Origin of the sequence: uncultured Olsenella sp., assembly GCF_959602185.1 — a bacterium.
Classification (GTDB): Bacteria; Actinomycetota; Coriobacteriia; order Coriobacteriales; family Atopobiaceae; genus Olsenella_I; species Olsenella_I phocaeensis.
The window spans coordinates 1-54,860 of the sequence record NZ_CAUGRZ010000012.1 but is presented as its reverse complement, the minus strand read 5'-3'; the positions used below and the strand labels follow the sequence as shown (position 1 = coordinate 54,860).

58 protein-coding genes (1 of these 58 running past the window's edge) are annotated in these 54,860 nt (G+C 66.9%); 25 read left to right on the top strand and 33 right to left on the bottom strand.

What is annotated here, in order from left to right; all coding sequences use genetic code 11:
* The 4 genes in view from Q5923_RS08595 to Q5923_RS08580 are tightly spaced (at most 26 nt apart) and all read left to right on the top strand, a layout consistent with a single transcriptional unit that may run on beyond the window.
* A protein-coding gene (locus Q5923_RS08595) for an ABC transporter ATP-binding protein (protein WP_303133488.1) crosses the window boundary here: on the top strand, positions 1 to 76 show its 3' end. The gene continues 1,466 nt to the left of window position 1, outside the view; the window shows 76 of its 1,542 coding nt (coding positions 1,467-1,542); its start codon lies beyond the left edge, outside the window; its stop codon occupies positions 74 to 76.
* A 26-nt stretch (positions 77 to 102) separates the two neighbouring features.
* Positions 103 to 729, top strand: a complete 627-nt coding sequence (locus Q5923_RS08590) for an MptD family putative ECF transporter S component (protein WP_303133486.1) — start codon at positions 103 to 105, stop codon at positions 727 to 729.
* A 2-nt stretch (positions 730 to 731) separates the two neighbouring features.
* Entirely contained in the window at positions 732 to 2,540 is a 1,809-nt protein-coding gene (locus tag Q5923_RS08585; protein WP_303133485.1) for an ABC transporter ATP-binding protein, read from the top strand.
* Complete coding sequence (locus Q5923_RS08580; protein ID WP_303133483.1) at positions 2,533 to 4,287, top strand: ABC transporter ATP-binding protein; 1,755 nt, start codon at positions 2,533 to 2,535, stop codon at positions 4,285 to 4,287. The genes Q5923_RS08585 and Q5923_RS08580 overlap by 8 nt, the downstream gene beginning before the upstream one ends.
* A gap of 100 nt (positions 4,288 to 4,387) precedes the next feature.
* On the opposite strand, the gene Q5923_RS08575 is transcribed toward Q5923_RS08580, so the two are convergent.
* From Q5923_RS08575 to Q5923_RS08560, 4 genes are all read right to left on the bottom strand, one after another.
* Positions 4,388 to 5,482: a glycerol dehydrogenase gene (locus Q5923_RS08575; RefSeq protein ID WP_303133481.1), complete on the bottom strand. Its 1,095-nt coding sequence runs from the start codon at positions 5,480 to 5,482 to the stop codon at positions 4,388 to 4,390.
* A gap of 170 nt (positions 5,483 to 5,652) precedes the next feature.
* Positions 5,653 to 5,880 (bottom strand): hypothetical protein, encoded by a 228-nt coding sequence (locus Q5923_RS08570; RefSeq protein ID WP_072500666.1) that lies wholly within the window; start codon positions 5,878 to 5,880, stop codon positions 5,653 to 5,655.
* Between the two features lie 155 nt (positions 5,881 to 6,035).
* Positions 6,036 to 6,530 carry a PIN domain-containing protein gene (locus Q5923_RS08565; protein ID WP_072500665.1) on the bottom strand — a complete coding sequence of 165 codons (495 nt, stop codon included), beginning with the start codon at positions 6,528 to 6,530 and terminating at the stop codon, positions 6,036 to 6,038.
* Positions 6,530 to 6,928, bottom strand: a complete 399-nt coding sequence (locus tag Q5923_RS08560; protein ID WP_072500664.1) for a hypothetical protein — start codon at positions 6,926 to 6,928, stop codon at positions 6,530 to 6,532. The genes Q5923_RS08565 and Q5923_RS08560 overlap by 1 nt, the downstream gene beginning before the upstream one ends.
* A gap of 415 nt (positions 6,929 to 7,343) precedes the next feature.
* Between Q5923_RS08560 and Q5923_RS08555 the strand changes: the two genes are divergently transcribed.
* Positions 7,344 to 7,709: a YbaN family protein gene (locus Q5923_RS08555; protein ID WP_072500663.1), complete on the top strand. Its 366-nt coding sequence runs from the start codon at positions 7,344 to 7,346 to the stop codon at positions 7,707 to 7,709.
* Between the two features lie 166 nt (positions 7,710 to 7,875).
* Here the strand turns inward: Q5923_RS08555 and Q5923_RS08550 are convergent, their stop codons facing one another.
* Both Q5923_RS08550 and Q5923_RS08545 read right to left on the bottom strand, forming a co-directional pair.
* Entirely contained in the window at positions 7,876 to 8,553 is a 678-nt protein-coding gene (locus tag Q5923_RS08550; RefSeq protein ID WP_303133477.1) for an SdpI family protein, read from the bottom strand.
* A gap of 6 nt (positions 8,554 to 8,559) precedes the next feature.
* Positions 8,560 to 8,820 carry an autorepressor SdpR family transcription factor gene (locus tag Q5923_RS08545; RefSeq protein ID WP_009278798.1) on the bottom strand — a complete coding sequence of 87 codons (261 nt, stop codon included), beginning with the start codon at positions 8,818 to 8,820 and terminating at the stop codon, positions 8,560 to 8,562.
* A 303-nt stretch (positions 8,821 to 9,123) separates the two neighbouring features.
* Here Q5923_RS08545 and Q5923_RS08540 point away from each other — a divergent pair, with 303 nt between their 5' ends.
* Both Q5923_RS08540 and Q5923_RS08535 read left to right on the top strand, forming a co-directional pair.
* The gene (locus Q5923_RS08540; RefSeq protein ID WP_009278797.1) at positions 9,124 to 9,345 is read left to right on the top strand and encodes a helix-turn-helix transcriptional regulator; all 222 of its coding nucleotides are present in this window, start codon (positions 9,124 to 9,126) and stop codon (positions 9,343 to 9,345) included.
* Between the two features lie 64 nt (positions 9,346 to 9,409).
* On the top strand, positions 9,410 to 10,132 hold the full coding sequence (locus tag Q5923_RS08535; RefSeq protein WP_303133474.1) for a HipA domain-containing protein: 723 nt from the start codon (positions 9,410 to 9,412) through the stop codon (positions 10,130 to 10,132).
* Between the two features lie 15 nt (positions 10,133 to 10,147).
* Here the strand turns inward: Q5923_RS08535 and Q5923_RS08530 are convergent, their stop codons facing one another.
* From Q5923_RS08530 to Q5923_RS08505, 6 genes are all read right to left on the bottom strand, one after another.
* Entirely contained in the window at positions 10,148 to 10,627 is a 480-nt protein-coding gene (locus Q5923_RS08530) for a DUF188 domain-containing protein (protein WP_009278795.1), read from the bottom strand.
* Positions 10,628 to 11,361: 734 nt separating this feature from the next.
* The gene (locus Q5923_RS08525; protein ID WP_303133471.1) at positions 11,362 to 12,528 is read right to left on the bottom strand and encodes an ABC transporter ATP-binding protein; all 1,167 of its coding nucleotides are present in this window, start codon (positions 12,526 to 12,528) and stop codon (positions 11,362 to 11,364) included.
* 3 nt (positions 12,529 to 12,531) lie between these two features.
* Positions 12,532 to 13,512, bottom strand: coding sequence for an ABC transporter ATP-binding protein (locus Q5923_RS08520; RefSeq protein ID WP_062530645.1), 981 nt, complete (start codon positions 13,510 to 13,512; stop codon positions 12,532 to 12,534).
* Between the two features lies 1 nt (position 13,513).
* Complete coding sequence (gene nikC, locus Q5923_RS08515; protein ID WP_231782261.1) at positions 13,514 to 14,443, bottom strand: nickel transporter permease; 930 nt, start codon at positions 14,441 to 14,443, stop codon at positions 13,514 to 13,516.
* A 5-nt stretch (positions 14,444 to 14,448) separates the two neighbouring features.
* Entirely contained in the window at positions 14,449 to 15,465 is a 1,017-nt protein-coding gene (locus Q5923_RS08510) for an ABC transporter permease (protein WP_009278791.1), read from the bottom strand.
* A gap of 176 nt (positions 15,466 to 15,641) precedes the next feature.
* A complete protein-coding gene (locus tag Q5923_RS08505) occupies positions 15,642 to 17,249 on the bottom strand; it encodes an ABC transporter substrate-binding protein (RefSeq protein ID WP_009278790.1) in 1,608 nt (535 codons plus the stop codon).
* Positions 17,250 to 17,622: 373 nt separating this feature from the next.
* Here Q5923_RS08505 and Q5923_RS08500 point away from each other — a divergent pair, with 373 nt between their 5' ends.
* Positions 17,623 to 17,910, top strand: a complete 288-nt coding sequence (locus Q5923_RS08500) for a type II toxin-antitoxin system RelB/DinJ family antitoxin (RefSeq protein WP_009278789.1) — start codon at positions 17,623 to 17,625, stop codon at positions 17,908 to 17,910.
* Between the two features lie 2 nt (positions 17,911 to 17,912).
* Entirely contained in the window at positions 17,913 to 18,191 is a 279-nt protein-coding gene (locus Q5923_RS08495; protein ID WP_009278788.1) for a type II toxin-antitoxin system YafQ family toxin, read from the top strand.
* Positions 18,192 to 18,325: 134 nt separating this feature from the next.
* On the opposite strand, the gene asnS is transcribed toward Q5923_RS08495, so the two are convergent.
* A complete protein-coding gene (gene asnS / locus Q5923_RS08490) occupies positions 18,326 to 19,732 on the bottom strand; it encodes an asparagine--tRNA ligase (RefSeq protein ID WP_303133468.1) in 1,407 nt (468 codons plus the stop codon).
* Between the two features lie 157 nt (positions 19,733 to 19,889).
* Between asnS and Q5923_RS08485 the strand changes: the two genes are divergently transcribed.
* Positions 19,890 to 20,369: a GAF domain-containing protein gene (locus tag Q5923_RS08485; protein WP_303133466.1), complete on the top strand. Its 480-nt coding sequence runs from the start codon at positions 19,890 to 19,892 to the stop codon at positions 20,367 to 20,369.
* Here Q5923_RS08485 and Q5923_RS08480 read toward each other — a convergent pair.
* Positions 20,366 to 20,842 (bottom strand): pyridoxamine 5'-phosphate oxidase family protein, encoded by a 477-nt coding sequence (locus tag Q5923_RS08480; RefSeq protein WP_009278785.1) that lies wholly within the window; start codon positions 20,840 to 20,842, stop codon positions 20,366 to 20,368. The genes Q5923_RS08485 and Q5923_RS08480 overlap by 4 nt on opposite strands.
* A gap of 146 nt (positions 20,843 to 20,988) precedes the next feature.
* Here Q5923_RS08480 and Q5923_RS08475 point away from each other — a divergent pair, with 146 nt between their 5' ends.
* The 4 genes from Q5923_RS08475 to Q5923_RS08460 all read left to right on the top strand — a co-directional run bounded on the left by Q5923_RS08475 (position 20,989) and on the right by Q5923_RS08460 (position 23,633).
* Complete coding sequence (locus Q5923_RS08475) at positions 20,989 to 21,483, top strand: isoprenylcysteine carboxylmethyltransferase family protein (protein ID WP_009278784.1); 495 nt, start codon at positions 20,989 to 20,991, stop codon at positions 21,481 to 21,483.
* A 150-nt stretch (positions 21,484 to 21,633) separates the two neighbouring features.
* Entirely contained in the window at positions 21,634 to 22,173 is a 540-nt protein-coding gene (locus Q5923_RS08470) for a flavin reductase family protein (protein WP_009278783.1), read from the top strand.
* Between the two features lie 78 nt (positions 22,174 to 22,251).
* On the top strand, positions 22,252 to 23,064 hold the full coding sequence (locus tag Q5923_RS08465) for an alpha/beta fold hydrolase (protein ID WP_009278782.1): 813 nt from the start codon (positions 22,252 to 22,254) through the stop codon (positions 23,062 to 23,064).
* Positions 23,055 to 23,633, top strand: coding sequence for a methylated-DNA--[protein]-cysteine S-methyltransferase (locus Q5923_RS08460; protein ID WP_009278781.1), 579 nt, complete (start codon positions 23,055 to 23,057; stop codon positions 23,631 to 23,633). The genes Q5923_RS08465 and Q5923_RS08460 overlap by 10 nt, the downstream gene beginning before the upstream one ends.
* 158 nt (positions 23,634 to 23,791) lie before the next feature.
* Here Q5923_RS08460 and Q5923_RS08455 read toward each other — a convergent pair whose 3' ends face one another.
* The gene (locus Q5923_RS08455; protein WP_009278780.1) at positions 23,792 to 24,517 is read right to left on the bottom strand and encodes a B3/4 domain-containing protein; all 726 of its coding nucleotides are present in this window, start codon (positions 24,515 to 24,517) and stop codon (positions 23,792 to 23,794) included.
* 423 nt (positions 24,518 to 24,940) lie between these two features.
* Here Q5923_RS08455 and Q5923_RS08450 point away from each other — a divergent pair, with 423 nt between their 5' ends.
* From Q5923_RS08450 to Q5923_RS08440, 3 genes are all read left to right on the top strand, one after another.
* Positions 24,941 to 25,945, top strand: coding sequence for an alpha/beta hydrolase fold domain-containing protein (locus Q5923_RS08450; RefSeq protein ID WP_009278779.1), 1,005 nt, complete (start codon positions 24,941 to 24,943; stop codon positions 25,943 to 25,945).
* A 112-nt stretch (positions 25,946 to 26,057) separates the two neighbouring features.
* Positions 26,058 to 27,443, top strand: a complete 1,386-nt coding sequence (gene fumC / locus Q5923_RS08445) for a class II fumarate hydratase (protein WP_009278778.1) — start codon at positions 26,058 to 26,060, stop codon at positions 27,441 to 27,443.
* A 3-nt stretch (positions 27,444 to 27,446) separates the two neighbouring features.
* On the top strand, positions 27,447 to 28,601 hold the full coding sequence (locus tag Q5923_RS08440; protein ID WP_303133459.1) for an NADP-dependent malic enzyme: 1,155 nt from the start codon (positions 27,447 to 27,449) through the stop codon (positions 28,599 to 28,601).
* 596 nt (positions 28,602 to 29,197) lie between these two features.
* Here Q5923_RS08440 and Q5923_RS08435 read toward each other — a convergent pair.
* The 12 genes from Q5923_RS08435 to nhaA all read right to left on the bottom strand — a co-directional run bounded on the left by Q5923_RS08435 (position 29,198) and on the right by nhaA (position 41,958).
* Complete coding sequence (locus Q5923_RS08435) at positions 29,198 to 29,626, bottom strand: 6-carboxytetrahydropterin synthase (RefSeq protein WP_009278776.1); 429 nt, start codon at positions 29,624 to 29,626, stop codon at positions 29,198 to 29,200.
* Positions 29,627 to 29,635: 9 nt separating this feature from the next.
* Positions 29,636 to 31,297, bottom strand: a complete 1,662-nt coding sequence (gene ricT / locus Q5923_RS08430) for a regulatory iron-sulfur-containing complex subunit RicT (RefSeq protein ID WP_303133456.1) — start codon at positions 31,295 to 31,297, stop codon at positions 29,636 to 29,638.
* Positions 31,276 to 32,439 (bottom strand): ATP-binding protein, encoded by a 1,164-nt coding sequence (locus Q5923_RS08425; RefSeq protein WP_234946890.1) that lies wholly within the window; start codon positions 32,437 to 32,439, stop codon positions 31,276 to 31,278. The genes ricT and Q5923_RS08425 overlap by 22 nt, the downstream gene beginning before the upstream one ends.
* 1 nt (position 32,440) lies before the next feature.
* Positions 32,441 to 33,160, bottom strand: a complete 720-nt coding sequence (tmk, locus tag Q5923_RS08420) for a dTMP kinase (RefSeq protein ID WP_009278773.1) — start codon at positions 33,158 to 33,160, stop codon at positions 32,441 to 32,443.
* 51 nt (positions 33,161 to 33,211) lie between these two features.
* Positions 33,212 to 35,749 (bottom strand): DNA topoisomerase I, encoded by a 2,538-nt coding sequence (locus Q5923_RS08415; RefSeq protein ID WP_009278772.1) that lies wholly within the window; start codon positions 35,747 to 35,749, stop codon positions 33,212 to 33,214.
* The gene (gene tatC / locus Q5923_RS08410) at positions 35,750 to 36,547 is read right to left on the bottom strand and encodes a twin-arginine translocase subunit TatC (protein ID WP_009278771.1); all 798 of its coding nucleotides are present in this window, start codon (positions 36,545 to 36,547) and stop codon (positions 35,750 to 35,752) included.
* A gap of 3 nt (positions 36,548 to 36,550) precedes the next feature.
* Positions 36,551 to 37,192, bottom strand: coding sequence for a twin-arginine translocase TatA/TatE family subunit (locus tag Q5923_RS08405; RefSeq protein WP_009278770.1), 642 nt, complete (start codon positions 37,190 to 37,192; stop codon positions 36,551 to 36,553).
* A gap of 9 nt (positions 37,193 to 37,201) precedes the next feature.
* Positions 37,202 to 37,519 (bottom strand): STAS domain-containing protein, encoded by a 318-nt coding sequence (locus Q5923_RS08400; RefSeq protein WP_009278769.1) that lies wholly within the window; start codon positions 37,517 to 37,519, stop codon positions 37,202 to 37,204.
* A gap of 46 nt (positions 37,520 to 37,565) precedes the next feature.
* Positions 37,566 to 38,510, bottom strand: coding sequence for a lipopolysaccharide assembly protein LapB (locus tag Q5923_RS08395; protein ID WP_303133451.1), 945 nt, complete (start codon positions 38,508 to 38,510; stop codon positions 37,566 to 37,568).
* A 130-nt stretch (positions 38,511 to 38,640) separates the two neighbouring features.
* A complete protein-coding gene (locus Q5923_RS08390; RefSeq protein ID WP_303133449.1) occupies positions 38,641 to 39,930 on the bottom strand; it encodes an aminotransferase in 1,290 nt (429 codons plus the stop codon).
* A 176-nt stretch (positions 39,931 to 40,106) separates the two neighbouring features.
* A complete protein-coding gene (locus tag Q5923_RS09580; protein WP_197414942.1) occupies positions 40,107 to 40,442 on the bottom strand; it encodes a 3-demethylubiquinone-9 3-methyltransferase in 336 nt (111 codons plus the stop codon).
* Between the two features lies 1 nt (position 40,443).
* Entirely contained in the window at positions 40,444 to 41,958 is a 1,515-nt protein-coding gene (gene nhaA, locus Q5923_RS08380) for a Na+/H+ antiporter NhaA (RefSeq protein ID WP_303133447.1), read from the bottom strand.
* Between the two features lie 298 nt (positions 41,959 to 42,256).
* Here nhaA and Q5923_RS08375 point away from each other — a divergent pair, with 298 nt between their 5' ends.
* The 5 genes from Q5923_RS08375 to Q5923_RS08355 all read left to right on the top strand — a co-directional run bounded on the left by Q5923_RS08375 (position 42,257) and on the right by Q5923_RS08355 (position 47,438).
* Entirely contained in the window at positions 42,257 to 43,114 is an 858-nt protein-coding gene (locus Q5923_RS08375; protein ID WP_303133445.1) for a DegV family protein, read from the top strand.
* A gap of 9 nt (positions 43,115 to 43,123) precedes the next feature.
* Entirely contained in the window at positions 43,124 to 43,915 is a 792-nt protein-coding gene (locus tag Q5923_RS08370) for a mechanosensitive ion channel family protein (RefSeq protein ID WP_009278763.1), read from the top strand.
* A gap of 184 nt (positions 43,916 to 44,099) precedes the next feature.
* Complete coding sequence (locus Q5923_RS08365) at positions 44,100 to 44,585, top strand: S-ribosylhomocysteine lyase (RefSeq protein WP_009278762.1); 486 nt, start codon at positions 44,100 to 44,102, stop codon at positions 44,583 to 44,585.
* An 891-nt stretch (positions 44,586 to 45,476) separates the two neighbouring features.
* Positions 45,477 to 46,454 (top strand): hypothetical protein, encoded by a 978-nt coding sequence (locus Q5923_RS08360; protein WP_303133442.1) that lies wholly within the window; start codon positions 45,477 to 45,479, stop codon positions 46,452 to 46,454.
* Between the two features lie 282 nt (positions 46,455 to 46,736).
* Positions 46,737 to 47,438, top strand: a complete 702-nt coding sequence (locus Q5923_RS08355; protein ID WP_303133440.1) for a 5'-methylthioadenosine/adenosylhomocysteine nucleosidase — start codon at positions 46,737 to 46,739, stop codon at positions 47,436 to 47,438.
* Positions 47,439 to 47,458: 20 nt separating this feature from the next.
* Here the strand turns inward: Q5923_RS08355 and Q5923_RS08350 are convergent, their stop codons facing one another.
* The 3 genes from Q5923_RS08350 to Q5923_RS08340 all read right to left on the bottom strand — a co-directional run bounded on the left by Q5923_RS08350 (position 47,459) and on the right by Q5923_RS08340 (position 50,939).
* Positions 47,459 to 50,107, bottom strand: coding sequence for an ATP-dependent helicase (locus Q5923_RS08350; RefSeq protein WP_303133438.1), 2,649 nt, complete (start codon positions 50,105 to 50,107; stop codon positions 47,459 to 47,461).
* A gap of 89 nt (positions 50,108 to 50,196) precedes the next feature.
* Positions 50,197 to 50,613 carry a type II toxin-antitoxin system VapC family toxin gene (locus tag Q5923_RS08345; protein WP_072500111.1) on the bottom strand — a complete coding sequence of 139 codons (417 nt, stop codon included), beginning with the start codon at positions 50,611 to 50,613 and terminating at the stop codon, positions 50,197 to 50,199.
* Complete coding sequence (locus tag Q5923_RS08340; RefSeq protein WP_062530603.1) at positions 50,610 to 50,939, bottom strand: hypothetical protein; 330 nt, start codon at positions 50,937 to 50,939, stop codon at positions 50,610 to 50,612. The genes Q5923_RS08345 and Q5923_RS08340 overlap by 4 nt, the downstream gene beginning before the upstream one ends.
* A gap of 173 nt (positions 50,940 to 51,112) precedes the next feature.
* On the opposite strand from Q5923_RS08340, the gene Q5923_RS08335 reads away from it, so the two are divergent.
* The 3 genes from Q5923_RS08335 (at position 51,113) to Q5923_RS08325 (ending at position 52,888) form a co-directional block, all read left to right on the top strand.
* Entirely contained in the window at positions 51,113 to 51,262 is a 150-nt protein-coding gene (locus Q5923_RS08335; RefSeq protein ID WP_009278756.1) for a hypothetical protein, read from the top strand.
* Positions 51,255 to 52,436: a cation diffusion facilitator family transporter gene (locus Q5923_RS08330; protein WP_009278755.1), complete on the top strand. Its 1,182-nt coding sequence runs from the start codon at positions 51,255 to 51,257 to the stop codon at positions 52,434 to 52,436. Before Q5923_RS08335 ends, Q5923_RS08330 begins: the two co-directional genes overlap by 8 nt.
* A gap of 95 nt (positions 52,437 to 52,531) precedes the next feature.
* Positions 52,532 to 52,888 carry a nitrous oxide-stimulated promoter family protein gene (locus Q5923_RS08325; RefSeq protein WP_303133435.1) on the top strand — a complete coding sequence of 119 codons (357 nt, stop codon included), beginning with the start codon at positions 52,532 to 52,534 and terminating at the stop codon, positions 52,886 to 52,888.
* Positions 52,889 to 52,923: 35 nt separating this feature from the next.
* Here Q5923_RS08325 and Q5923_RS08320 read toward each other — a convergent pair whose 3' ends face one another.
* From Q5923_RS08320 to Q5923_RS08310, 3 genes are all read right to left on the bottom strand, one after another.
* Entirely contained in the window at positions 52,924 to 53,553 is a 630-nt protein-coding gene (locus tag Q5923_RS08320; RefSeq protein ID WP_303133433.1) for a CatB-related O-acetyltransferase, read from the bottom strand.
* 94 nt (positions 53,554 to 53,647) lie between these two features.
* Positions 53,648 to 54,115 (bottom strand): low molecular weight protein-tyrosine-phosphatase, encoded by a 468-nt coding sequence (locus tag Q5923_RS08315; RefSeq protein ID WP_303133431.1) that lies wholly within the window; start codon positions 54,113 to 54,115, stop codon positions 53,648 to 53,650.
* Between the two features lie 214 nt (positions 54,116 to 54,329).
* On the bottom strand, positions 54,330 to 54,860 hold a 531-nt coding region (locus Q5923_RS08310; RefSeq protein WP_303133429.1), incomplete at its 5' end, for an amino acid ABC transporter ATP-binding protein.

The window sequence follows — 54,860 nt, the reverse complement described above, 5'->3', positions numbered from 1 at the left end:
GTCGACGCCGATTCCGCTCAATCCGGAAACACTCGGGCGCATAAGAAGGCTGCTCGGTTTTTCATCGGTCCACTGAGGCTTCTATCAGAAAGGAAATGGCTCATGGCTGAAAGGACGATTGGTACACAGGCAAGGGACACGGGTCGGCTCACCGCGAAGGACCTCGTGTTCTGCGCGGCGTTCGGCGTTCTGGTGTTCTTCATAACGATGGGCTTCGCCATGGTGTGCAGCTTCGACTACCGCACTTGTTGGAGCGCCCATGCGGCCTCGTCCCTGATCACCGGCATGGCATGGATGTACATCGTCCAGCGCGTGCCCAAGCGCGGCGCCATGATTGCCATGGGCGCGATCATGGCCGCGTTCGGCTTCGTGATGGGGATGTTCTGGACGGGGCCGGCGGGGATCCTCGTTGGCTGCCTTGCCGCGGAGCTCATCCTGGGCAATCCCAAGACGCGTGGCAGGGGCAGGATCCTGGCGTCCTTCTCTGCGTTCGTCCTCCTGTTCTGGCTGGGCCACATCTCCCTGGTCTACATGATCGGTGGCGACGCGTATGTCGCCCAATGCGTCCAGGCGGGCATGGCGGAGGAATTCTCCCGGAACATGGTCGACTTCATGTACGGCCCCGGAATGGTCGTCACGTGCATCGCCACGGTCGTCTGCGCGACGCTCGGCGGTTTCATCGGCACCAAGGTGTTCGCCAAGCACTTCAGGCAGCTGGGAGTGAGGTAGCCATGACCGACATCTCGCAGGAGCATCGGGACCAGGACAGGGCGGGGCGGGCGGCGATCAAGCTGCTGGCGGCGCACATCAAGGGTCGCACCGTCCTCGCCCAGCTCTTCACGATCCTGTCCGCCCTGCTGGCATTCGTCCCCTACCTCGCCCTGGTGCGGTTGGGCGAGACGTTCATCGCCGCCCAGCAGGGCGTGCGTCCGCTCGATGCCGACCAGGTGAGCGACATCGTCATGCTGCTGGTGACGGCCTTCGTGCTCAGGCTGACGTTCTACCTGCTGTCCCTCACCATCACGCACTTCGCGGACATGAGGCTGCGCTTCGTCATCCGCCGCAAGATCGTCGAGCGTCTCAGCCGCGTCCCTCTCGCCTGGTTTGGCAGGACGGGATCGGGCAGGATACGCAACGCCGTCCAGGACGACACCAAGACCGTCCATACCGTGATCGCCCACGCGCCGGTGGACATGCTCAACGGCATCCTGACTCCCCTGGTGCTCCTGGCGTTCATGTTCGTCATGAACTGGCGCCTGGCCCTTGTCGGGATTGCAACCCTCCCGTTCTACTTCGTGCTGTACGGCTCCTCCATGAAGGACATGGGGCCCAAGACGGCCGAGATGAACAACAACCTCGCAAACGTCTCGGCAACCATGGTGGAGCTCGTCTCGGGAATCAAGGTCATCAAGGCGTTCGGCAAGAGCGGTGAGTCCTACCGCAACTACGCCGAAGCCGCGCGGGCGTTCGCGGACTCGTACTGGGAATGGTGCGCCCCGATGATCGGTCGCTGTGCCGTCGCCGCCGAGTTCGTCTCCATCCCGGTACTGCTGCTGGTGAACCTGGGAGGAGGGGCGCTGCTCCATGCAATGGGGCTCGCGACGCTGCCCCAGATCATCGCATGCACCCTGATCGCCCTGGTCCTTCCGAATGCCATGATGAGCGTCGCGAACATCACCTGGTCGTACCAGCTGGCCGGCTCTGCGGCCGTCAGGCTGGTCGAGCTGATGGACACGCCGCCGCTCGAGGAGCCGGAGCATCCCCATGAGCCCGACGGAAGGCCCCGGGTCGTCATCAGGGACGTCTCGTACTCCTATGGCGAGACCCAGGCGCTCAGGGGCGTCGACCTCACGCTCGAGCCAGGAACGGTGACCGCGCTCATCGGCCCCTCCGGGTCGGGGAAGTCGACGCTGGCGACGCTGATCGCCCGATTCGACGACCCCTCCCAGGGCTCCATAGAGCTCGGCGGCGTTGACCTGCGATCCCTTTCGCCAGACATGCTGTATCGCAACGTATCGTTCGTGCTGCAGGATGCGATGCTGCTCAATGCGAGCATCGCGCGCAACGTCTCCCTCCCAAGGCCAGAGGCGAGCCTGGAGCAGATACGGGACGCTGCCAGGGCCGCCCAGATAGACGACTTCGTCATGTCGCTTCCCAAGGGCTATGACAGCGTCATCGGCACCGACTGCGAGCTTTCGGGCGGAGAGGCGCAGCGCCTGTCCATCGCACGCGCGATCCTCGCAGATGCGCCGGTCCTGGTCATGGACGAGGCCACGGCCTTCGCCGACCCCGACTCGGAGGTCGAGATACAGCGGGCCCTCGGCGGCCTGGTCGGGGGGCGCACGGTCCTGGTGATTGCCCATCGCCTGAACTCCGTGGTGGGAGCCCATCAGATAGCCGTCATGGAGGAGGGCAGGATCGCGGCCTTGGGCACGCACGAGACCCTGCTCGACAACGACCACTACCGGGCGCTGCTGGCTCAGGGCGGGTTCGCCCCGACTTCCAGCGCGAAAGAGGGGCAGGGGGATTGCCATGAGTAGAAACCGGAGCCTTCTGCGCCGATTCCGCCGGTACATGACCGACGCCGATGCCGCCATGAACAGGCGTGGCACGGTGGCCTACGCTGCGGCAGGCGTCTTCACGGGACTGGCATTGTGCACGATGATGCCGGCGGCGATAGCCCTCCAGACGGCGAAGGCGCAGTGGGGCCTCGGCTTCGCGGCATGGATGATCGTCCTAGCGGCGCTGGCGGCCCTCTCCTGCGTCCTCGACTACCAGGGCTGCAAGCTCGGATACACCGCCGGCCTGGGGTACATGCGCATGCTGCAGAGGCACATCGGCACAAAGGTCGCCTCCCTGCCCCTGGGCTGGTTCTCGGCGTCGAGCGCCGGCAGGCTGAGCCGCATCGTCACGCAGGAGATGATGTCGAGCGGACAGGCGGTCGCCTACTTCATCGGCCAGCTCGTCCGCAACCTGTGCGCCTGCGTGGTGTTCGGCCTGGGCACCTGGGCATGGAACTGGCGGCTCGGCCTCATGGCGAGCATCGCGATTCCCGTGCTCTTCATCCTGCTCAAGCTCGGACAGAAGTGCATAGAGAACTGCTACGCGGACGAGACTCCCGCAGAGGAGGCCCTCGCCTCCCGAATCGTCGAGTTCGCCCAGTGCCAGGGTGCGCTGCGCGCCTGCCATGCGGGGCCAGGCTACAAGGAGCTCGCCGACAGCTTTGTCGAGGCGCAACGCAAGTCCGTACGTGGGCTCTGGTGGGGCGTGCTGGGCAACCTGGTCTCGGGAATGGGACAGCAGACGCTGGTGTTCGCCATGATCCTGCTGGGAAGCTCCCTGTGCGTGAGCGGCATCGCCACCCCACTCGAGGCAGTCGTCATCATAGGGGTTGCCCTGCGCTTCTCTACCATGGTGTCGGACGTCTCGGCGGCGCTCTTCGGCTTGGAGGAGCGACGCCAGACCTTGGACGGCATCGACGAGGTCATGGACGCTCCCGAGATGCCGACGCCTGCCGTCCCCGGCACCTTCCCCCACGACGCGAGCGTCAGCGCCGATCACGTCACGTTCTCGTACGTGCCGGGCAAGCCGGTGCTCCGCGACGTATGCTTCTCGGTTCCACCATCGGGCATGCTCGCCATCGTGGGACCCTCGGGCTGCGGCAAGACCACGGTCATAAAGCTCATCGCCCGCTTCTACGACACGGCAGCCGGCGCCATGCGCGTCGGCGGCGTCGACGTGCGAGACCTCACCACGGAGGAGCTGTTCAAGAACGTCTCCTTCGTCTTCCAGGACGTGTACCTGTTCAATGACACGCTGCGCAACAACGTCCTTCTGGCGCGGCCGGACGCGAGCGATGACGAGCTCGAGAGGGTCGCCGACCTGGCGGGCGTGACCGAGATCGTCAAGCGCCTGCCCGAGGGATGGGACACCCTCTGCGGCGAGGGCGGCCGCGCGCTCTCGGGAGGCGAGCGCCAGCGCGTGTCGATTGCCCGCGCGCTGCTGAAGCAGGCTCCCATCGTCCTCTTTGACGAGGCGACGTCGGCGCTCGATGCCGAAAACGAGGCGAACATCGTCCGGTCGATCGAGGTGCTCCGCAGGTCCTCCACGGTGATCGCCGTCGCCCACAAGCTCGAGACCATCAAGATGGCCGACCGAATCGTCGTGCTGAACGCTCGGGGAACCGTGGAGGAGTCGGGGACTCATGACGAGCTTCTCGAACGAGACGGTGCCTATGCGGACTTCTGGAACAAGCGCATCCTAAGCGCCCGATGGAAGCTGGTCTGACGACCTGCGCGCATGCGTCCGTTCAGCAACGGGCCCGGGCACCCAAGGGTGTCCGGGCCCGCATCACGAGCGTCAGGCTGGCGTCCGCCAGACCAGGGGGCTACTCTCCCCTGAGGGCCTTGCCCATCGCGTCGGTCGCGACAATGGCGTCGTGCAGCTCGTCGGGGGTGACGTCGCCGGCGAGGTTGTGGATGGTCTCGCCCGGCACGCAGGCCGCCTCGGCGATCTTCCAGATCTGCTCGTCGGTGGTCACGCCCAGCTCGGCCAGGGTCGTGGGCAGGCCGACCTCGAGACAGTAGTCCTGGACGTCCACGAACTCCTCCTCGGGAACGCCCTCGAGCACCAGCTGGACCAGCGTGCCGAAGGCGACGCAGTTGCCGTGGGGCGCGCTGTGGCCGCCCAGCGAGGTCAGGCCGTTGTAGAAGGAGTGGGCCGCGGCGCAGTTAACGTTGTCGGCGCCCACGCCGGAGAGGTACACGCAGGCCTCGACGACGTTCTCGAAGGCAGGGGTGACCACGTGGTTCTGGCAGGCGACGATGGCCTGGGAGCTGTAGTCGCGCAGGGTCTCGTAGCAGAGCTTGGCCAGCGCCATGCCCGCGCGGGTGATGCCGGTGCCCTCGAGGCTCGGGGACTCGGTGCGGATGGACGCGCGGCCCTCGAAGTAGGTGCCCAGGGCGTCGCCCATGCCCGCCACGAGGAAGCGCACGGGTGCGTCGGCGATGACCTGGGTGTCGACCATGACAGCGGCGGGGTTCTCGGGATAGAAGAGGTACTTGTCGAAGCTGCCGTCGTCGTTGTAGATGACGGAGAGGCCGGTGCAGGGCGCGTCGGTCGCGGCGACGGTCGGGATGATGACGACCTTCTTGCCGGAGTAGTAGGCGGTCGCCTTGGCGGTGTCGACTGCGGAGCCGCCGCCGACGGCAACCACGGCGTCGATGTTGTCTGCCTCGACGATCGCCTGCATCTTGGCGATCTCGACCTTGCTGGAGATGCCGCCGAAGACCTCGTAGCGACGGTAGTCGTCGGCGTCGCCGAAGCTCTGCTCGATCTTGTCGTGGCAGGCCTTGTAGCCGCTGTTGGAGCACACGAACAGCCAGCGCTTGCCCATGTAGCCCATCTCCTCCTGGAACTTCAGGAGGGCACCCTTGCCCTGGACGTACTTCAGAGGCTCACGCATCGCACGCAGACGCTTCATGACAATCCTCGATTCAGTCATGGCGGATGATGTCGCCGACGCCGTCCGGCGGCCGGCAGCAATACATGTTAGGGCAACAATTGCGGGCGACTTGCCGCGTTCGGCAACTATATGCCCCGGATTTATTCACTGGCTTGGACAAGGGGACCTCGTCTGCCTGGCGGGGTCCCCTAGAGGCGCGCGGCGTAGCTCGCGATTGCCGCCCTGACCTTCTCCACCTGGTCCTCCTTCACGACGTCCAGGTAGGTCGGCGTCACGGAGGCGAGGTAGGCCGCGTCGAAGGTTCCCGCGTCCTGGCGGGCGAAGCCCTCCTCCATCAGGCGCTCGGCATCGTCGCGCCTCTCGTCCTTGACCATGCCCATCGCAAAGTCGTGGAACATCTTCTGCGGCATGTTCATGCGCGTCCTCCTTGGGGCCAGTCCTCTCGCTTGCCTGCGGGCATCCATTCTCGCCCAAAGCCTCGTGTCAACAAATGCCATCCGGCAAGTTCACGTCAAAGCCCGAGCGCTTGGACGGATTGGACTGCTCCGCCGTCATGCAGGCTTTGCCGAGGCTATGCCTCCAGCGCCTGAAGCAGGGAAAGCAGTCGGTCCGGGCTGGCGCAGGGCACCACCGCGTTCTGGATCAGCGCCTTGTCCTCTGTGACGAGGTAGCTCGCGTGAATGCGCTGAGCTGCGGCCATGATGAGGTCATCCTCGAAATCAGGGTGCACCACCTGCAGCTTGTCTGCATACCAGCAGTCAGATGCGTCGAGCCCCACCGGCATCGCGAGCTGACGCATGTTCCTGACGCACGCCCATGCCGCATTCGTTGCCGCGAGCGCCGCAGATTCCGTGAGCTCGCCGTCCGCCCTGCGAGAGCAAATCTTGAACTCGGTCTTCAGCAGGTAGAAGATGTCTGCTGCTGACGAGATGGAGAAGTACAGCTCCAGCTCGCGCTCGAGGGCAAAGGTAATGAGGTCTCGCGCCGCGTCATGACCAGGACGACTGCCCAGGTAGTTGTTAATCCAAACGTTGATGTCAAGGAGGAGCCTGCTGGGTCGCTGCATTATTCCGACACCTTTGGCGCATCCGCATCCGGGCCGGCAGCATGGCCTAGTCGCTCCCGCGCCGCTCGTTCGCGTAGCTCCTCAAGCGGGGTCGCATCAGAGAGGCAGAACTCAACCGCCCTGGCAGAGAGGCCCGAATTGCGAACGATGTCCCATCCTTCGTGGAGCGCCGCAAGCCGGTCAGCCACACCGGAAGAAGCACTTCCCTCCGTCTTGGGAGGCAGGAGGCTCGCACCAGAAAGAACCTCTGCCAGCAGCTCCGGTTCCTCCTCATGTCTCACGGCGAGCTCCCACAGGCCTCGGACCGCCTTGGTTGGCGTGAGACCAGCCTTCATGAGGACCTTGTCCCCTCGCTCCTTCAGCAAGGCGTCAATGCGAGTGTTCATCTGGACCACCATGACATCCACCTTCCCACCTCACCTCGCACTGTGACAAATGCTCGTATAGCAAAGATAGCATATGTATAGCGCAGGCGCTCTGGTCGAGGAGTCAGGAACATCTGAGAAACAGGGTCCGCAAGGTCGCGCGCCGGACATGCCCGCGCGGATGTGACCACGACGAACGTGCATGCGCAGGCGATTCGAACTTCACCCATCGCGGCGCGACTACACCGTGATCTCTATCTGGTTGCCCTCGAAGTTACCGCATCCCGCGATGTCAACAGGCCGGAGAACCGCCGGTCCGTGCCCGAGCGACGCCCGGACAGACCCAGGGCGCCCGGCATCGTCGCCCGCATAGGCAAATTTGGAGAACTCACGCGCATGCACTAGGCTTCTGTTTTGTTAGCCAAGGCATACACGCAGAGGGGAACCCATGAGGTACGTCTACATCGCCGTCGGATGCGTCACGCTCGCCCTGGGGACGCTGGGGGTCGTCCTACCCATCCTGCCGAGCGTCCCGTTCTTCCTCGTGACCCTCTACTGCTTCTCGCGCAGCTCGCAGAGGCTGCACGACTGGTTCGTGGGCACGGGCTTCTATCAGAAGAACCTCCGGAGCTACGTGCAGGAGAGGGGCATGAAGCGGGCCGCCAAGCTGCGCGTCATGGCGATGGTCACGCTGCTCATGGGCATCGGCTTCGTCATGATGCACTCGCTCTGGGCCCGCATGGTCCTGGGCGTCGTCTGGTTGGGGCACGTCGTCTACTTCATGGGAGTAATCAGGAGCCTGCCCGAGGAGTAGGTGGGGCTGGCCCCGCCACTCCTCCGGGCGGGGTCGCAGGCAAGGGCGTCGTTCAGAACTCGCCCGAGATTTCAAGATCGTGCGCTCTCAGGCGAGTTCTGAACGATTCGGTTCCGACGTGGTTGCCAGTCAACGCGACCAGGACCCTCTCCCCTGCCCGCCTCCCCTACCGCAGCCTCCCCACGAACACCAGGTACGAGTACAGGTACAGCCAGGCCGTGCCTCCCAGGATCAGCGCGACGAGGAGACCAACGAGCAGCTCGCCGCCAAGCGCTCCCGCGAACAGAGCCAACGCGAGCATCGCCGCGCCCCACACCACGCTGACGATGCCGCCCATGCGCTGGGTGCGGTCCCAGTTGTGCCCGTCCGCCAGCGCCCAGGGGGTCTTCACACCGAAGGTGTAGTTCTGGCGCACGCGCGGCATGTAGTTGCCCAGGGCCACGAACAGGACGCCCAGCCCCGCGAAGGTCAGGCTCCCGACCAGGCCGCTCCCCTCGGGGATGAGTCCGAAGACCGTCGCCTCGGTGACCCAGCTGAACGCCATCATGTACAGGCTGAACCCGCAGACGAAGCCACGCCACACGCCCCAGGAACGCTCATAGCCCTCCCGGCGCGGGTCGATGGACGGAATCACGCGGAACAGCAGCAGGAACAGGAACGGCAGCACCGCCAGTACGAGCGCCATGTACCTGGGCCCATAGCCGTCGGCCGCGCCGGATGCGCCCCAGTGCGTGGGGACCTGCTCCGGAAGGCTGGGATACACCAGCAGGTGCGCCACGAAGTTGACGAGCGCGACCGCAGCCAGCACATAGATGAAGCGCCGCGAATGCCTCTTGACCGCCATTGCGACCTACCTCTCTCCAAACGAGTAGAACCACTCCATGACCTCTTGCAGCACGGTCATGTTGAGATGATAGACGATGCTCTGTCCCTGGCGCTCCGAGCTCACCAAGCCCGCCGAGCGCAGGATGCCCAGGTGGTTGCTGATCGAGGGCTTCGAGATGTCGAACTGCTCGGCAATCTGCCCCGCGCTGAGGTCACCCGCACGCAGGAGCTCTAGGATGCGCCGCCGCGTCGGGTCCGAGAGCGCCTTGAATGCCTCCCCCGCCATTGGCTCTTACCTCCTCGTTTTGATATTTATCCAAATGACTAATTACTGGACGAGAGTATGCGCGTGACGCGGCCCGAAGTCAAGCGGGAACGCAAGTCGCACGAGGGCGTGAATGGCACGAATGCGTAAGTGGCACGAAAAGGCGTTGCGGCGTCCTGGAACTCCTGGGAACATCGTCGTCTGGGCAGACGAGAATCAATGCGTACGCACTAAATTCAGCTCTTCTCGCCTGAATTGATGCGAACGCACAAAATCGATTAGCTTTCCTTATAATTGATGCGAGCGCATTCGAGAGGAGCGACGATGCCAGAGACGCGTGTCACCAACGCAAGGGACCTCGGCGCCCTCATAAGGTCCACGCGCAAGGAGCAGGGCTTCACCCAGGCCGAGCTCGCCGAGGGCTCGGGCGTGGGAATCACCTTCGTCTCGAAGCTCGAGCGCGGCAAGGGCAGCTCGGAGTTCGACAAGGTGACCCAAGTCGCCCGCATGCTCGGCATCGACCTGTTCGCCCGGACGAGGGGGTAAGTCATGCCAACACATGGAAATAAGCTCTGGATTCTGCGCCATGGCGGATCGAGCACCCTGGTAGTTGGAGAAATCGACCTCAGCACGCGACAACTCGAATACTCACGCCCATACCTCGCCGATCGTACCCAAGGTCGAGCTCATCGCCTTGGGAAGAGGCCGACTCGCCATCTGCGTCGAGCGGTTTGATCGACAGACAACGGTCCTCGAGGACGGAAGGCTGGCGGTGCGAAGGCTCCACCAAGAAGACCTTGCCCAGTCGCTGGGAATCTATCCCGGGTCAAAGTATGCGGAGCTTGACCCAAGCAGTGCGAGCGCCATAGCGCACCTGCTGCGGAATCACTCCTCTCAGCCGCTTAGGGACATACAGGGCCTTGCCCGCATCATGCTGCTCAACTATCTGGTAGGAAACTGCGACAACCACCTCAAAAACCTCTCGCTCATGCACGAGGGGGCATGGACAAGGCTCGCTCCGGCCTATGACATCGTTCCGACCACGCTCTTCGATCGCTTCAGCAGGCAGATGGGGATGCGAATCGGACGCCACGGCATAATCGACGAGGTCATACCCGAGGACTTCGTGGAATTGGCGAACGAGCTTGGCATCAGCGAAGAGCTCCTACGCCGCACTGCCAGGGAACTGTGCGATGCACTTCCTCGAAGCATTGACGAAGAGGGAGAAAGGCAGGCCCGAACAGGGTTCGAAGCGCTCTCCTACGACGCCGAGAATCTGATCGCAGACATGCTTCCCAGGAAGGCGACATTGGAGAGCTTCGCGCAACGATAACGTGGATGTGGTTTCCTACTCCAGCAGACCCTCCAGGTTGTGGCGGAAGCGCGCACGGTCCTCCGAAGCGAAGGCCGCCGGTCCCTTGGTGCGGCCACCCGCACGGCGGACCTTCTTCTCCTCGTACCGGATGAAGAGCTCCATGTCTATGGTCGCCCTGTCGAACACGCGACCGCGCACCCCGATGGCGGCGGCGCCCCTGCCCAGGACCATCGCCGCCAGGCCGATGTCCTGGGTCACCACAACGTCCCCCGGCTCCAAGCGCTCCGTAATGGCGAAGTCCGCACTGTCCGCCCCGACGGAGACCGCGAGCACGTCCACCCAGAAGCCGCGACGGGCGTGAGCGACGTCGCGGGGGTCGTCTCGCCTGACATGTCGCTCCAGGTTCTGCGTGCTGTTGCCGGCGATTACCACGGGCACGCCGCGCCTGCGCGCCACGGCAAGAGCGTCGGCCGTCACGGGACACGCGTCCGCATCGATGTACAGCGTGGTCATGCGGCTCCTCTCGCCTGGGCGCGCGGGATGGGCGTGCCGTCGGGCCGTTGCGGGGTGGCGTGCCGTCGGGCCGTTCTTTACTGGTGGGAGTTTCCCCAACGAGAGAAAACCTTAGCAGTAAAGAACGCGGCACATCGCATGGTGCGGCGGCCTGCGGGTGGCGCGTTCTTTGCTGGCTTTGCTTGCGGGCGTCGTGTTCCCTACTGGCTCTCAGCGACGAAATCTCGCCATCCAAGGCGAGAAAAGAACGCCGACCGCTGCATTTGCCCACATGAGCTGCGGCGGCGTGTTCTTTATCGCCCGCATCAAAGCCACGATGCTTCGATTCGCCCGAGTAAAGAACACACCGGAGTAACTGGTCGACACGAGTGCGTCCAACGCGTCTGAATGACAAGCAAGAACGTCCAATACGTCTGAACGACACGCCAGCACATCGCACGCGTCTGGGTGACACGTGAGAACGCCAAACGCGTCTGGACGTGGCACGCCAACTGGGAAAACGTCAGACCATTAGGCGCGTTGGACGCTTTCGGCGAAACAACGCGCGTATTGGACGTTGTCGCGGGCGAGAGAGACGCGCCGGGCGCTGTCGGCAGCCGCACGCACGCGCCCGACGTCGCCACCAGCCGCACGCGCCCACGCACAAAACGGGCGGGCCGGCACATCACCAGCCCGCCCGCACTAATCACCTCGTCACCCAGCCACACTCCGGCCAAGGACGCCCCGGCAGCGACCTACAGCCACCTCTCCGGGAGCTTCTCTCCCTTGGCGGCCGCCTCCTCCGGAGTGTCCGGGTCGAACGAGACCGGGTCGGCGTTGGCATCCGCGCCGCCCATGCCGTAGGTGGGGCGCGCCGCCTCGTACTGGATCTTGCGCGCGGTGCCGCGCACGTCGGCCTCGGGCATGTTGTCGTAGCGGTGGCAGGCGCAGCGGTGCCCCGCAACGACCTCGCGAAGCTCCGGCGCGGCCACGTCGCAGGCACCCACCTTTGCGAAGCAGCGGCTCGCGAAGCGGCAGCCAGCCGGCGGGTCGATGGGGCTGGGCACGTCTCCCTGCAGGATGATGCGCTTGCGCGAGAGGTGCGGGTCGGGCGACGGAATGGCCGAGAGAAGCGCCTGCGTGTAGGGGCAGAGCGGCTCGTGGTAGAGGTCGTTCTTCTGGGCGACCTCCATGAGCTTGCCCAGGTACATGACGCCCACGCGGTCGGACACGTGCTTCACCACATTGAGGCCGTGCGCGATGAAGAGGTAGGTGAGCCCCAGGTCCTCCTTGAGGTCGTCGAGAAGGTTGAGCACCTGCGCCTGGATGGACACGTCGAGGGCGCTCACGGGCTCGTCGCAGACGATGAGCTTGGGATTCACGGCCAGGGCGCGCGCGATGCCCACGCGCTGGCGCTGCCCGCCGCTGAACTCGTGGGGGTAGCGACGCTTCAGGTCGGGCCGGATGCCCACGCGCTCGAGCAGCTCGTCCACGCGCCCGTCCACGGCCTCCGCCGGCAGGATCTTATTGGTCAGGATGGGCTCGCTCACGATCTGCTCGACGGTCATGCGCGGGTTGAGCGAGGCGTAGGGGTCCTGGAAGATCAGCTGGACGTCGCGGCAGAGCTCGCGGCGACGCTGCTTGCTGGCGTCCGTGACGTCCTCGCCCTCGAAGTAGATCTTGCCACCCGAGGGCTTGAGCAGGCCCACCAGCATCTTGCCGATGGTCGTCTTGCCGCAGCCCGACTCGCCCACCAGGCCGAAGGCCTCGCCGCGGTGGATCTTGAACGACACGTCCTCGACCGCGCGCACGTAGGAGGTGGGACGCCCGAAGAAGTTGGTCTCGGCTACGAAGCTCTTCGAGAGGTTCTTGACCTCCACCAGGACGTCGTCGCGCGTGGGATCGCTCTTGGGGTCTGCCATGGGCTACTCCTCCCCCTCTTCGTACAGGAAGCAGCGGACGCTGCGGCTGGGGTCGCCGGGGTAGGGCCTGAGCTCGGGGCGCTCGCGGCGGCAGCGCTCCATGCAGCGGTCGCAGCGGTCCGAGAACGGGCAGCCCGAGGGCATGTCCAGCGGGTTGGGCACGGTGCCCTTGATGGTGTAGAGGCGCTTGGAGTCGTCGTCCTCGAGGCGCGGAATCGAGTTCAGGAGGCCCAGCGTGTAGGGGTGCAGGGGCCTCTCAAACAACGCGACCTTCTCCGCCTCCTCGACCACCTCGCCGCAGTACATGACCACCACGCGGTCGGCCACCTCCGAGACGACTCCCAGGTCGTGGGTGATGAAGAGCACGGCCATGTCGAACTCGTCGCGCAGCTGGTAGATGAGGTCAAGGATCTGCGCCTGGATGGTCACGTCGAGGGCCGTGGTGGGCTCGTCGGCGATGAGCAGCTGGGGGTTGCAGGCCAGCGCCATGGCGATCATGACGCGCTGGCGCATGCCACCCGACATCTGATGCGGGTAGTCGCGAGCGCGGTCCGCGGGAGAGGGGATGCCCACCACGCGCAGCATCTCGACCGCACGCTCCCAGGCCTGGTCCTTCTTCATGGGCGTGTGCGTCTGGATGGCCTCGACGATCTGGTCGCCCACGCGGTAGACGGGATTGAGCGAGGTCATGGGCTCCTGGAAGATCATCGAGATCCTCTGGCCTCGGACCTGCTCCATCTCCTTGTCGCTGAGTGACAGGAGGTCGGTGCCGTCGAAGCTGATGCTGCCGGAGGCCACGTGTCCCGGCTTCTGCAGGAGCCCCATGATACTGAGGGAGGTCACGCTCTTGCCGGAGCCGGACTCGCCCACCACGGCCAGTATCTCTCCGCGGTCTATGGAGAAGCTCACGCCGTCCACGGCACGGACGGTGCCCTTGCGGGTGGGGAACTCGGTGACGAGGTCCCTCACTTCGAGGAGTGCCATGCTAGCGCCTCCTGCTCTTGGGGTCGAAGGCGTCGCGGATGCCGTCTCCCAGCAGGTTGAACGCGAGGACGGTGAGGGTGATGGCGAGGCCCGGGAAGATCATGACGTGGGGAGCCTGGAAGATGTAGTCGCGGCCGCGGCCCAGCATGTCGCCCCACTCGGCCTGGGGTGGCTGGACGCCGAGCCCCAGGAAGCCCAGGGCGGCGGCGTCGAGGATGGCGCCCGAGATGCCCAAGGTGGCACGGACGATGATCGAGGGAGCCACGTTGGGCAGGATGTGACGGAAGATGATCTTGGCGTCGGAGTCGCCTATGACGCGGGCGGCGCTGACGTAGTCGTTTGCCTTGACCGCGAGGACCTGGCTGCGCACGATGCGCGCGTACTCGGGGATGGACACCAGGCCGATGGCGATGACCGCCTTGTCGATGCCCTTGCCGAGCGCCGCCATGAAGGTGATGGCCAGGAGGATCGAGGGCACGGCGAGCATGATGTCCATGAGGCGCATGATCACCGTGTCGGCCCTGCCGCCCTTGTAGCCGGCGATGGCGCCCAGGGTGACGCCCACCACGAGCGACAGCGCGACCGAGATGAGGCCGACGGTGAGCGAGACCTGCGCGCCCACCATCATGCGGGCCAGGATGTCGCGGCCCTGCTGGTCGCAGCCAAACCAGTGCGCGGCGCTGGGCGCGGCGAAGGACTGGGTCAGGTCCTGCTCGTAGGGGTCGTACGGGAGCACGCCGGGGGCGATGGCCGTGACGACGGCTATGAGCACGACGAGGCCGATGAAGACCAGGCTGGCCATGGCCGGGCCGTTGTGGCTCAGCGAGTACCAGACGTCCTTCCAGATGGACTCCGCCTTCTGCGGCCTGGCGGCGTCGACGCCCTTCGTGGGCCCCATGGGCTCCTGCCCGGAGTCGAGTGTCTTCTCCACCAAGATCACCCCTCTTCCTGCGAGTACTTGATGCGCGGGTCAAGGTAGGCGTACACGATGTCCACGATCAGGTTGATGACGACGAAGATCACGCCGATGAGAAGCACGGTGCCCTGGACCACCGGGAAGTCGGACTTCAGGATGGAGTCGACCACGTACTTGCCGATGCCGGGCCAGGCGAAGACGGTCTCGGTGAGGAGGGCACCGCCCAGGAGGCTGCCGAACTGCAGGCCGATGACGGTGGTGACCGGCAGCATGGCGTTGCGCAAGGCGTGATGGCGGTCGACGCTGCCCTTGGGCAGGCCCTTGGCGCGGGCGGTGCGGACGTAGTCCTCGCCCAGGGTCTCGAGCATGCTGGAGCGCGTCATACGCGTGATGATGGCCATCGAGTAGAGCGAGAGCGCGAGGGCCGGCAGCACGATGTGCTGCAGGGCGTTGCCCAGGGCCTCGAAGTCGCCGGAGAGCAGCGTGTCAAGGATGAAGAGGCCCGTGCCGCCCACCGGCGCCAGAAGCGGGTCGATGCGCCCGCCCGAGGGCAGGACGTGCAGGGTGCCGGCGAAGAGGATGATCATGAGCACGCCGGACCAGAAGATGGGCATCGAGACGCCCACCAGCGCCACGAAGGTGCTGAGGCCGTCCACGAAGGAGCCCTTGTGGACCGCCGCGAGCGCGCCGAGCACGATGCCGAGCACGGACGCCACGATGATGGCGACGATGGCAAGCTCGACGGTGGCCGGGAAGCGGCTCATGATCTCGGTCGTGACGGAGGTGTGGGTGTAGTACGAGGTCCCCAGGTCGCCGCGGAGGGCCGATCCCAGGAAGTTGAGGTACTGCACCACGATGGGGGCCGTAAGCCCGTTCGCCTCTCGCCAGGCCTGCATCTGCTCCTGCGTGGCATGCTCGCCGAGCACGACGCTGGCAGGGTCGGCCGAGAAGACGCGCATGATCAGGAAGACCACGATCGAGAGGCCCAACAGGACGGGAATCGCCTGCAGGACGCGCTTGATCACATATCTCAGCACGTGTCTTCCTCCTCTCTCTTCTCATCTGTTCGCTCTTGTCGGGTCCGGCGACATGCGCCCCTCCGCGCGCGCCACCAGAAGCGCGACTCGGACCGGGCTCGCGTCCGGCCCGAGTCGCAGCGTTGCCTCGGGATGTCCCTCGGCCTTGGATGGGGGCGTCTCTCCCCCGTCCAGGGCTAGGCAGACTTGGTGCAGTTCCTCAGGAACACGACCGCCGTCGGGTGGTAGACGTAGCCCTCGACGTTGGCCTTGTGGCCCAGGAGGTTCTGAGAGTGCGAGATGGGCAGCCAGACCTGGTCCTCGGCCACGATCTGCTCGCACTGGTGGTAGACGTCGTCACGCTCGGAGCCCGCCGGAGTCGAGAGGCCCTTGGCGATGAGCGCCTTGTACTCGTCGTTGGAGTAGCGTGCGACGTTCATGGCGGTGTCGTCGACCGAGAGGAGGTTCATGAAGTTGTCGGGGTCGCCGTTGTCGCCGTTCCAGCCATAGAAGCAGACGTCGTAGTTGCCCGCCTGGACGGCGTCCTTGTAGGAGGTCCAGTCGAACTGGTCGATGGTCATGTCGACGCCGACCTTGCTCAGGTAGCCCTGGACGGACTCTGCGAGCGCGGTGCCTCCCTTGCCGTTGTAGGGACGCGACACCGAGTAGGTGATGCACTTGACCTTGGTGATGCCCAGGGCGGCGAGCTCGGACTTGGCCGCGTCTGGGTCGTATTGGGTCTGCTGGATGTCGGAGTCGTAGGGGGCCATCCACAGGGGCATGACGGAGTTGGCGTAGGTGGCGTAGCCGTTGTAGAGGCTGTCCACGAGCTCCTGGACGTTGACTGCCTTGGCGAAGGCCTTGCGGGCGTCGGCGGTCTTGAAGGTCTCGCTCTGGGTGTTGAAGGCGAGGTAGTTGATGTTCATGCCGTCGGTCTTGTAGACCTTGTCGCCGTTGTTCTCGACCTGGCTCACCACGGCCTCGTCGATGCCGCTGATGATGTCGGCCTCGCCGTTGGCCAGGGCGGTGACGCGCGAGGCGCTCTCGGCGATGAAGCGGAAGACGATGTTCTTGGCCTTGCCGGCGTTGTCCTTGTCCCAGTAGTCCTCGTTGCGCTCGAGCTTGATGTCGGAGTTCTTGGTCCAGCTCACGAACTTGTAGGGACCGGTGCCGACGGGGCTCTCGTTGAGCTTGCCGCCCTCGGCGGCGGTGGGGCTCACGATGGGCGAGGCCATGCACATGGCGAGGTTGGCCAGGAAGGCGGTGGAGGCGGCGCGCAGCTTGATGACGAGGGTGGTGTCGTCGGGGGCGTCGATGGAGGCGATGCCGTTGCCGTCGGCCTCGGAGCCAAAGGTGAAGGCGGCGTAGGGCATGTCCTCGGTACGCTGGGGCTCGAGCTGGCGCTCGATGGAGGCCTTGGCCGCAGCGGCGTTGAAGTCAGTGCCGTCGTGGTACTTCACGCCGGTGCGGATCTTGAAGGTGTAGGTGAGGCCGTCGTCAGAGACCTCGTAGGACTCGGCGAGACCTGGCTTGACGGCGCAGGAGTCGTCCTCGTACTGCAGGAGGTTCTCGTAGACCTGGACCATGACCATGGCGGACTCGCCGTCGTCGACCATGGCGGGGTCGAGGCCGCGGGGGTCGGAGGCCTGGGCGAAGGTGATGGTGAAGTCGCCGTCGGCGGACTTGGAGGAGCCGCCGGCGCGCTGGCTGCCGCAGCCGGCGAGGGCGAAGGCACTGCCCGCGCTGACGGTCGCCATGGCCTTGACGAAGTTCCTTCTGGAGATCTGTGCCTTGGTGCTAGCCATGTGTACTCCCTCTCTGATGCACAAAGCCTGATATGGCGTCTTGGCCCACCGAGCCGCCGCCCCTCACGGCTATGGCTGCGGCGTAGCGGCCTGTGCGTATGTTTGCATCAGAAATGCAAGGGAGTGATTAAAATGGCGATTTTGAGAAGAAAAGTTTCTTGATACGTAACCAGTTGGACACTTTGCGTCCTTTTTGCGGCTGCCACCGACACACGGCCCCTCGTCAGTGCAGGGCGGCCTCCGGCGAGAGGGACGATGGGTCGTGGCGTTGTGAACTCCAATCCTAACCATTTTCTTCAGATATCGATAAATGCCTTTGTGTGGAGTACAATCGAATCTAATAGATGACATTGGCTTATAAGGAGTGAGGAATATGGCAGGAACTTTGGCCAATGCGGCACTCTCCACCAAGGTCACGTCTGACGAGAAGACGCTCTTCACCCAGATATGCGACTCCATCGGGACCTCCCCCAGCAACGCGCTCAGGATGTTCGTCTCGGCCTTCAACCGCAGGGGAGGATTCCCCTTCGACCCCTCCAACCCCTACGGCCTTCCCCGCACCACGCTCAGGGCGATGGAAGACGCCGAGCAGGGACGCGTCACGGGCCCGTTCGAGTCAAACGAGGAGATGTGGGCCTCCATCTTCGACGACGGAGAGTAGCCGTGCTGAGCCTGGCCTATACCTCCCAGTTCAAGAAGGACGTTCGTCGCAGACGCAGGCAAGGCGCGGACCTAGAGAGGCTCGGCGAGGTGATCACCCTCCTGCGCAAGGGAGAGGTGCTTGGGGAGCGCTTTCGTGACCACGCCCTCGCCGGCAGGCTTGGCGGGCACCGTGAGTGCCACATAGGCCCGGACTGGCTGCTCGTCTATCGCATCGACGATACGCGCCTCATACTGACCGCCGTTCGCACCGGATCGCACGCCGAGCTCTTCGGCCTCTGAAACGCCCGGCCCCTGCCTTGCATGGCAAGAGCGGGGCGAAGGCCCCCGTCCAAATGGTCGAGCGGCCCCGTCCACGTTGCCGCAGGGCGGGGCCGCTCGAATGCCGGTCTATTCGCGCGTGGGGGACGGGAGCCTTAGAACTCCGCGTTGCCCACCGTGCGGGGGTGCGGCAGGACGTCGCGGATGTTGTCCACGCCGGTGAGGTACATGACCAGGCGCTCGAAGCCCAAGCCGAAGCCGGAGTGGTGGCAGCCGCCATAGCGGCGCAGGTCGCAGTAGTAGCGGTACTGCTCGGGGTCCATGCCCAGCTCGCGGATGCGGCTCTCGAGCACGTCGAGGCGCTCCTCTCGCTGGGATCCGCCGATGATCTCGCCGATGCCGGGAACCAGGCAGTCCGCAGCGGCCACGGTCCTGCCATCGTCGTTGATGCGCATGTAGAAGGCCTTGATCGCGGCGGGATAGTCGGTCACGAAGGTCGGCCTCTTGAAGTGCTGCTCGGTGAGGTAGCGCTCGTGCTCGGTCTGGAGGTCGGCGCCCCAGCTCACGGGATACTCGAACTTCGTGCCGGCGGCCTGGGCATCCTCCAGGATCTTGATCGCGTCGGTGTAGCTCACGCGCGCGAAGTCGCTCGTGGCCACGTGCTCGAGGCGCTCGAGCAGGCCCTTGTCCACGAAGCGGTTGAACATGTCCAGCTCGTCGGGGCAGGTCTGTCGCACGTAGTTGATCACGTACTTGAGCATCTGCTCGGCCACGTCCATGTCCTGGTCGAGGTCGCAGAAGGCCATCTCGGGCTCGACCATCCAGAACTCGGCGGCGTGGCGGCGGGTGTTGGAGTTCTCGGCGCGGAAGGTGGGACCAAAGGTGTAGACGTCGCCGAAGCTCAGGGCGAAGTTCTCGGCCTGGAGCTGGCCCGAGACGGTGAGGCTGGTCATCTTGCCGAAGAAGTCCTGGCTCCAGTCGACGCTGCCATCCTCGAGCAAGGGCGGGTTCTTGGGGTCCAGGGTGGTGACGCGGAACATCTCCCCCGCACCCTCGGCGTCGCTCGCGGTGATGATGGGCGTGTTGACGTAGACGAAGCCGTTCTCCTGAAAGAAGCTGTGGATGGCGTAGGCCGCCACGCTGCGCACGCGGAAGATTGCCCGGAAGAGGTTGGTGCGGCTGCGCAGATGCTGCTGGGTGCGCAGGTACTCGCGGGTCTGGCGCTTCTTCTGCATGGGATAGTCGGGGGCGGAGGGGCCCTCCACCACGACCTCGGAGGCCTGGAGCTCGAAGGGCTGGGGGCGGTCGGGCGTCAGGCTCAGCGTGCCGCGCACGACGAGGGCGGAGCCGACGTTCTGGCCCACGAGCTCGTCGTAGCGCTCGCCCAGGGACTCGCGGTTGAGGACGACCTGCAGGTCCTTGAAGCAGCTGCCGTCGTTGAGGGTCACAAAGCCGAAGTTCTTCATGTCGCGGATGGAGCGGACCCACCCGGCGACCGTCAGCTCCTGGCCGCCCAGGCGGTCCATGTCTGCGTAGAGCGTTGCGATCTTTGTGCGCCTCACGAGCTTCCCCCTTGGGTTGTGCGATAAGTAGCTTGGTGACGGACGCCTGTGGGAGAGGCGCCGGACGCGTCAACCCATTGACTGTATCGCAAGTGGAGCCGCACGCACGCGGGGCACGGGCCGCCACGACAAAGGCCCATCAGGACGGAGGACCACCATGGAACACGTGAGCCACGCGGAGCGACCCGACTACGGGCTACTCGCCGAGCAGGTCAGGGCCCTCGCGGAGGAGGACCCGCGCTGGATGCCGCTGCTCTCCAACGCGTCGGCGCTCATCTACGAGGCGCTGCCCGACGTCAACTGGGCGGGCTTCTACCTCATCCCGGAAGGTGAGGGCAGGCTCGTCCTGGGGCCCTTCCAGGGGAAGGTCGCCTGCGTGCACATCGAGTTGGGCCGGGGAGTCTGCGGGACCGCCGCCGCGACGGACGAGCTCCAGCTCGTGGAGGACGTCCACGCCTTCCCGGGTCACATCGCCTGCGACAGCGCGAGCGCGTCCGAGGTCGTCGTGCCGCTGCACGCGGACGGCCGGGTCGTCGGCGTGCTCGACATAGACAGCCCGATGCGCGGCCGCTTCCTTCCCGAGGACACCCGCGGACTCGAGCTGGTCGCGCAGGCGCTGGAAAGCTGCGCGCGCTAGCCGCGCACGTTGCTCTTGCCGCTCACGCGCTCGATCTCGAGCACGGTCACCGAGGTCTTGGGCAGCGCCGCGGCGATGTAGCGGATGCCCGCCTCCATGTGGCCGGGCGCGTACTTGCGCAGCAGGGCCATGAGCCCCGCGCGCTTCTCGTCGTCGTCCGCGGCGGGACGCAGACGCCCGAACGCCATGGCGGAGGCGTACCTCGTGGTGAACTCCGCAGGCTGGACGTCGTCCTGGGCGACCACGGTGATGCATGCCCTGCAGCCTGCGCCCAGGTTGGTCAGGCGATGGCCGCCCTTCATGGAGCCGTGCAGGTAGATGCGGCCGCCCTCGAGCGCGAAGCTGATGGGCACGCCATAGGGCTCGCCGTCGGGGTCCACGGTCGAGAGCACCGCGTTCGACGCGGACGCGAAGAGCGCGAGTGCCTCCTCGCGGCCCAGCTCCCTCTTCGCACGTACCATCTTGAACTCCATGGCGCTCTCCCCTCTTGCCGTGCGCAGTCGTGCCCATTTGCATGATAGTCAGTCTGCCAAAAGGTATACCCCGACGGCCCGTGCTACGATGTCGTCAGAAAACAGTTAGCCAAAGCTAATTAGTGGTAAGCGGGCAAAGGAGACACATGGGCGAGAGGGACCACCTGCCCCTGTTCGGGGTGGGGCCGGCATACGTGGCGTGCATCCTCCTGACGACGGCTGCGGGAATCGCGGCGACCAGGCTCGGCATGCTGCCACGCGCAAGCGTCCTCGAACTCGAGCTGCCGCTCGTGGTCGCGGGTGCCATCCTCGCAGCGCTTGCCGTGGCCGTATGGGTCATGGGAGCCGTCGTGTCCAAGATCGACGCCCACGTGGAGAGAAACGAGCTCGTGACCACGGGCGTCTACGCCTGGGTGAGAAATCCCATCTACTCCGCCTTCCTCATCGCCTGCCTCGGCGCGATCCTCGTCGCCGGGAACCTCTGGCTCCTCGTCCTGACACCCATCCACTGGCTCGCGCTGACCCTGCTCATGCGGCGCACGGAGGAGCGCTGGCTTGCCGAGCTGCACGGCAGCACGTACCTGGACTACTGCAGGCGGGTTAACAGGGTCGTGCCCTGGCCCCCTCGTCGCAGGGCGTAGCCCAGGGTCGCGGCGCGGCGACTCCGCCGCCCCGCCAGCTGCCGCAAAACGCATGCGGACTCGCAACGTTCGAGGCGTACACTCCTCCCAAGGAACGACCACCCCGCCCCACGAGGGTCGCGGGGCCACAGCCCGGCGATTGGAGCCATCATGGAGAAGCGCCACATCGACCCCTACGAATACGCGAGCGCCATCACGAAGGCCAACGCCCGTGGCATCCTGCTCACCACCAAGGCCGAGGGCGAAGTGGACACGATGGTCATAGGCTGGGGGCTCATCGGAACCCTCTGGGGCAAGCCCACCTTCACCGCCTTCGTCCGCACGAGCCGCCACACCCATGCCCTGCTCGAGAAGAACCCCCAGTTCACCATCAACGTCCCCCTCGACCGCCTGAGCAAGCGCATCTTCGCCGTCGCCGGCACCAAGAGCGGCCGTCATGTGGACAAGGCGGAGCTGCTCGGGCTCACGCTCGCGAATGGGAGCAAGGTGGACGTCCCCGCGATCGCCGAGGCACCTATCACCCTGGAGTGCAAGGTCGTCTACGGGCAGATGATGGACAGGGACGCCGTGCCCAAGGCTACGCGCGAGCGCTTCTACCCCGCAGACGTCACCGACGTCGATGCGAGCGGGAGCTGCTACTACCACGAGATCTACTACGGCGAGATAGTCGACAGCTACGTCCTGGAGTAGCACTGGGACGACGAGGGGGCACGCCACGGGCACCACGACCAGTCCGCAGCTGCCGGCAGGTCCCGAGGGGAGAGTCACGTGAGGTTCGACGAACTGGGAGACCCCAAGGCACCGACGATACTCATGGTGCCCGGTTCGTTCTGCACGGGCGATTCGGAGCTGCCCATCGCTCGTCGGCTGTGCGACCGCTTCCACGTCGTCACCGTGACCCTCGACGGGCACGTGAAGGGCGGAGGGGACTACCTCTCGAAGGAGGCATCAACCGAAGGCATGGTCTCGTGGCTGCACGGACGTGGCATCGACCACCTTGCCATGGCGCACGGGACCTCGATGGGCGCGATCAGCGTGCTTGACGTCGCTCGGGAGGGCTCGGTCTCTGCCGACGTCTGGTTCTACGACGGCGGACCCTTCTTCGACCTGCCAAGGCCGGTCGAGAACCTCATGCGACGGCTGTTCCGCCGCGTGCTGGGAATCGGGAGGAGGAGGCCGGACGGCACGCCATGGAAGATCGACGTCGACAAGGTGCTGGAGGGCAGCGTGCTCAGGCACTTCCTGGGAGATGACGCACCGATGTACCGGGAGATTCTCGGCAACTGTGCGGAGGTGTGCACGTTCGTCTCGGACGCCACGCTGACCAACGAGTGCAGGACCTTCTGCGAGTGCAGGCTGCCTGAGCTGCCGCCCGACGTGGTGCGCCGTAGCGTGTTCGTCTGGGGCAGCAAGGAGTCGGCACGCGCATCGCGCAAGAGGGTCCAAAGTACGTACCCGGATGCGGAGTTCATTGACGCAGAGGGCTACAACCACTGCGGCCTCCAGTGCGTCAAGCCCGACGAGTACGCCCGTTTGCTGTCGGAGAAGATCGCACAGGGAAGGAGAGGGCCATGTCGTTGACATACCTGCTCGAATACGAGTCGCCCATCGGGACAGTCGTGCTCGCAAGCGACGGCGAGCGCCTGTGCGGCCTCTGGTTCGAGGGACAGAGATATTTCCAAGACAAGCTCGACGTGCGGCTGGGACATCCAGGGGAGCATCTGGGCGAGAGGGACGTCATACGAGGCCCGCAGGCCCGGCGCGCACCGGGCATCTCCGCCGCTTGTGACTGGCTCGACGCGTACTTCGACGGCGCCCCTTCCCCCACGCTGCCTCCCCTGGCCCTGAGAGGGACCCCGTTCCAGGAGGAGGTCTGGCGCGAGCTCGAGGTCATACCATGCGGGACGCTGACTACCTACGGCGACGTCGCACGAGCGATCGCTGCCGGGAGGGACGACGGGACGAGGGTCTCAGCCCGGGCAGTGGGCGCGGCAGTCGGCCACAACCCCATAAGCGTCATCGTACCCTGCCACAGGGTGGTCGGCTCGACGGGCAGCCTCACCGGCTACGCGGGCGGCATCTGGCGCAAGACGTGGCTGCTCGAGCACGAGGGCGTCGACCTGAGCCGGCTCAAGGTCCCCGCGACGTGAGACGGACAGACGGCCCAGAGCAGCCACCGAGGGGGCTCCTGAGGGGGCTCGAAAGGCGATGCCAGGCGGCGCGACCATAGCACGCGCGCACAGACAGGCGGGGCGGACGACATTCGCGCGTCCACCCCGCCATTCTCGCCCAGCCCCCTGATCAGGCCCTATGCCTCGAGTACGAACTCCGGGTTGTCTCGGGTGACGATGCCCTTGTTCTGGACCGTTGCGCCCAGGAGCTCCTCCAGCTGCTGGGCAAGCTCGTCGATGGCGGCCCTCAGGTCGCCCGCGCGCTCCGGCTGCAGGTTCTCCATGATGAAGACGCAGTGCGGGGTCTGGTCCGTCACCTCGGTGCGCTGGCCGTCACGCCAGTTCCAGCAGCGGCACACGGCGCCCGCATCATCGATGTAGGCAAGCTCGCCCGGCAGCGTGGGGTCCGACTCGTCCTCGCCGATGGGCAGGTACTCGTCGCCGCCCTCGGTCACGGCCAGGCGGAAGGTACCCTCGAGGGCGTCTATGTTCTCGGCGCCGATGGGCAGCGCGTACTTGAGCGAGATGGCGTTGGAGAGGTCGACGGAGGGATTGATGTGGCCAACGGGGTTGTCCTTCAGCACGCGCTTGAGCAGGTTCTCGACCGAGCAACGGGCGCCCTTCTTGGTCTTGAACCTGCGGTAGGCGTCGCGCCACACGGCCACGACCTCGTTCTCGCTGATGGTGTTGCTGGTGAGCCAGTCGCTTGCCTTGAGGTTGGCGCGGTCGAGCAGGCGCGCTGCCTTCTTCGCCGCCTCCTCGCTCACCTGGTCGGTGGGCAGGATGCCGTCCACGGCAACGATGCCGATGGATGCTTCGGGGAAGAGCTCCCAGAACGAGTCCTCGGCGACGAACTTCTTCATGCGTCCCTCCTTCTGCGCGGCCGGGCGGCGGCGCACCTGATGTCTTGCCACTGCGGGCATCCTAGCACGAGTGCTGCATGACACCCTCCTAAGTAGGAATATTTTCTCTCGCCTAACCATCTATTCACAGATAATATGCCATACATATGCAAAATTAAGCGGTAGAGAATGAATAGGCGCAACAAGTTGAGAGGGGTAAGCGCCTGCTAGGACGGCCACCCCTCACGGACGTGACGCAAGGAAGGGTCCTCCCAAGCCCAAAAGCTGCATATTGGTCGCAGGACCCAGGCTGGCGCGGACACCAAGGCGGGTGCCGGCACTAGAATGGTGCCCAGGGCAGGCCCGCGCCCCGGGCGGGGCGACGCGGCCCCACCCGCGCAGGCGAAGGCCGAGGCCCACTTACCGGGCAAGGCAGGAGGCAGCATGTCCAAGCAACTCAGCGGCACGGCGACCAAGGCCCTTGCCGTCGCGGCAGCAACGCCCGTCGCGCTGTTCGCCGCCTACTCGGCGGTCTCGCACCTCTACTATCGCAGGTCCAACATCGCCACCGCCTCAGAGGTCTACAACCGCGTGACCTCCGACAAGAACCGCATGGCAGACCCCATAGCCTGGGACAACTACATACTCGCCCACGCCGAGAGCAACGAGCAGCGCTACTCCCTGCCACCCCTCGTGGGGCTGCGCGTCTCGGTGGAGGACAGCGACTTCGAGGGCATGCAGACCTTCGTCCTCAACCGCCGCAACCTCAACGACCGCGCGGTCGTCTACCTGCATGGCACGTGCTTCGTGAACCAGCCCACCATCTATCACTGGCGCTTCCTCGACAGCCTGGCCCGCCGCACGCGCGCCGAGGTCGTGGCGCCCATCTACCCGCTTGCGCCCGTCCACGGCCACGACGAGGCCTTCGCCGCCATCGAGGGGCTCTACCGCTCCATGGTCGAGAAGTACGGCGCTGACTCGGTGACCCTCATGGGGGACGCCTCCGGCGCGGGCATCGCCGCCTCCTTCTGCCAGCTGCTCCCCGAGCTCGGGCTGCCCCAGCCGGAGCGGCTCGTGCTCATCTCGCCCTGGGTGGACGCCAGCCTGGCCAACCCCGACGTCGCCGCCTATGAGGCGGCAGACCCCATGTTCGCCCTCCAGGGCCTGCGGCGCATCGCCCACACCTGGGCCAAGGGACTGGACATCAACGACCCGCGCGTGAGCCCCATCAACGGCGGCGTGCGCATGCTTCGCAACGTGATGGTCTTCACGGGCACGAGGGAGCTCTTCCACCCGGACGCAGTCCTCTTCCACCAGCGCGTCAACGCGGCGGGCATCCACTCCGAGCTCCATGTGGGCTCGGGCCTCAACGCGAACTACCCGCTGTATCCCATCCCCGAGGCAAACCGGGCGTTGGAAGAGATCGTCTCGGCCGTTTCGATGGACTAGCACCGACACGAACGGGCACGGCGAGGGGGGCGGACGCACGGCGAGGCGCCGCTCCGTGGGGCAGGCCGCCAGCACGCGACAACGGACAAGCAAGACGGGCAGAGGGAGGAACGTGGACGGATATCGCATCGAGCACGACTCCATGGGAGAGGTGCGGGTTCCCACGGACGCGCTCTGGGGCGCCCAGACACAGCGCTCGTACCAGAACTTCCGCATCGGGACCGAGACCATGCCCCCCGAGCTCATCCATGCCTTCGCGCTGGTCAAGAAGGCGGCGGCCCAGGCCAACGTCGAGCTTGGCTGCCTCGAGCCCAGCGCCGCCACCGCGATCGAGGCCGCCTGCGACGAGCTGCTCGAGGGCCGTCACGCGGACGCCTTCCCACTCAAGGTCTGGCAGACGGGGTCCGGCACCCAGACCAACATGAACCTCAACGAGGTCCTCGCCCGACGCGGCAACCAGATCGCAGGCGAGAGGGGCCTCGCCCTCTCGGTCCCGCTGCACCCCAACGACTCCGTCAACCGCAGCCAGAGCTCCAACGACACCTTCCCCACCGCCCTGCACGTGGCGGCCGACCTGGCCGTGACGCAGCGCCTCATCCCCGCCGCCGAGCGCCTGGTGGCGACCCTCGCGCGGCTCGAGCGCCAGAACGAGGGCATCGTCAAGTGCGGCCGCACCCACCTTCAGGACGCCGTGCCCATAGCCTTCAGCCAGGAGATATTTGGCTGGCGCGGGCTCGTGGAGTCCGCCGTCGAGGAGCTGCGCGCGAGCCTCCCGGGCCTGCGCCGCCTCGCCCTGGGCGGGACCGCCGTCGGCACGGGTCTCAACGCACCGGCGGGCTTCGACAGGCTCGTGGCGGCCAGGCTCGCCGAGCTCACCGGCGAGCCCTTCCAGACCGACCCCAACAAGTTCCACGCGCTCACCGCCAAGGACGCCGTGGTCTTCTCGCATGGCGCCGTCAAGGCGCTGGCGGCGAACCTCATGAAGCTGGCCAACGACGTGCGCTGGCTGGCCTCGGGCCCGCGGCTGGGCCTGGGCGAGATAAGCATCCCGGCCAACGAGCCCGGCAGCTCCATCATGCCGGGCAAGGTCAACCCCACCCAGTGCGAGGCGCTCACCATGGTCGCCGTGCAGGTCATGGGCAACGATGCCGCAATCGGCTTCGCCGCGAGCCAGGGCAACTTCGAGCTCAACGTCTTCATGCCCGTGATCGCCCACGACTTCCTGCAGAGCGTGCGGCTGCTCTCGGACGCGATGGCGTCCTTCGACGAGCACTGCCTGAGCGGTCTCAAGGCCAACCGCGAGCGCATGGAGCGCAACCTCCACGACTCGCTGATGCTCGTCACCTGCCTCAACCCGCACATCGGCTACGAGCGGGCCGCACAGGTGGCGCACAAGGCGTACGAGGAGGGGACGAGCCTGCGCGAGGCCTGCGTGGCGCTGGGCTTCCTCAGCGCGGAGGAGTTCGACCGGGTGTTCAAGCCAGAGGAGATGGTCTAGCAGATGAACGAGACGAGCGAGCGCAGTCTGAGGCTGCATGAGGAGCTTCACGGCAAGATCGAGGTCATCGCGCGCGCCGAGGCGCGGACGGCGGAGGACCTCGCGCTCCTGTACACGCCGGGCGTGGCAGAGCCCTGTCGCCAGATCCAGAGGGACTACCAGAGGAGCTGGGAGCTCACGCGCCGCGGCAACCTGGTGGCCGTCATCACCGACGGCACGGCCGTCCTGGGCCTGGGGGACATCGGTCCCGCCGCAGGCATGCCCGTGATGGAGGGCAAGTGCCTGCTCTTCAAGGAGTTCGGCGACGTCGACGCCATCCCCCTCTGCGTAGACACGCACGACGTGGACGAGTTCGTCCGCACGGTGCAGCTCATCAGCAAGAGCTTCGGCGGCATCAACCTCGAGGACATCGCCGCGCCGCGCTGCTTCCAGATCGAGCGCAGGCTCCAGGAGCTCTGCGACATCCCCGTCTTCCACGACGACCAGCACGGAACCGCCATCGTCACAGCCGCAGGCTTACTCAACGCCGTGCGCCTGACGGGCAAGCGCATGGGCGAGCTCAGGGTCGTCATGAGCGGCGCGGGGGCGGCGGGCATCGCCATCGCCACCCTTCTCATCCACATGGGCTTCGGCGACGTCATACTCTGCGACCGCCAGGGTGCCATCTACGAGGGGCGCGACGGGCTCAACCCCGCCAAGGATGAGGTCGCCCGCATCTCCAACCGCGCACGCGAGTCCGGATCGCTCGCGGACGTCCTGCGCGGGGCAGACGCCTTCATCGGCGTGTCGCAGCCGGGACTCCTCACGAGCCAGATGGTCGCGACCATGAACGAGGGCATCGTCTTCGCCTGCGCCAACCCCACGCCCGAGATCATGCCCGCCGAGGCGCTTGCGGGAGGTGCGAGGGTCGTGGCAACCGGCAGGTCCGACTTCCCCAACCAGATCAACAACGTGCTGGTCTTCCCCGGCATCTTCAAGGGCGCCCTCGCTGCCCGCGCGCCCAGGATCACGGAGGAGATGGAGGTCGCTGCGGTGCACGCCATCGCCGGCCTGGTGACGGACGAGGAGCTCAGCGCGGAGTTCATCATCCCCAGCGCGCTGGACAGGCGCGTGGCAGACGTGGTCGCCGCTGCGGTCGCCGAGCGCGCGAGGTCCTAGCCGTTTGGTGCCAAGAAGTTGTTTACGCCTCGGTACCGACAAAGTTTGCGCCCCGGTAGCGACAAATAGGGAGGCTCCCGCCAAACAGTGGACTGTCGAGGCCTGCAGCGAGGAAGGGGCCTCCCGTGTCGCGGCATCCCAGCACAAGGCCGGCCCCGAGGATGCGACGGACTCTGGTCGAGCACGTCGAGTCGGGACAGCGGGTCGCCGAGGCCTCCCGTCTATGCCACTCGTCGTCAGCGTAAACAACGTCATGGCGCACAACAGCTAGGACAAGCCAGGGGTTAGCCCGGCTGGGGTCAGCTGCGGTGTCTTTCGCTTTCAGGGTCCGCAGCCAACCCAGTCGCAGCCCCTCTCCCCCACAGGCAAGCGTCGAGTGCGCAGTCTGAAGGCTTCAGCTTGCGCACTCGGCTTCCGGCCACCTGGCCCTTCGTGGCGAGAGGGGCGGTCTTCGTTGTCGAGTGCGCAATTCCGGCCTTTAAGCTTGCGCACTCGCGAAGCTGCAAGCCTTTAAGCTTGCGCACTCGGCGGGGATTCCAGGCGGGAAGACCGAACGAAGTGCCAGGCGAGAGAGACGCGCTACCCGAGCCGAAACCCTACTCCACGAAGTAGGAGGCGCAGTTGAGCGGGGTCTCGTACACGTCGACCTGACTCACCGGCATGCCCTCCTCCAGGAGGCGGTCGGCGAAGTAACGGGCGAGGTTCTCGGCCGTCGTGCGGAAGGGAAGGACGCTGAGCGAGAATCCCTCGTCCTCCTCGAGTGCGCGGATGGTGCCCGGCTTGAGCGAGCCCTCCTCGACCAGGAAGCTGTGGTCGAGCTCGGCCACGAGCGAGCGCAGGGCGCGCTTGAAGACGCCGAAGTCGATGACCATGTCGCGCATGGTCCCCTCGTCCTGCAGGCTGGGCTGCCTCAGGTAGGCGACAACCCGCCAGCGGTGACCGTGGAGGTTCTCGCACTTGCCATAGTAGTCAGTGAGGAAGTGGGCCCCGTCGAAACTCGCCTCGGTCTTGAGTCCGTACGGCATGTGCGCCCCCTACTCGCCGGAGGGCGCGCTTCCGCCCTTGCCCTCGGATCCGCCCTGGCCGCGGCCCCTGCCGCCGCGGCGACGGCGACGGCGGGCCTTCTCGGCCCCGTCGGATGAGCCGCCGGGTTCGCCGGACCTCTGCTGCAGGCGCTCACTGGGGCCTCCCGGCTGCCGGTCCTGGCCGCGCCGGCGCGGGCTCCTGCCGCCGTTGGGCTGCTGGGCCTGCTGCGACGCCTGCTGCTGGCCGCCATGGTCTCCCGGATGGCGCTTGCGCCTCGTGGACTGCGTGCCGCGGGGCCTCTCCCCCGCCTTGGGCGCCTGCTGCGTGGCCTGCTGGCCACCGCCCGCCTGGCCCTCGCTGCCGTCCGAGGAGTGGTGGCGCCTGCGACGGTGGTTCGTGGCGGGCTGGGACGCGCCGCCGCCCTGGGCCTGCGTGTGCTCTGCGGCGTCACGCCGCTGAGCCGAGTCGCCCATGCCCGCCCCGGGACGCTTCTTGCGGCGACGTTGGCGCGGTGTGGTGGCCGGCCCCTGCTCGGGCCCGGCATCCGCGGCGTCGTCCTGGTGCCTCCTGCGGGGGCGGGGGGCATCCTGTGCCGACGAGCGCGGGCCCGCAGCACCCCTGGCGCCGCTTCCGGACTCCCCCGCGCCAGGCTCCTGCCTGCCGTGACTGCGGCGATGCCTGATCTTCACGAAGATGTCCGACGAGTCGAAGCCCTGCTCGACGCCCACGCCGTTGGCGCGGTCGAGCTCGGCGAGCGCCATCTGCACGTCGGGAGACTCGAGCCTGTCAAGCGCCTCGCGAGTCACGGTGTCGGGCCTGCAGGGGCAGTGGAGCTCCTCGCTCTTGCGCACCGCGGCCTCGCTCGCCTGCATGCCCGAGAGCGGCACGCGGATCTGCTTGCCGTTCTCGAGCCTGAGGGCGATCTGCTCCTTGGGCGTGTCGTACTCCACGATCTTCGCCTTGCCCAGCGGCGTGTCAATGACGGCGTTGCGCTTGGGCGCGCGTGACTTGAAGTCGCGGTAGGCCTCGAACTCGTAGCGCAGGCAGCACATGAGGCGCCCGCAGGCGCCGCTGATCTTGGTGGAGTTGAGGGGCAGGTCCTGCTCCTTGGCCATGCGAATCGAGACGGGCTCGAACTGGTGGCCGAAGCGCGCGCAGCAGAGCTCCTGGCCGCAGTGGGCGTAGCCGCCCACGATCGCCGCCTCCTCGCGCACGCCGATCTGCCTCATGTCGATGCGACCGTGCAGCTCGCGGGCCAGATCGCGGATGAGCTGCCTGAAGTCCACGCGCTCGTCGGCCGAGAAGTAGCACACCACCTTGTCGCCGCCGAAGAGGTGCTCCACACCCACGGGCTTCATGTCCAGCCCGGACTCGTGGACGAGTCGTCTGAAGGTGACGAGGTCCCTCTCGCCCTGGTCCGCCAGGCGGGAGGCGTGGTTGAGGTCCTCCTGCGTGGCGATGCGCAGGACCGACTTGAGGCGGGACTCGCCGATGGTCTGGGCGAGCTCCTCCTCGCCCAGCTCGAGCGCGTCCATGGTGGCGAGCCCGATCTCCTGTCCGCGCTCGGTGGCGCAGATCACGTGGTCGCCCTCCTGGGCACCGGTGCCCGCGGGGTCGAACCAAAGGTCCCTGGACGCATACTTGAACTTCACCGGGATGACGGTGGGCATGCGAGTGCCTCCTTGGCAGAGAGAAGCATGGCCTCAAGGGCCAGCTGGGGGTTTACGTTGCGGGCGAGCTGGTGCCTCGCCTCGAGGACCGCGTCGAGGGCCCGGATGACGCCCTCGGTACCCGCGCCGCTCGCGATGCGGTCCACCACGTCGGCCGCGTCTTCGTTCACGATTGCCTCCCGGGCGCCCTCGCAGCGCAAGAGCACGTCCCTGAGCAGGGATTCTGCGGCTGCCAGGGCCTCCATCATACCCGAACGCTCCTTGGCGGTGAGCTCTCGGCGCTGGTCGAGCTCGAGCTGGCGCAGGGCGGCGGTGCTCAGGTAGTCGCTGCCCTCCCTGAGCGACTCCTCCTGCTCCACGCGCAGGCCGTCCAAGGGGGCTCCGACCTCGGCCACTATCCTGCGAGCGGCGACGAGCACGTCCCAGGAGTCATCGCGCCCCAGCTCGCCGAGGCTGCGCACCACGAGGCGACGCAGCTGGCGGCGCTCGGGCGAGGCCAGGAACTCGGCGGCGCGGTCGGGGGTCCCGGCGACGGAGAGGGCTATCCTCGCCTCGGCACCGCTGGCGCCGTCAATCGCCGCGAGCGCCTGGAGGGCGTCGTCCTCGCCCAAGATGCGGAACGGCACCTGCTGGCAGCGCGAGACGATGGTGGGCAGGACCGCCGCGGCAGAACGCGCGATGAGGATGAAGTACACGCCCGAGGGCGGCTCCTCTATGGTCTTGAGCAGGGCGTTTGCTGCAGCGTCACGCAGGAGGCCGGCATTCTGGACGATGTAGACCTTCGCCTTCGCCCGCACCGGCGCCAGACAGACGTCGTCCAGGAGCTCGCGCACCTGAGACACCAGGTAGCCGCCGGCGCTTCCCGGAGAGACCAGCCGCACGTCGGGATGGGTGTGATGGGCCACGCGGATGCACTCGTCGCAGCTGGCGTCGCCGCCGTTGGGGCAGACGAGGCACTGCGCGAGGGAGAGGGCCGCCTCCTCCATGCCGGAGCCGGGGGCTCCCAGGAAGAGGTAGGCCTGGCTCAGCCGCCCCTCGGCGAGGGCGGTGGAGAGGAACGCGCGCACGCGGGGCTGCTGGCCCAGCCCCTCCAGCGCGGGGGGGACGGCCGGCTGCAGCGGGTCCCTGCCCTGGGCGGCCAAGCTACTCTCCTCCCTTGGGGAGGGGGACGTTCAGGTCCTCCAGGTCCCGCCCCGAAAGCGCGGGCAGGAGCGCGACGAGCTCGCCCACGAGCCGTCCCAGGACCTCGCGCTGGCTGCCTCGCGCGTCAATCACGCGCACGCGCGCGGGTTCCTCCGTGGCAAGGCGCAGGTAGGCGTCGCGCGTCCTCCTCTGGAAGGCGAGGCCCGCCTCCTCCATGCGGTCGACGCCGCCACGGGTCGCGCGCTCGAAGCCCAGAGCGGGGTCGATGTCCAGAAGCAGGGTGAGGTCAGGCGAAAGGCCGCAGCTCCCCAACTCGTTGCAGCGCCTGACCAGGCCCTCGTCCAATCCGCGCCCGCCGTGCTGGTAGGCATAGGTGGAGTCGTAGTAGCGGTCGCAGAGCACCACGGCCCCCCGCGCGAGGGCGGGCACGATGACCTGGCGCACGAGCTGCGCCCGCGAGGCCTCGTAGAGCAGAAGCTCGCACTCGTCCGCCATCATGTCGTTGGCGGGGTCGAGGAGGATGGAGCGGACCTTCTCCGAGACCTGGGTCCCGCCGGGCTCGCGCAGGCTCACGACCTCCAGGCCGACCCCCTCCATGAGGCGGGCGAGGAGCGCCGCCTGGGTGGACTTGCCGCTCCCGTCGATTCCCTCGAGGCTGACGAAGGCGCCTCGCGCGGGCACGGCAGGGGCCTTCGCGGACCCGTAAGTTGCTTGGCTCATGAGGCTCCCCTCCCGTCCTGCCGTCGTCACGCCCCTCGTCGTCCCTCTCTCCTAGCCCTTCTTGGCCCTGCTCCCGCGCGCGCCCGAGCCGCGCGTCGTTCCCGAGCCGCGCTTGGCGCCCCTGCCACGGGCGGGCTTCTTCTCCTTGCCCGGGCAGTCCATGTTGACGCAGATGCGCCAGGGGCCGCGCTGGGTGACCACCTCGACGATGGGCGCGCCGCAGTGCTCGCAGACCTCGCCGGTGGCATGGAGCTCTCCGCGTTGGGGCAGCGGGTAGCTCGTCCCGCAGACGTCGTAGTTGCTGCAGCGGATGAAGCGCTTGCCCGTGCGCTCGCTCTTGTGGGCGATCAGGTCGCCGTGGGTGCCCGCGGCCTTGCAGGTCGCGCACTCCCCCACCACCAGGTCGGGCTCGCGGTTGGTCTCGCAGGCGGGGTTGACGCAGACCTCGTAGGGCTTGGAGCGGAAGGGCGTGCACCTGATGCGCGGCGCGCCGCACTTGGGGCAGACGCCGGCCTCCCCCTCGATGGGCGCCACCTTCACGTTTGAGGGCACGGGGTAGGTCACGTCGCAGTCGGGCCAGCCCATGCAGCCGATGAAGCTGCCGCGGGTCTTGGCCGAGCTCTTCATGACCAGGTCGCGGCCGCACTTGGGGCAGGTGCCCACCTTGGCGTCGGCGGTGACCGCGTCGGCGATGGCGTCGCCCAGGTCGTCCTTGTGCTCGATCAGGGCGTCGATCATGCCCGCGAGCAGCGCCCTGGAGTGCGTGACCACGCCCTCCTGGGTGTCGCTGCCCTCGGCCACCTTGGTCATGTCGGCCTCGAGCTCCGCCGTCATGTCGGGGCTCGTCACGTGCGGCGCGTACTGGGTCAGGGCCTCGATGACCGCCATGCCCAGCTGGCTGGGCTCGACGGGGTCGTTCTTGAGGTACTTCACGTCGTAGAGGCGCTGGATGATCGAGGCGCGCGTGGACTTGGTGCCCAGCCCGCGCTTCTCCATCTCCTGGATGAGCCGGCCCTGGCTGTAGCGGGCGGGGGGCTCGGTCTGCTTGGCCTCGAGCCCCATCCCGACCACGTCGCAGACGTCTCCTTCGGCAAGGGCGGGCAGCTGCTCGTCCTTGCGCGAGCCGAAGGGGTAGATGGCGCGGAAGCCCGGCTTCACGATCACGGTGCCGCTGGCCTGGAAGGGCTCGCCGGCGACGTCGAAGCCCAGCTTGGTGCTCTCGCTCACCGCGGGGTCCTCGAGCGTCGCCAGGAAGCGGCGGGCGATGAGGTTGTAGAGCCTCCACGCCGGCCCCTCCAGGCGGTCCGGGTCGGCCGCGGCGGTGGGGTAGATGGGCGGGTGGTCGGTGGTCTCCTGCTTGCCGCGGGTGGGGTGCAGGGGCCCTCCCGCCAGGAGCCTGGAGCAGGTGGGACGGTACTGCGGCACGGCGCTCAGCGCCTCCACGACCTCCCTGAGGTCAAGCGACTTGGGGTAGACCGTGTTGTCCACGCGCGGGTACGAGATGAGGCCGTCCATGTAGAGGCCCTCGGCCAGGCGCATGGTGCGCGCGGGAGAGATGCCCTCCGCCGCGGCGGCGGCCTGGAGCGAGGTGGTGTTGAAGGGCGCGGGCGGACGGGTGGTGTGGCTCTTCTTCTCCACCTTGGTCACCGTCGCCTCGCGGGCGTCGCGGACGCGCTCGAAGGCGGCCTTTGCGGCAGCCTCGTCCTTGAAGCGGGCGGTGGCGTGCGACACCTTGAAGCGGGCGTCCTCGTCCACGTCGCCCTGCGGCGCGAGCTGGCCCGAGATGACCCAGTAGTCCTCGGGCACGAAGGCCTCGCGCTCGCGCTCCTTCTCGACCACCAGGGCCAGCGTGGGCGTCTGGACGCGGCCGGCGGAGCGCACGTTGCCAAAGCCGCCGAAGCGGGCCATGGTGAGGTAGCGCGTCAGCACGGCGCCCCAGATGAGGTCGATGTACTGGCGGCTCTCGCCCGCGTCGGCCAGGTCCTGGTCAAGCTCCACGAGGTTCTGGAAGGCATGGTCTATCTCGGCCTTGGTGAAGGCGGAGTAGCGCGCGCGGCTCACGGGCGTGTCCGGGGCCACCTCGCGCATCTGGCGCAGGGCGTCCGAGCCGATGAGCTCGCCCTCGCGGTCGAAGTCGGTGCCGATCACGATGGAGTCGGCCTTCTTGGCCAGGTTCTTGAGGGCGCGGATGATGCCCTTCTCGGCCGGCTCCTTCTGGATGGGTGTCCACACCAGGTACGGGAGGCTGGCCACCTTCCAGCCCTTCACGTCGACGCCGTCCTTGGTGAAGGGCTTGCGCACCTTCTCGTAGGGCGGGCGGGCGAGGCCGTCGGGGATGCTGGCGGGGAGGACCTCCCCCTCCTTGGTGACGCCGACCCAGCCGTCCTCCTTGCTGTACCTGAGCTCCACGGGGAAGTCGGGCCGCATGATGTGGCCCCTGAGGCCTATGGTCACCCAGTCCTCCCCGTCATGCGAGAAGCGATAGACGGGCGTGTCGTAGACCTTGTCGGCCTTGGGCTTCCCCGTGGTGCAGAGCAGGCGTGCGATCTGCTGCGCGGCGTCGTTCTTCTCGGTGACTACGAGCTTCAACTAGTCGTCCTCTTCCTCGAGCTTGTGGTCCTGGTACTCCTCGCGGGTCCACTTGAGCGACTCCTTGCCGTCACGCGCGACGAGCACGTAGCGGGCGACGGCGAGGGCCACCTCGTACAGGGCGACGAGGGCGGCGAACATCAGGATCATGGTGACGGGCGAGGCGTCGGGGGTGACGACGCCCGAGAGCACGAGCAGCGCCACGTAGACGGTGCGCCACTGCTCGCGCAGGGTCTTGTAGGGGACCAGGTGCAGGACCGAGAGGTAGAAGATCACGAGCGGAAGCTGGAAGGCGAGGCCGAAGCCGATCTCGAGCAGCATCATGATGTTGAGGTAGTCCTCGGCGTCCGCGATCACGCCCGCGAAGTCGATGGCCTGGTCGACCATCCACCCGATGGCCGCCTTCTGGATCACGAAGTAGCAGAAGAGCATGCCCAGGAAGAAGAGGACGACCATGGCGCCCACCGTGGGCACGACCCACTTGCGCTCGTTCTCCTTGAGGGCGGGCAGGAAAAAGCCCATGGCCTCCCAGACGATGATGGGCGTGCAGACGATCACGCCGAAGAACATGGCCACCTTGAAGCGGATGGTGAAGCCGCCCAGGACGGTGAGGACGGTGAGCGTCGTCCCCTCGGGGAGCGAGGAGCGGATGGGGTCCATCATCATGTCGATGAGCGTGGGCGTGGCGGCATAGACCACGACGGCGGTCACGAGGACCGAGACCACGACGATGGTGAGGCGCCGCCTGAGCTCGCCCAGGTGGTCCATGAGCGGCATGCGCGCTGGTCCGATAGGCATTGTCTAGTCCTCCTTGGGATCCGTCGCGTCGGCGCCGGAGTCCGCGTCCGAATCGGGGACGGGAACGGTCGTGCTGGAGTCAGCGTCCCTGCGCTTTCGGGGCCTCATGGCATAGAGGGCGGCGGCGGAGGTGTCCGGCTTCGCGGGCGCCTCCTCGGGCACGGCCGGAGCGTCCTCGGACGTGGCCGTCGCCTCGTCGGCGCCGGTGACCGTCGCGCCCTCGCCCTTGGTCCCGTCCGCTGGCGAGACGGGCGCGGGCTCCGAGGGCACGGGCTCCTCCTGAGCCGACGCGGCCTCCTTCTGGGCCGCGGCGCGCTCCGCCTCAAGGCGGGCCTTGCGCTGGGCGAAGGTCTCGGTGCTGCGACGGGAGGGGACGTCCGCGTCCGCGTCGAGGTCGGAGTCCTCGTCGAGGGCGGAACGGCGGGCGTCGCGCGCCTTGCTCGCCTGGGCGGGATCGCCCATGGCCTCGTTCAGGGGGTCGATGACCTCCGCCTGGACGACGGAGGTGAAGCCCTCCTGCGCCTCGCGGAACTGCCTGATGGCGCGGCCGATGGTCCGCCCCATGCCCGGCAGCTTGTCGGGGCCGAAGAGCAGGAACGCAAAGAGCACGATGATCGCGAGCTCGGTCTCTCCTATGCCAAACAAGATGGCCCCCTACTCCTGGGTTCCCGCCCCGAGCTCCTTGTCGACGCCGAGGAGCGAGAGCACACGGGCTATGTTCTTCTGAAGGTTGGTCACGCTGAGCGTCGCGTTGGCGTCGGCGCTGCGGTGCGCGGCACCGACCAGCACGCCGATGCCGGTCGAGTCTATGTAGGGCACCTCGGAGAAGTCGACCTCGATGGACGCGGGGCCCTCCTCGATGGCGCGGTCGAGAGCGTCGCGCAGCTCGCTGGCGTTGGACACGTCCACCTCGCCGACGACGGAGAGCACGCTCGTCTCTCCCCTCCGGCCGCTCGTAATGGAGATTCCCATCTTCGCTCCTTCGTCGATGCGGGGCCGCAAGCCCCTGCTCGTGGTCCTACAGGCTGGTGCCGGACTTGCTCGCGAGCACGTCGGAGAGGCCCTGGGTCGTGGTGCCCGAGCTCGTCCCCGTCGCGCCGGTCTGACCGGACGTGCCGCTGCCGGACGTGCTGCCGGAGTCGGCCGCCTTCGCCGCGGCATCCATGGCCGCAAGCCGCCTCTGGGCGTAGCTCTTGGCCCCGTACTCGTCGTTGGCGTCCTTCTCCTCCGCCTTCTGGTAGGCCTCCCTGGCGGAGTCGGACTCGCCGGCCGCCTCGTAGACCATGCCGAGGTTGGCCCAGGCGGGACCGTAGTCGGGCTGCGCGGCGGTCAGCTCCTCGAGGGCGGTCCTGGCCGCGTCCGTGTCGCCCGAGTAAAGCTGGCAGAGGGCTCGGTTGACGCGCACGGCGTTGGAGTCCTTCTGCTCGAGGTACTGGTCATAGTAGGAGATGGCGCTCTTCCAGAGCTCCGCGACCTGCGCCTTCTGGTCGTTGCTCGTGGCGTAGGAGCTGGAGGCGTAGGCCCAGCTCATGTAGTCGTTGCCCAGGTTGAGGAGGGTGGCGAGGCCCTTGGGGTCGGAGTCGAGCCTGGCCTTGAGCTCGTCCACGTCCTTCTGGTACCGGGCGTTGACGGCGTCGATGCCGGTGGCGGCGGAGTCCGTCGCGGAGTCGCCCGAGGACTGGTCCTGGGAGCTGGAGTCGGAGCTCGCCTGGCTCTGGCTGGCGTCGGCGGTCTTCGAGGACGACGCGGGCGAGAAGATCGCGGCGAGCGAGGGCAACATCATGGAAAGGGCCATGAGCACCGCGAAGGCCCCCACCACTATGGCGGTGACACGCCTCTTGCGGGCCTCGCGGCGCTCACGGGAGCCCGCGACACCGGCCTTGCCCCCACCGCCGACCGTGGAGGCGGCAGGCTTCGCCTTGGCGAGGCGCTTCTTGCTTGTGGGGCCTGGCTTGCGTGCCATGTGCGCGACCTTCCTCGGAACCGGGACCAACGGGTGGATTCTTGCTACAAGAGGTTAGCGCGCGGCCCCAAGGGACCACACGCATGTCGCATGATTCTACCCAAAACCCTGAGATGGACCCAAATCCCAATCAGCGGGCGCGCCTCTCGCCCTCCATCCGGGCACAGACGAGGCGCACCGCGAGCACGAAGACGTCGAGCGCGCGGCCGAGGTCCTCGAGCGAGGGGTAGGTGGGGGCTATGCGGATGTTGGAGTCTCGGGGGTCCCTGCCGTAGGGCCAGGTGGCCCCCGCGGGCGTGAGCTTCACGCCCAGCTCGCCCATGAGGGCGACGATGCGCCTCGCCGACCCCTCCGGGCCGTCGAACGAGACGAAGTAGCCGCCGTGCGGGTGGGTCCAGCTGGCGAGGCCCATGCCGCCCAGGCCCTCCTGGAGCTTTTGCTCCACCAGCGCGAAGCGCGGGCCCACGATGGCCGCATGCCTGGCCATGTGCTCCCTCACTCCCTCGAGGTCGTGCAGGAAGAGGGGGTGCGCCAGCTGCGAGAACTTCTCGGAGCTCACGCGCTCGACCGCGAAGGCGGCCCTGACCTCGGCGATGTCCTCGTCGTCTGCGGCGACGAAGGCCATGCCCGAGCTGGGGAAGGTGACCTTCGCCGTGGAGCCGAACTCATAGGCGAGGCGCGACCCGCCCGCCTTCCCGATGGCCGCGAAGATGTCGAGGAGCGCGTCGTCCCGGCCCTCGAAGCAGTGGACGACGTAGGCGTTGTCCCAGTAGATGCGGAAGTCGGGCGCGGCGGGCCTCAGGCCCGCGAAGCGGCGGACGACCTCATCGGAGTAGGTGACGCCCGTGGGGTTGGCGTACTTGGGGACGCACCAGATGCCCTTGACCGTGGGGTCGCCCTCCACGAGGTCCTGGACCAGGTCCATGTCGGGCCCGTCCTCGCCCATGGGCACCGGGACGTTCTTGATGCCGAAGCTCGCCGTGACGGCGAAGTGTCGGTCATAGCCCGGGCTGGGGCAGAGCCACTTGACCTCGCCCTGGCGGCAGAGGGGCTCGCAGCCGCCCACGCCATGGACGAAGGCGTGGGCCACGAGGTCGTGCATGAGGTTGAGGCTCGAGGAGCCGGAGACCACGACGTTCTTGGCGTCGACGCCCAGGATCTGGGCCGCGAGGCGACGTGCGGAGGGCAGGCCCTCGGGCGTGCCGTAGTTGTCGACGATGGCGTCACCGTCCACGAGGGGCGTGGAGGAGCTGACGAGGTCGAGCATGGGACGCGAGAGCGCGGTCTGCTCCGGCGAGGGCTTCCCGCGGGCCATGTCCAGCTTGAGTCCCTGCGCGACCGTCTCGTCCGCCTGCGTCTCCAGGCGTGCGAGCTCGGCATCCAGCTCTGCGTCCATCAGCTGCTCGTAGGCGTTTGCCATGGCTTCCTCCTCGGCTCTGGTCTGCGCAAGAAGTATATCCCCGCCCGGCGGGGCCACGGGACGCGCCGGGAAATCGGCAAGGGAGGCGAAACCTTCGCGGCCGCGGAGACGGCGGCCAAGGAGGCGGCCCTCGCCCGTACCCTGGGCCGGGGCCAAGATGGTCCGGGGGGCCGTCCCTACTGGACCGTCCCGTAGACCGACCCCCAGCCGTGCGCAGTGATGATCGAGTTCATCTGGTCGCAGAGCCTGGGGCGGGTGTAGCTCCCGCTGGGCATGAGCTCGACGACCTCGGCGAGGTCGTCCGGGAGGTCGACCAGCTGGGCACGGAGGACGAGGTCCATGCGGCTCACCATTCCCCCGGGCGCGTCCTCGAAGACCGCGTCCACCAGGCGCTGGAGCTCGCCGTACTCCGCTGCCGGGGCCGCCCACTCGGGAGGGACGCCCCGGCCGCCGGAGGCGCCGTCGGGAAGGGGCGCGAAGGGGTTGAGGCCCTGGCCGGCGCGCCTGCCCATGCTAGCCACGCTCCTCTCGCCCTGAGGCGTGCCCTCCGGCGACCCCGTCGGACGTGCCGCCCGCGCCGTCGCCGGCCGCGGACGACGCCTCTGACGCCCCCGCGGGTCCGCTCTCGTCGCGCGCCGCCAGCACCCGCTCGCTCACCCGCACGAAGGCGATGCCCAGGAGCGCTGCCGCGAAGGAGCCCGCCAGGATGGCGCACTTGGCGGCCACGACCTCCTCGGGGTCGGGGAAGGCCAGCCCGGCAATGAGGATGGACATGGTGAAGCCCATGCCTCCCATGATGCCCACAGCGAAGATCTGGTCCCAGCTCACGCGGCGTGGCAGCCGGGCGAAGCCCACCCTCACCAGGACCCAGGTGACCAGGATGATGCCCAGGGGCTTGCCCAGGACGGCCCCCAGGAAGACGCCCTGCGCCACGTGGTCGCCCAGCACCAGGCCGAGGTCGGTGCCCACCAGGCGCACCTGGGCGTTGGCGAAGGCGAAGAGGGGCAGGATGAGGAAGTTCACCGGGACCGAGATGAGCCGCTCGACGCGCTGCAGGGGCGGGGTCACGTGGTGCATGACCTTCTCCACGCGGACGGCCGCCTCGGTGAAGTCGTGCTGGCCCAGAACGTGGCTCGAGTCGTCGTAGCGCTCGTCCAGGCTGCCCGCCTGGTGGCCCAGCCAGTCCCTGAGGCCCGAGAGCCTGACGTCGGACTTGGCGGGGAGGAAGAAGGCCAGGACCACGCCGGCAAGGGTTGCGTGGATGCCCGAGTTGTACATGCAGAGCCAGAGACCCACGCCCACGACCAGGTAGGGCTTGGCGGAGTAGACCCTCATGCCGCTGAGCGCGGCGAGCAGGAGCACCATGAGCAGCGCGGCCGCGCACCAGCTCACGTCGATCGCCTGGCCGTAGAAGAGCGCAAGGACCACGATGGCCAGGATGTCGTCGGCGATGGCCAGGGTCTGGAAGAAGACCTTGGTCTCGGGCGCGACGCGGTCTCCCAGAAGCGACATGACGCCCAGGGCGAAGGCGATGTCCGTGGCGATGGGTATGGCCCAGCCGTGGTGCGCGCCGCCCCAGTTGAGGGCCAGGTAAATGGCCGCGGGCACGCACACGCCGCCCACCGCCGCGAGCATGGGCAGCGCCGCCTGGCGGGGACGGCGCAGCTGGCCCACGGTCATCTCGTACTTGAGCTCGATGCCCACGAGGAGGAAGAAGATGGCCATGAGGAAGTCGTTCACGAAGGCCTCGACGCTCATGGAGGCGACGACGGGGCCCAGCCCGAGGACGAGCGGCGCCTCGAGGAACTCGTGCACCAGCAGGTAGGCCGGGGAGTTTGCCACGGCGACGGCGAGCAGCGCCGCCGCGACCATGACGGCGGCGGCGATGGTCCCGTTGCTGGTGATGCGCTCTATCGAGCTCGAGCGGGAGAGGCGCCTCACCACCGCCGGCTCCCTGATGATCCCCGGATGGCGACGCAGCGCCGCTGCGCTGTGCCTCTTGCCGGACGCTTCCCTCTTGTCGGTCATTGCGCTCCCTGCATGCGTGTTCGTGTCTGGTTCGTGTCTGGTTCGTGTCTGGTTCGTGTCTGGACCCGTGGCCCGGCGCCCGCTGGCGCCGACCTCCCGTGCGGGGCCGTCCCTATAGCTTACCCATGCCCCTCTCGCCTTCGGATGGGCCTGGGGCCGTTTCCATCACTCGCCCAAGGCGAGGGACCCTCTGCCGCCGCGGCATGCAGGAGGCGCGCCCATGCCCTACCATCGACGTAGGGCGACGTCTCCTTCGCCCCATCCCAGCAGGCCGCAGACCCGGGAGGGCGCAGGCGCCATGAACGATCAACGCATCGCCGTGATCACCGATTCCGGAACCGACGTCGACGCGACGTTCGCCCGGATGCACGACGTCCGGGTGGTGCCTCTGCGCATCATCTACTCGGACGGCTCGACCTTCCAGAGCGGCGTGGACATAAGCCCCGACGAGGTCGTGAGGCGGCTCGCCGAAGAGATTCCCACCACCTCGCTGCCGTCGCCCAAGCAGATCCAGGCCACGATCGAGCAGGCGCGCGACGACGGCTACCAAAGCGCCGTCGTGGTGACCATCGCGAGCGCGCTCTCGGCCACCAACCAGACGGCACACATGGTCGCGGAGTCCATGGACTTCCCCGTCACCGTGGTCGACACGAAGTCCATCGGCATGATGGCCGGCTTCGTGGTGGAGCGCGCGGTCGAGATGATCGAGGCCGGCGTGCCCTACGAGGAGCTGGGGGACCGCCTCGCCGACGTGGCCGAGAAGACCGACGTGTTCTTTGCCGTCAAGTCGCTCGAGTACCTCTACAAGGGCGGGCGCATCAACAAGCACATCTACCGCATAGGCAGCATGCTCAACATCAAGCCGGTGCTCACCTGCGACGAGGGTGGCTACTACGTCATGGCCAAGAAGGCCCGCGGATGGGAGAAGGCCCTCTCGACCATGGTCGAGCTCTGCGCCGAGAAGGCGGGCCGCTACGAGCGCTGCCACATCGGGCTCTGCGCCTCCATCAACACCAAGGACCTGCTCGATGACCTCGAGACGCGCATCCGCGAGAAGGTGCCCAACGTCGCCTCCGTCCAGCGCTACGAGCTCTCGGCCGACCTTCTGGTCCATACCGGCCCGGATCTCGTGGGCATGGGCGCGCAGGAGGCGTAGGCGACGGGCGTGACGGCTCTGGATGAGACGAGCGTGCTGGGCCTCGGCCTGGGGGAGCTCGCCACGAGGGCGGGCTTCCTGGTCGTGGTGCTGGGCATCGCCCTGGTGGTGCAGCACTTCGTGGTGCGTGCCGCGCGCAAGGCGCTTGACGGCTCCAACGTGCCCTCCGCGTCGATCTTCGTCAACCTCCTGAGGGCGCTGGTGTGGTCCTTCGCCCTCCTGGGAGTGCTCAAGCCCGTCTTCGGCGTGGAGCCCACCGCCTTCGTCACGGCGCTGGGCGTCACCTCGCTCGTGGTCTCGCTCGGCCTGCAGGACACCATATCCAACCTGGTGGGTGGCCTGGGGCTCATGGTGGCGCACGTGGTGAGGCCCGGGGACCAGGTGACCGTCGGTGACATCTCGGGCGAGGTGGTGGACGTGACCTGGAGGTCCACCATGGTCCGCGCGCGGGACGGCAAGCTCCAGCTCATCCCCAACTCGGTGCTCAACAAGACGGCGCTGACGCGCAGGACCCGCTGGCAGGTGACCGTGGCCGACCTGCCGCTCGTGGTCGCGCCGGGCGCGGACCTGGACGCCGTGACGGAGGAGGTGCGCGGGCTGGCCCAAACGCTGCTCGCAGGGCAGCTCGACCCGGAGTTCGACGTGGAGCTGACCTTCGGGGAGCTCACACCGTTTGGCGCACGGGGCGTGGTGCACCTCCACGTGCGCGACGACGTTGTGCCCGCGGCCGCCGTGGACACCCTGGCGCGGGCGCTGGCGAGGCGTGCCTGGCTCGCGCGGGCCGAGGTCGGGCAGGCCTAGGCGTTGTGAGCCATGGTGATGTTGACGCCCGCGACGCATGACGTAGGCAGGAGGCCGCGGCGAAGGCCGCACGCCACTCTCGCCTGATGTTCTGCCCTCGCCTGACGCGTCGCTCTCACCTGGCATATCATCTGCTGGAAACGACATCGCAGCCGTGGGCGCGACCCCGGCAAGGAGGACAAGCATGGAGAAGATCGCCAGCTTCCAGATCGACCACCTCACGCTCGAGCCGGGCGTCTACGTGTCGCGCGTGGACTCGTGGCAGGGCGTGGACGTGACCACCTTCGACCTGCGCCTCACCGCGCCCAACCGGGAACCGCCGATGGACACCGCCGCGGCGCACGCGGTCGAGCACCTCGCCGCGACCTTCCTGCGCAACGATCCCGAGTGGTCCGACCGCGTGGTCTACTTCGGGCCCATGGGCTGCCGCACTGGCTTCTACCTGCTGCTCTTTGGCCTGCTCGAGTCCAAGGACGTGATTGGCCTGGTGACGAGGCTCTTCGAGTTCATCGAGGGCTTCGAGGGCGAGGTGCCCGGCGCCCGACCCGAGGAGTGCGGCAACTGGCACGACAGCGACCTCGCACAGGCGCGCTGGTGGGCACGGCGCTACCTTGAGGGGACGCTGCGCGGCATCGACGAGGCTCACATGAGCTATCCCACCGGAGCGTAGGACCTGGCGCCACCGGAGATTGCGCACTCGACCGTCTCCTGCGCTCAAGTCATGCCTCCCAGGACGCCCAGTGCGCACTTCTCGGCTGCCACTACGTCCGGCGCGCGCCTCTCATCCGCCACTACGTCAAACGCGCGCGAGCATCGCCCTCGCAACGTCAAATGCGTGCCTCGCTGCATCGACTACGTCCAGCACGCGTAAGCATCACCCGACTGCGCCCGACGCGCGCCATACGTCACCAATAACGTCGAGCGCGTGCGAATTTCGCTCGACAACGTCGAACGCGTTTTTCGGCAATCGCCCAACTGGGCAAACGTGACGCTCTCGGGCGCATTGGACGCTTTCGACTGCATTCGGCACACGTTGGGCGCCGTCGGCGGTACACGGCACGCATCGGGCGCCGTCAGTGGAACATAAGACGCGCTGGACGCTCTCGGTTGGGGGCGGCGCGCGTCGGGCGTTTTCGGCGGCGCGCGGCGCGCGTTGAGCACAGTCAGTTGCCTCATGCGCACCGAGCGCCGACGATGACTGACACTTTTTGACCGAACGACACATGAAAGCGCAGGTGGCAAACACTCACAACATGCCGACGGCACCACGGCGAGCGCCGGGCACCGTCAGCGGTCGTCTTTGGACGGCGGGCGTCACGGAATTCTCGCCACCCTCCCTTGCCAAGGAACGCCACGCATCATTCAGCCTGGCCTTTCCGCAGCTCACGAAGTCGCACACCAGTCTGGTGCAAGCTGCATGCAAGTCTCGTGCAAGCACGTTTTATTCCGTATCCTAAATCCGCGCGTGCCCCACGTACGGTGGTTGTTACGGCCCTATGGCAAGTCCCAGGGCCTGACCGACCAGAAAAAGGCATCACACGTTGTGAAGGGGACACGGGCCATGCCGAGGAGAGAGGACTTCCTCAACAGGATCGACGCGCGGCTCGACGAGGCGGATCGCAACGGACGCTTCGCCTGCATGCTCGGCAGAACCGACAGGGAGGCAATGGGACGGCTCGTGCATAGTGGCATGTTGCACAGCCCCTATCCGGGGGTCTTCGTCCACAGCGAGCTATGGCAGTCCCTTGGAATCGGGGAGCAACAGCTGAGGCTCGCACGTTCCCTCGGCGCAATGCACCCTGACTGGACTTTCTGCGACGCGACCGCCGCACTCGCTCACGGCCTCCCCGTGTCCCACCGACAGCTCTCCCACGTACACGTCTGCCACCTTGGCAGCGGGCGTCACTCCCGCGGCCTCGTGCGATGGCACGCCACCGATGCTGGAGAAACGACGTTCGCCTCGGGCATCAGGGTGACCTCCCTGGAGCGAAGTGCCGTCGACTGCCTTCTCTCGATGGACTTCGGAGACGGTCTGGCGGTAGCTGACGCGACGCTGCGGCGCCTGGAATCGCATACGGACTCACTCGACAAGGCCCTCGGCCGGCTTGGCGCCGGACGGCGCGGCATCAGGCAGGCGCGTCTCACCCTCTCGCATGCCGACCCCCGTTCCGAGAGTGGTGGCGAGTCAATCGCCCGTGCGCGGATGATAGAGCTCGGCTTCGTCGTACCTGAACTGCAGGTGGAGTTCGTCGACCCTCTCACTGGCAAAGGTAGCCGCGTCGACTTCCTGTGGAGGCTCTCGGACGGAAGCATGGTCGTCGGTGAACTCGACGGACGGCAGAAGTACGTCGATCCGGCCATGACGCAGGGACGAGACGCCGTCGAGCTGCTCTCGGCAGAGAGGCTGAGGGAGTCGAGGCTCACACGGTCGGCAAGGGTCGTTCGCTTCTCGTTCGCGGACGTCTGCAACGCAGACTACTTCGAGCGCCTCCTGGATTCGTTTCGCATACCACGACGTCCGGGCTTCCGGCACGTGTGACGACACCCAGCGCGCACGAGCGTCGTTCCGTAACGTCGGACACGCGCGAGTTTCTCCCCACGACGTCCAACGCGTGTCGTGTACCGCCGACGGCGCGCGTTGGGCGTAGCCGATGGCGCATGGCGCACGTCGGACGTCGTCGGTGACTGCCAACACGCACTGGGCGCTCCCGGCAGCCCCGGACGCTCGTACGAAACTCCGCTCGAAGGCCTAGAATCCGTGACGTCGACGAATGGAGCACAAGAAAGCCAAATCGCACGGCATGGCAGGGAGGAGCCGCACATGAAGGTCGGAATCATCGGCGCCATGGAGGTCGAGGTCGAGAGTCTCGTCGCGGGCATCGCGGACGACGAGGTCACGAGTCTCACGGGTATGGAGTTCCACGAGGGCACTCTCGAAGGTGTTCCCGTCGTGGTGGTGCGCTGCGGCGTGGGCAAGGTCAACGCAGCCGTCTGTGCGGAGGCCCTGGCGGTCCGCTTCGACGTCACGCACGTCATCAACACCGGCGTCGCCGGCTCGCTCAACGCCCGCCTCGACATCGGAGACATCCTCGTCTCGCACGACGCCGTCCACCACGACATGGACGTGAGCGCGCTGGGATACGCCAAGGGAGAGGTGCCCGGCCTCCCCGTCGTGGCCTTCCCGGCAAGCGAGGGGCTCGTCTCTGCCGTGGCTCGCGCCGTAAGCCAACTTGACCTGGGCATCTCTTGCATAGAGGGACGAGTCGCCTCGGGCGACCAGTTCGTGAGCGGCCAGGGCCAGAAGGACCGCATCGTCCAAGAGTTCCAGGCCGACTGCTGCGAGATGGAGGGCGCGTCCATCGCGCATGCCTGCTGGCTGAACGGCATCCCCTTTGCCATCGTGCGTGCGATCAGCGACAAGGCGGACGGCTCGGCACAGCAGGACTACCCCAGCTTCGAGCGCAAGGCCGCCCACGACTGCGCGGCAATCGTGCGAAAGACCCTCGAGCTGCTGGGCGCCTGAGCTGCTGGGCGCCTGAGCCGCTAGCCCTCGATCTTGACGATGGGAGCGAAGCCCTTCATCAGCTTCTTCGTCTTGCCCGTCCGGCTGAAGAAGACCTCGATCGTGTCCCCCGAGGCGGACTTCACGACGCCAGGACCAAAGGTCTTGTGAGAGACGCGGTCCCCGGGGGCAAAGCTCTCGGCCGCCTTCGCGCGGTCGCGCTGGATCGGAGCCGGACCCGTGGGACGGGCCGCGGGAGAGCCTCCGGTCGAACGGGTCCGCGAGCCGAAGACGTGCCCTCCGTAGACCTCCGAGCCACGTCCGGAACCGTAGGTTCCATGGCGGTCGCCACGCTTCTCCCAGCCCACGCCGCTGAAGCCCGAGGAGCCCACACCGGTGGCATGGACGTCCTCCGCGGGAATTTCGTTCAGGAAGCGGCTGCGTGGGTTCGTCGAGACCGAGCCAAAGGTCCTGCGCGTCGCGGCATAGGTGAGATAGAGCCGCCTCTCCGCACGCGTGATGGCGACGTAGGCGAGCCTCCTCTCCTCCTCGATGCTCTCGGGGTCCCCCTCATGGGCACGGTGCGGGAAGATGCCCTCCTCGAGGCCGGCCACGAAGACGACGGGGAACTCCAGTCCCTTGGCGGAGTGCACGGTCATCATGGTGACGGCGCTGGACTGGCCCGCCAGGGAGTCGAGGTCGGAGCGCAGGGCGAGCCACTCCATGAGGGCGGGAAGCTTCTCCGCGGCTGCAGGTGGCATCTCTCTGTCTTCTGGCAGTTCGACGTTCGCTTCGCTCGCTCGCCAAGGCGACTCACTGTCAGAGGACGGAGAGACGGCAGCTGCGGGAGCTTGGTCCGCCGACACGTCAGGGGCGTCGGCGAGGTCGAGGGCGCCGGCCTCGCGAAGCTGGCGCAGGCTCTCCAACGTCTCGGTGACGTCGTCGTGAGTCTCGTCGAACTCCTGCGCGACACCGAAGAACTCCTTGATGTTCTCTATGCGGCTGTCCGCCTCGACCGTCTGCTCCGCCTCGAGCGCCTTTATGAGGCCCGAGCGCTCCACGATCATCTGGACCACGTCGCCCAGGTCGCCCGAGAAGTGACGGGCGACCTCGATGGCGCCGGTGAACTGGGCGAGGCCGCCTCGGGCCTTTGCGCCCACGATGCCAGGCTCGTCCACGCAGGCCTCCGCGGCGGCGAAGAACGAGATGCCCTCCTCGGCGGCGTACTGCTGGATCTTGCGGATCGAGGTGCTGCCGATGCCGCGCCTCGGCGTGTTGACCACGCGCAGGGCGCTCACGTCGTCGTTGGGGTTCACGACGAGCTTGAGGTATGCCATCACGTCACGGATCTCTGCGCGGTCGAAGAAGCGCGTGCCACCCACGATCTTGTAGGGCACGCCCGCGCGCAGGAACATGTCCTCGAGAATGCGCGACTGCGCGTTGGTCCGGTAGAAGACTGCCACGTCGTCGTAGCTGGTGCCCTGGTCGTGCAGCTTCTCTATCTCGGAGCCGATCCAACGTCCCTCGTCGCGCTCGTCGGAGGCCTGGAAGACCTCGATCTTCTCGCCATCGCCACCATCCGTGAACAGGCGCTTCGCCTCGCGACGCGAGTTGTTGCACACCACGGCGTTGGCGGCGCTCAGGATGTGGCCGGTGGAGCGGTAGTTCTGCTCGAGCTTCACCACCGTGGCCCCCGGGTAGTCCTTGCGGAAGCTCAGGATGTTCTGGATGTCGGCGCCGCGCCAGGAGTAGATGGACTGGTCGTCGTCGCCCACGACCATGAGGTTCTTGTACTTGCGCGCCAGGAGGTTGGTGATGGCGTACTGCACGCCATTGGTGTCCTGGTACTCGTCCACGCTGATCTGGCGGAAGCGCTCCTGGTAGGAGTCGAGCACCTCGGGATACTTGGAGAGGAGCTCGAAGGTCTTGACCAGGAGGTCGTCGAAGTCCATGGCGTTGGCCCGGGCGAGGCGGCGCTCGAGGGAGTGGTACACGCGAGCGGCCGCGCGCTCGACGGGCGACTTGGCCTGCGCCTCCATCTCGTCGGGCGAGACGAGCGCGTTCTTCGCCTTGCTGATGAGCGAGCGGATGGCGGGGAGCGGGCATTGCTTCTGGTCTATGTCGAGGTCCGACATGATGGACTTGACCAGGCGCTTCGAGTCGTCGTCGTCGTAGATGCTGAAGTTGCCCCGGTAGCCCAGGCGCTCGCCGTCCTCGCGGAGCATGCGCACGCACATGGCGTGGAAGGTGCAGACCCACATGCCGCGGGTACCACCAGGCAGGAGCTTGCCCAGGCGCTCGCGCATCTCGGCCGCAGCCTTGTTGGTGAAGGTGATGGCCAGGACCTGCCAGGGTCGCACCCCCTCGTCCTGGATCATGTGGGCGATGCGGAAGGTGAGGACGCGCGTCTTGCCCGACCCCGCACCAGCGAGCACCAGCAGGGGCCCCTTCGTGCACTCCGCCGCCCTGCGCTGGGCGGGGTTGAGGCCCGCGAGGTCCACGCCGCCTTGCGCGGCGCGGGGGTTCGCGGGCGGGACCCAGGCGGGCTCTTCCGCGGCACGGGCCGCATCGGCAGCCACGGGGGCTGTCGCAGCATCGGGCCGGGCGGGATGCGCCGGCATCGTGGGCACGGGCGCGGTCGTAAGGTCACTGCCAAAGAGGCTGGTCTGGAACTCGTCGAAGCTGGGCATTGCACTCCTGAGGTCGGTGGCGTCCGTAAGAGTCTAACCCCCGCCCCGGACACATTGGCAAACCCCATGCCCAATCCGCACGGTTGGCCTCATTCCCCGTCAGTCGGCAGCTCGTGCACAGTGTCGACGCCACACTCCTCGCAAAGTGACAGGAGCCCCTTGTCCAAGGTGAAGAGCGTTGCCCCGAGCCTACGAGCGAGCACCAGGTAAAAGAGGTCGTAGGCGGGATGGCCCAGCCTCATGGACTCGCCCAGCGCCTCACGGGCGAGCACCGCCATGTCCGCGAAGCCATCCACGAGCGCGAGAGAGTCTTCGAGAAGCGCCAGGGCACCAGCCCTGTCAAGCAGCCCCGCCCGGAAATACTTGAAGGCGACGTTGCTCGCCTCTACCAGCAGGAGGGAGGGCGCGACAATGGTCTCGTCCTCATGCATCAGTCCCGCAAGCGCCCTGCCCTCAGCACTGTCTCGGGCAATCTCCACGGCCGCCGAGCAATCCAGCACGATCATCGGGTATCACGGTCCTCTCTCACGAGTTCCGCAGCGTTGGGAAAGCCATCCGGGAGCTCGAAGCAGACGCGCGAGCGAATCCTCTCGAGAACAAGCCGGCGCCTCGCCCTGCGCTCCTCGCGATTCCCCTCGATGCGGATTCCTAGGCTCTCGAGCTCGGGGGTCTCGATGTGGCGGTTCCGCTCACGGAGGACACGCCCCTCTGCGAAGTGCTCCTCGACGATCACTGTCATCTGCTGCGCCAAGGAGCGGCGCTCGAGCCGCGCCTCCTCCGCCACTTTCTCGTAGAGGTCCTGGGGCATCTCCCTCACCTGTACGGCTGGCATCTTATCTCCTTCGTTTTGCATGCGTCACGCATCCATACTAGCATGGTGAGAAAGCCAGAAAGACATGATTGGCGGCATGCCGTTCGCCAAGACGGGTTCGGGGTACCATTCCACGTTACCGGGCATCGCAAGCCCACGGACTCCAGAGCGGCGGTCGAGTCAGGAGGTAGCGGGTGTCTCACAAGATTCTTCTCCACACCGTCGTAGACGACGAGGAGGTCATGCGCATGGCCATAGGCGCAACCTGCGAGCTTCTCGTCGAGGGACGAACGTTGGCCCATGTCGTGGCCGCCACATCCCACTACAAGGAGGGCCATGACTGAGTGGCTGGTGCGGACCTTCGTCAGGGACGCGGACAACACCTCGTCGGCAGCGGTGCGCTCGGGCTACGGCAGGCTCTCGAGCGTCACCTGCATCGTGCTCAACGTATTGCTCTGCCTCTCCAAGGGCATGGTCGGCGTCGTGGTGGGCTCCGTCTCGATCGTCGCCGATGCCATCAACAACCTCTCCGACGCCTCGAGCAACGTGGTGAGCCTCATCGGCTTCAAGCTCGCCAGCCGCCCTGCCGACGAGGGCCATCCCTACGGGCACGGCCGCTACGAGTATCTCGCTGGCATGGTGGTGGCGGTCCTGGTCGTGGCCGTCGGCGTGCAGCTCGCCCGCTCCTCGGTGGAGAGGATCCTCGCCCCCCAGGCCCCCGGCCTCGACCTGGTGACCGTGGGAATCCTGCTCCTTTCCATCGTGGTAAAGCTGTGGATGGCACGCTTCAACAGGTCGCTCGCCCGACGCATCGGCTCGGGCGTGCTCGAGGCCACGGCCGTCGACTCCAGGAATGACGTCATCGCCACCTCGGCCGTCCTTCTCGCCTCGCTCGCCTCCGCGGCAAGCGGACGCGACCTGGACGGCTGGGCGGGACTTGCCGTCGCCGCCTTCATCGTGGCGAGCGGCATCGGCCTGTTGCGCGACACCGTGGACCCCCTCATGGGCCAGACGCCCTCCGCCGAGCTGGTGCAGCGGGTGTACGAGAGGATCATGTCATATCCGGGGGTGTTGGGCACGCATGACCTGCTGATTCACGACTACGGTCCCGGAAGGCAGTTTGCCAGTGCCCACGTCGAGATGGCTGCGGACGCCACCGTGCGGCAGAGCCACCTGGTCCTGGACCGGATCGAACGGGAGCTGCTTCAGGACGAGCACCTGCGCATCATCCTGCACTGCGACCCCATCGAGACCGAGGTCGGCAGCGATGACCTGCGCAACTGGGTCTCGGGCGAGCTCGCTGGGCTCGACCGGCGCCTGAGCGTCCACGACGTGGACTTCTGGCGGGACCGGGGACTCATGCGCGTGCGACTGGACTGCAGGAAGCCGGACGGCGTGGACATCTCGGACGACGAGCTGCGCCAGGCGGTCGAGGCCATCGTGCGCAGGCGCGTGCCTGGCGCGGACGTGGAACTCACCATCGACACGGGCTACGTCTCCCCCGCCTCAGAGGAGTAGCGCCCCCTCGGCTTGCGCTCTCGCGACCCCGAAGTTAGTCTTGACTAATGGACTCAACGAATGACTTCGTCGGGCGACGGAACGGGCGGGCCGAATTGGGCAAGGACGAAAAGGTCGAGAGAAAGCGCCGACGCGAGGCCGAGGTCGTCTCGCAGATGATCGCCCTGCACTGCCATGCGCTCCATGGCTCGCGTGACGGCCTGTGCGACGAATGCGCCAACCTGCTCGACTACGCGCTCGCCCGCATAGCTCGCTGCCCCCACATGGCGACGAAGACCTTCTGCTCGCAGTGCCCCACGCACTGCTACGCCCCGGCGCGTGCGGAACAGATCCGCGAGGTGATGCGCTGGGCGGGACCCCGCATGCTCCTGCACCACCCCGTCATGGCCATCCATCACGCACTCGAGACCATGGCTGCGGCGTGGCGCGCCAGGCGCGCTCAGGCGAGCTGAGCGAGAGGCGCTCCCTTCTCCTCCGATCGCCCTGACTACAAGCCGGCCTTTATCGCAAGCAAGGCATCTCGACTCGAATCCAAATCCAGGCTCGTCAGATAGGGAATCGCACGGTCCAGCTGCCCGTCGCTGAAGTCCCACCACCTTAGGGCCTCGAGGAACTCGATGGTCTCGTCCTCGAAGCGAAACCTGACGACCTTGGCGGGGTTGCCCACGACAACCGCATATGCGGGAACGTCCTTGGCCACCACGGCACGCGCGCCGATGATCGCCCCATCCTCGATGCGCACGCCCGGCATGATGGTCGCCTGACGCCCGATCCAGACGTCGTTGCCTATGATCGTGTCGCCCCTGTCGGGCATGTCCTTCTTCTCGATCGTCGTCCTGCGCGCCCAATCCAGGCTCACCTGGTTGAAGGGAAAGGACGAGAAGCAGTCGGTCGCATGGTTCGCCGCACCCATGATTATCTCCACGCCCACCGCAATCGAGACGAAGCTTCCTATCTTCAGGCTCCCATGGCCGGGATAGTTGTAATGGACGACGTCCCGGTCAAAGACCGTGTCCGGGTCGTCGTCCAGCGAGTAGTAGGAGTACTTCCCGACCGAGATGTTATCGGCCAGCCTCTGTTCGCTCAGTATCAGCATGTTCTTGTTTCTGACGTCCATGCCAGGCTCTTTCCTCTCCGCTATGCCAGCTGCTATGCCAGCGCACTTCGTTCCGCCAGCAAGATGAAGTCGTCCGCCTTACTGGTACCCAGCGTCAATGCGCCTGATCGTCGCAGACGAGCCGGGCGAGAAGCGCCGCGCACCCAACGCTCACGTCGCGATACGTTGCGTCGAAGTCGCCCGTGTACCAGGGGTCGGCCACGTCTCGACCCTCCCCCGCCCAGTCCAGGAGCTTCGAGACCTTGCCTTCCGGGTCGTCGCCGATGATGCGCGAGAGGCCCCGGCGGTTCTCCTCGTCCATGATCACCAGATAGTCGAAGGAGTCGTAGTCCGCACGCGTGACCTGGCGGGCGCGATGGTGCCCGCAGGGCACGCCCTCGCGCTCGAGCTTCCTCCGGGTGCCGGGATGGACGTCGTTGCCTATCTCCTCGCGGCTGGTCGCCGCGGAGTCGATCCGGAACTCCGTCTCGAGCCCCGCCTCGCGCACGAGCTGCTCCATCACGTACTGCGCCATGGTCGACCTGCAGATGTTGCCGTGACAGATGAACAGGATGCTGGTCATGGGTCTCCTCGTCAGTCTTGCCTTGCCCGGATGTAGTCCCGCAAAGCACCCTTGGATGGTAGCAAGCGCCGTAGTCAGCTGCGGACTTCCCTTTTGGCAAAGTCCGCAGCTGACTCAAGCACACGAGAAGAAGCGGGCGAGAGAGGCGCCCCCTCTGGTCAGGGCCGACAGCCAAGAGGACCACCCCCTCGGCCCGAACCTCCGCAGCTCTCGCCTAGTGGCCCTTGATGGAGTCCAGGAAGTCCCTCGCACGCTGGGACTTGGGATGGTCGAAGAACTCCGCCGGCGAGCCCTCCTCCACGATTTGGCCGTCGGCCATGAAGACCACGCGGTCGCTCACGCGGCGGGCGAAGTTCATCTCGTGCGTGACCACCACCATGGTCATGCCCTGGCGGGCGAGCTCGACCATGACGTCCAGGACCTCGTTGATCATCTCGGGGTCAAGGGCGCTCGTGGGTTCGTCGAAGAGCATGGCCTTGGGGTGCATGGCCAGCGAGCGCGCGATGGCCACGCGCTGTTGCTGCCCGCCCGAGAGCTGGGCCGGCACCTTCTGCGCCTGCTCGGCCACGCCCACGCGCCTCAGGAGCTCCATCGCCTCGGCCTCGGCCTCCTTGCGGGGCCTTCCCAGCACCTCGACGGGACCCATGGTCACGTTGTCCAGGATGCTCTTGTGCGCGAAGAGGTTGAAGGACTGGAACACCATGCCGATCTCGGCGCGCACGACGGCGAGATCGCGGCCCTCCTC

Excerpts from the sequence above, each read along its gene's own strand:
- Q5923_RS08590 (WP_303133486.1), top strand. The coding sequence starts at position 103 with ATGGCTGAAAGGACGATTGGTACACAGGCAAGGGACACGGGTCGGCTC.
- Q5923_RS08585 (WP_303133485.1), top strand. The coding sequence starts at position 732 with ATGACCGACATCTCGCAGGAGCATCGGGACCAGGACAGGGCGGGGCGG.
- Q5923_RS08580 (WP_303133483.1), top strand. The coding sequence starts at position 2,533 with ATGAGTAGAAACCGGAGCCTTCTGCGCCGATTCCGCCGGTACATGACC.
- Q5923_RS08575 (WP_303133481.1), bottom strand. The coding sequence starts at position 5,482 with ATGAAGCGTCTGCGTGCGATGCGTGAGCCTCTGAAGTACGTCCAGGGC.
- Q5923_RS08570 (WP_072500666.1), bottom strand. The coding sequence starts at position 5,880 with ATGAACATGCCGCAGAAGATGTTCCACGACTTTGCGATGGGCATGGTC.
- Q5923_RS08565 (WP_072500665.1), bottom strand. The coding sequence starts at position 6,530 with ATGCAGCGACCCAGCAGGCTCCTCCTTGACATCAACGTTTGGATTAAC.
- Q5923_RS08560 (WP_072500664.1), bottom strand. The coding sequence starts at position 6,928 with ATGGTGGTCCAGATGAACACTCGCATTGACGCCTTGCTGAAGGAGCGA.
- Q5923_RS08555 (WP_072500663.1), top strand. The coding sequence starts at position 7,344 with ATGAGGTACGTCTACATCGCCGTCGGATGCGTCACGCTCGCCCTGGGG.
- Q5923_RS08550 (WP_303133477.1), bottom strand. The coding sequence starts at position 8,553 with ATGGCGGTCAAGAGGCATTCGCGGCGCTTCATCTATGTGCTGGCTGCG.
- Q5923_RS08545 (WP_009278798.1), bottom strand. The coding sequence starts at position 8,820 with ATGGCGGGGGAGGCATTCAAGGCGCTCTCGGACCCGACGCGGCGGCGC.
- Q5923_RS08540 (WP_009278797.1), top strand. The coding sequence starts at position 9,124 with ATGCCAGAGACGCGTGTCACCAACGCAAGGGACCTCGGCGCCCTCATA.
- Q5923_RS08530 (WP_009278795.1), bottom strand. The coding sequence starts at position 10,627 with ATGACCACGCTGTACATCGATGCGGACGCGTGTCCCGTGACGGCCGAC.
- Q5923_RS08525 (WP_303133471.1), bottom strand. The coding sequence starts at position 12,528 with ATGGCAGACCCCAAGAGCGATCCCACGCGCGACGACGTCCTGGTGGAG.
- Q5923_RS08520 (WP_062530645.1), bottom strand. The coding sequence starts at position 13,512 with ATGGCACTCCTCGAAGTGAGGGACCTCGTCACCGAGTTCCCCACCCGC.
- Q5923_RS08505 (WP_009278790.1), bottom strand. The coding sequence starts at position 17,249 with ATGGCTAGCACCAAGGCACAGATCTCCAGAAGGAACTTCGTCAAGGCC.
- Q5923_RS08500 (WP_009278789.1), top strand. The coding sequence starts at position 17,623 with ATGGCAGGAACTTTGGCCAATGCGGCACTCTCCACCAAGGTCACGTCT.
- Q5923_RS08485 (WP_303133466.1), top strand. The coding sequence starts at position 19,890 with ATGGAACACGTGAGCCACGCGGAGCGACCCGACTACGGGCTACTCGCC.
- Q5923_RS08480 (WP_009278785.1), bottom strand. The coding sequence starts at position 20,842 with ATGGAGTTCAAGATGGTACGTGCGAAGAGGGAGCTGGGCCGCGAGGAG.
- Q5923_RS08475 (WP_009278784.1), top strand. The coding sequence starts at position 20,989 with ATGGGCGAGAGGGACCACCTGCCCCTGTTCGGGGTGGGGCCGGCATAC.
- Q5923_RS08470 (WP_009278783.1), top strand. The coding sequence starts at position 21,634 with ATGGAGAAGCGCCACATCGACCCCTACGAATACGCGAGCGCCATCACG.
- Q5923_RS08460 (WP_009278781.1), top strand. The coding sequence starts at position 23,055 with ATGTCGTTGACATACCTGCTCGAATACGAGTCGCCCATCGGGACAGTC.
- Q5923_RS08455 (WP_009278780.1), bottom strand. The coding sequence starts at position 24,517 with ATGAAGAAGTTCGTCGCCGAGGACTCGTTCTGGGAGCTCTTCCCCGAA.
- Q5923_RS08450 (WP_009278779.1), top strand. The coding sequence starts at position 24,941 with ATGTCCAAGCAACTCAGCGGCACGGCGACCAAGGCCCTTGCCGTCGCG.
- Q5923_RS08440 (WP_303133459.1), top strand. The coding sequence starts at position 27,447 with ATGAACGAGACGAGCGAGCGCAGTCTGAGGCTGCATGAGGAGCTTCAC.
- Q5923_RS08435 (WP_009278776.1), bottom strand. The coding sequence starts at position 29,626 with ATGCCGTACGGACTCAAGACCGAGGCGAGTTTCGACGGGGCCCACTTC.
- ricT (WP_303133456.1), bottom strand. The coding sequence starts at position 31,297 with ATGCCCACCGTCATCCCGGTGAAGTTCAAGTATGCGTCCAGGGACCTT.
- tmk (WP_009278773.1), bottom strand. The coding sequence starts at position 33,160 with ATGAGCCAAGCAACTTACGGGTCCGCGAAGGCCCCTGCCGTGCCCGCG.
- tatC (WP_009278771.1), bottom strand. The coding sequence starts at position 36,547 with ATGCCTATCGGACCAGCGCGCATGCCGCTCATGGACCACCTGGGCGAG.
- Q5923_RS08400 (WP_009278769.1), bottom strand. The coding sequence starts at position 37,519 with ATGGGAATCTCCATTACGAGCGGCCGGAGGGGAGAGACGAGCGTGCTC.
- Q5923_RS08395 (WP_303133451.1), bottom strand. The coding sequence starts at position 38,510 with ATGGCACGCAAGCCAGGCCCCACAAGCAAGAAGCGCCTCGCCAAGGCG.
- Q5923_RS08390 (WP_303133449.1), bottom strand. The coding sequence starts at position 39,930 with ATGGCAAACGCCTACGAGCAGCTGATGGACGCAGAGCTGGATGCCGAG.
- Q5923_RS09580 (WP_197414942.1), bottom strand. The coding sequence starts at position 40,442 with ATGGGCAGGCGCGCCGGCCAGGGCCTCAACCCCTTCGCGCCCCTTCCC.
- nhaA (WP_303133447.1), bottom strand. The coding sequence starts at position 41,958 with ATGACCGACAAGAGGGAAGCGTCCGGCAAGAGGCACAGCGCAGCGGCG.
- Q5923_RS08375 (WP_303133445.1), top strand. The coding sequence starts at position 42,257 with ATGAACGATCAACGCATCGCCGTGATCACCGATTCCGGAACCGACGTC.
- Q5923_RS08365 (WP_009278762.1), top strand. The coding sequence starts at position 44,100 with ATGGAGAAGATCGCCAGCTTCCAGATCGACCACCTCACGCTCGAGCCG.
- Q5923_RS08360 (WP_303133442.1), top strand. The coding sequence starts at position 45,477 with ATGCCGAGGAGAGAGGACTTCCTCAACAGGATCGACGCGCGGCTCGAC.
- Q5923_RS08355 (WP_303133440.1), top strand. The coding sequence starts at position 46,737 with ATGAAGGTCGGAATCATCGGCGCCATGGAGGTCGAGGTCGAGAGTCTC.
- Q5923_RS08350 (WP_303133438.1), bottom strand. The coding sequence starts at position 50,107 with ATGCCCAGCTTCGACGAGTTCCAGACCAGCCTCTTTGGCAGTGACCTT.
- Q5923_RS08345 (WP_072500111.1), bottom strand. The coding sequence starts at position 50,613 with ATGATCGTGCTGGATTGCTCGGCGGCCGTGGAGATTGCCCGAGACAGT.
- Q5923_RS08340 (WP_062530603.1), bottom strand. The coding sequence starts at position 50,939 with ATGCCAGCCGTACAGGTGAGGGAGATGCCCCAGGACCTCTACGAGAAA.
- Q5923_RS08330 (WP_009278755.1), top strand. The coding sequence starts at position 51,255 with ATGACTGAGTGGCTGGTGCGGACCTTCGTCAGGGACGCGGACAACACC.
- Q5923_RS08320 (WP_303133433.1), bottom strand. The coding sequence starts at position 53,553 with ATGGACGTCAGAAACAAGAACATGCTGATACTGAGCGAACAGAGGCTG.
- Q5923_RS08315 (WP_303133431.1), bottom strand. The coding sequence starts at position 54,115 with ATGACCAGCATCCTGTTCATCTGTCACGGCAACATCTGCAGGTCGACC.